Consider the following 57,671-nt stretch of genomic DNA (forward strand, 5'->3'; position numbering starts at 1 on the left):
GGGATCCGGACGCAGGCGCGGGCGCTGAGCACCTCGGCGACGGCCCAGAGGATGCTCACGCGGGGGTCGGGCTGCGTGCCCTGCCGGATGCGCTGGATCTGCACGTGCGGGGTGGGGCCGCGGACCTCGGACACGGCACGCGCCAGGTGGACGTTGTTGTCCAGGTCCTGGAGGGTGCCGTCCGGTCCGACCCACTTGACCGTGGTGAGCAGCCGGTTGAGGGCGGCGGCGATGTCGGGCGGAGCCTGCGGATCGTCCGGACCGGAGGCCGCCGGCGGCTCGACCGTCATCACGTCCTCCGGGGTCCGACCGCCGCGTACGGGTCGTCGTATGGCGCTGCGGCGCGGACCGTTTCGTCCTGGTGAACCTCTTTGCCAAGTTTTGACCAACCCTATACCGCCGCCACTCCCGCCCTTGGTGAACCCGCCGTTACGTTTTCACCCATGAAAAGTTCGCCGCTCCGTGAGATGGACGTCGTTCCCGCCCCGCTGCTCCCCACCCCGCCGGCAGCGGTCGCGCACGAGCTCCACGAGCTGCTCGGCCCGGACCTCGAGCGCCGGCTTCGCCACCTCATGGACGGCCGACCGGTGCACGCGCCGGGCTTCCTGCCGGGCGGCGCGCCGGTCACGGACGAGGAGCGCAGCCCGCGGGTGCGCTTCCTCGCCGGCCCGCTGCACGAGGACGAGCTGACCGGCACCTGGTACGGCCCGGTTCTCCCGGACGCGGCACCGTGGCGGGCGACCTACCTCGACCCGCAGCGCCTCGCGCACCTGGACTGCGCGGACTGCGCCGGCGCCTGGTCGGCCGCGGGCGCGGTCGACGACGGCTTCCTCGTCGAGGAGTTCGAGGTGATGCCGGGCATCGGCGCGATGATCGGCGTGCCGCCGGCCGTGCCCGCCACGGCGACCTTATCGGTGGACGGCGCCGTCCCCCTGAGCCCCGTCGTCCCCCCCGTCGCGTCCGGCCGGCACCTGCGGACGGCCTGAGCCGCCCCGACGTGTCCGTCGCCCCGCGACGCGAGGTCACCATGACGAACGACGAGAACATCGTGCGGCTCGTGGGCCGGGTCACCGCCTCGGCACCCCCGCCCGCTCCGGGCCCCGGTGCCGTCCACGCCATCCGGGTCACCGTCACCGCCACCGGGACCGACCACCGGCCCACCGTCGACTCCATCGACGTCGCCTGCCGCACCGACTCGACGATCCGGGCCGCCGCGCGGCTCGCGGTCGGCGACCGGGTGGTCGTCGAGGGATCGCTACGCCCCCGGCTGCGCCGGCACGGCGGCCCCGAGGGCAGCGGCTACGAGGTCGAGGCCGTCCGGGTCCGTCGCCCCGTCGTCCGCGCCGCCGGGGGCCGCGCCGGCCGGCGGCACCCGCCCGGAGGGGGGTGGGCCCGCCGGGTGGTCCCGGCGGGCCCACGCCCGAGCGTCGAGCGGAGGACGCGCGGTCAGCGCTCCTCGTCGCCGGCGATGAACGCCTCGAGGCGCGCACGGCCGAGGTCGTCCGGCCGCTGCTCCGGCGGGGACTTCATGAGGTAGGACGACGCGGACAGCAGGGCGCCGCCGATGCCGCGGTCCTTCGCGATCTTCGCCGCGCGGATGGCGTCGATGATGATGCCGGCCGAGTTGGGGGAGTCCCAGACCTCGAGCTTGTACTCGAGGTTCAGCGGCACGTCGCCGAAGGCGCGACCCTCGAGCCGGACGTAGGCCCACTTGCGGTCGTCGAGCCAGGCGACGTAGTCGGACGGGCCGATGTGGACGTTGCGGTCCTCGGTCTTGCCGGCGAGCTCGCCGGTGAGGTTCGAGGTCACGGCCTGGGTCTTGCTGATCTTCTTGGACTCCAGGCGCTCGCGCTCGAGCATGTTCTTGAAGTCCATGTTGCCGCCGACGTTCAGCTGGTAGGTGCGGTCCAGCTTGACGCCGCGGTCCTCGAACAGCTTGGCCATGACGCGGTGGGTGATGGTGGCGCCGACCTGGCTCTTGATGTCGTCGCCGATGACGGGGACGCCGGCGGCCTCGAACTTCGCCGACCACTCGGGGTCGGAGGCGATGAAGACCGGCAGGGCGTTGACGAAGGCGACGCCCGCGTCGATGGCGCACTGGGCGTAGAACTTGTCCGCCTGCTCGGAGCCGACCGGCAGGTAGGAGACGAGCACGTCCACCTCGGCCTCGCGCAGGGCGGTGACGACGTCGACCGGCTCGGCGGGGGACTCGTCGATCGTCTGCGCGTAGTACTTGCCGATGCCGTCGAGGGTGTGGCCGCGCTGGACCGTGACCCCGGTCGTCGGGACGTCCGCGATGGTGATCGTGTTGTTCTCGCTGGAGAAGATCGCCTCGGCGAGGTCCTTGCCGACCTTCTTGTCGTCGACGTCGAACGCGGCGACGAACTCGACGTCGCGCACGTGGTACTCGCCGAAGACGACGTGCATGAGGCCGGGGACGGTGCCGGAGGCGTCGGCGTCCCGGTAGTAGTGGACGCCCTGCACGAGGGAGGACGCGCAGTTGCCGACGCCGACGACGGCGACGCGGATGGATCCCATGGGGTGCTCCTGGTGGGTCTGCGGGTGGACGGGACTTCGGTGGTGACCGCGGCGCCGGGGTGTCCGGCGGCCGCGGGCGTCTACGGCTGGGGGCCGGGGTCGGTGGGGTGACGGCGCTCGGCGTCGATGAGCTCGCCGAGCCAGCGGACCTCGCGCTCGGCGGTCTCCTCGCCGTGTCGCTGGAGGGCCGCGGTGTAGGCGTCCATGCGCTCGCGCTGGCGGACCGAGCGCTCGCGGACCCGCTCGAGGTTCTCCTCGAGCCGCGAGCGGCGGCCCTCGAGGATGCGCAGGCGCACGTCGTGCTCGGTGCGGGCGAAGAACGCGAAGCGGACGTCGAAGCCGTCGTCGTCGTACGCGGAGGCGTCCGCCCGGGCGACGAGGTCGGCGAAGTGCTCCTTGCCCGTGGCGGTCAGCTCGTAGACGACGCGCGGGCGCTTGCCGGTGCGGGCCGGGTCCGGTGCCTCGGCGATGAGCTCCCGCTCGCGCAGGCTCGTCAGCGCCGGGTAGAGCGTCCCGTAGGACAGGGCGCGGAACGGCCCGAGGGCGGTGTTGAGGCGGCGACGCAGGTCGTAGCCGTGGGTCGGCCCCTCGTGCAGCAGGCCGAGGACGGCGAACTCGAGGAGGTGGGCGCGGCGGGTGACCACGGGCTGATCCTCTCGTCGGGCCGGTCACGCCGGGGTCCGGCGTCGGATGTGACAAACTCGGTCTTTGTCCGGTCGACCGTAGCACGGATATATCGCGGCGATACATCGGGACGCGACATCGACGCGTGCTGACCCCCGATGACGGAGGTACCGCGCGGGGCCGGGGGGTCCGTGCCGGTCGACGAGCCCGCCTGGCGCGGGGCACCCGAGCCGTGCGTTGGGGTTTTCCCAGATCCGCCGGTCATACTGGCGACCGGACGCGCCGGCAGCACGTCCTCCCTGCGTACCGACCCCGAAGGCCCCATGAGCGACCGACAGCCCCGTACCCGAGCCGAGGCCAAGCGCACCGGCGCGTCCCGCCGCGACCCAGGATCCGACGGCCCCCGTGGCGGGGGCCGCTCCCGGGGTCGCACCTGGCTGGTCCGCGGCCTGTGGACCGCCGCCGTCGCCTTCGTCCTCGGGATCATCGGCGTCGGCGTGGCGTACACGATGACGACGATCCCCAAGCCGAACGAGATGGTCACGGCGCAGGCGAGCATCGTCTACTTCGCCGACGGCAAGTCGGAGATGGCGCGCCTGTCCGAGGACGGCGGCAACCGGGAGTCGGTCCCGCTGGCCGACGTCTCGGAGGACATGCAGCACGCGATCCTCGCCGCCGAGGACCGTGACTTCTACTCCAACAGCGGCATCAGCCCGACGGGCATCGCCCGGGCCGTCTTCGTCGCGGTCAAGGGCGGCAAGGCCACGCAGGGCGGGTCGACCATCACCCAGCAGTACGTGAAGAACTACTTCCTCACCCAGGACCGGACGCTGACCCGCAAGGCCAAGGAGATCCTCATCTCCCTGAAGATCGACCGGCAGCAGTCCAAGGACCAGATCCTCGAGAACTACCTCAACACGATCTACTACGGCCGCGGCGCGTACGGCGTCGAGACCGCCTCACGGGCGTACTTCGGGGAGTCGGCCAAGGACCTGACGCCGGGGCAGGCCGCTCTGCTGGCCTCCGTCATCCGCGGGCCGTCGCTGTACGACCCGCAGCTGGGCGAGGAGCAGACGCAGAACGCGCAGAGCCGGATGGGCTACATCCTCGACGGCATGGTCGAGCAGGGCTGGCTGACCGAGGACGAGCGGCAGCAGGTCGACTTCCAGAAGGTCGTCGACAGCCTGCGCAACTACAAGCCCAAGCAGCTGAGCGGGACCAACGGCTACGCCGTCGACCTCATCAAGAAGGAGCTCGTCGACAAGTACGAGCTCACCGAGTCCGACATCCAGCGCGGCGGACTGCGCATCGTCTCCACCGTCGAGCGCGACAAGCAGCGGGCCGCCGTCCAGGCCGTCGGCGACGAGCGCCCGGAGGGGCAGCCGAAGATCCACGAGGGCCTGGTGTCGATCAAACCCGGCGACGGCGCCGTCGTCGCCCTGTACGGCGGCCGCGACTTCTCCAAGCGGGAGCTCAACGACGCCGTCCAGGCGAAGATGCAGGCCGGCTCGACGTTCAAGATCTTCACGCTCATCGCGGCGCTGCAGTCCAAGGACGTCAGCACGGCCACGACCTTCAGCGGCGCCAGCCCGCAGTACTTCGAGGAGTTCGCCGACCCGAACGCCGACAACGACGCCTCCCGGCGCGGCCAGGTCGAGAACTTCGGCAACGAGCAGTTCGGGAACATCGACCTGCTGACCGCCACCGGCCACTCGGTGAACACCGTGTACGCCCAGCTGAACATCGAGGCCGGACCCGAGAACACGATGAAGGCCGCGCAGGACGCGGGCGTGCGCTCCAAGCTCGAGCCCAACGTCTCCGACGTCCTCGGCACCGACTACGTCACCGTCATGGACATGGCCAACGCCTACGCGACGATCGCCGCGCAGGGCGTGCGGGCCGATCCGTACCTCGTGAAGAAGGTCAGCTTCGCCGACGAGAGCGTCCCCGCCATCGAGGCCGAGAAGAAGACCGAGCGGGTCTTCGCGAAGGACCTCATGAGCGACGTCATCGACGCCATGCAGCAGCCGGTGAACGGCGGCACGGCCGCCTACGTCGGCGAGAACCTCGGCCGCCCGGCGGCCGGCAAGACGGGCACGTCGGAGAGCTTCCGCTCCGCGTGGTTCGACGGCTACGTCCCGCAGCTGGCCACCGCCGTCGGCATGTACCGCTCCCAGCCGAAGAGCGGCAAGGAGCTGGCGATGGAGGACCTGCCCGACATCGGCGACATCACCGGCGGGTCCTACCCGGCGCGGATCTGGACGGCCTACATGAAGCAGGCCCTCGAGGGCACCGAGGTCCAGCAGTTCCCGGAGCCCGCGCACATCAACCGGGACGCCACCCCGCCGCCGCCGCCGCAGAACACCGCGCCGCAGCCGCCGCCGGCGACGCAGCCGCAGCAGCCGACGAGCCAGGCCCCGACGACGAGCGCCCCGCCGACGACGAGCGCGCCGCCGCCGCCCACCACCCAGGCGCCGACGCCCACGCCGACCCCGACACCGACGCCGACACCGCCGCCCCCGTCGACGCCGCCGCCGCCGAGCTCGCCGTCGCCGAGCCCGTCGGCCTCGATCCTGCCGTCGCCACCCACCGACGGCGGTGGCTGACCAGGCCGGAGTCCCGCGGCTCCCGACCGGGCTGGACGGTCTGCTCGGCGGGCGCCGCGGCACCCGCGCTCCCCGGCGTCCCCGCGGGGTCGCCGCGCTCGCCCCGGTGGTCGCGCTCGCGGCCGTCCCCCTGCTCGTCGCCGTCTTCCGGCAGGTCTCCTGCGCTCGTGAGGGCTGGCAGGGCGAGGTGCCGATCTGGCGGCAGTGCGGTGCGCCCGTCATCGCCTCGCTCGTCGACGACGGCGCGGGCCGCGGTCTCGGGGGCTACCTGAGCGGGGAGGTCCCGCTCGACGTGCCGGTCCTGCGTGGTCTCGTGACGACGTTCCTGGCCTCGCTGTCCCCGGGCACCGGTCTGGCCGAGCAGCGCTGGTTCCTCGTCTGGTGGAGCCTCCTGGCCGCGGCCGGGGTCGCCGCCCTCGTGCTGCTCGTCGGCACGGCGCGGGGACTGCCGCGCGCGGACCCGGTGGCCGTCGCGCTCTCCCCGGTGCTGGCGCTGGCCGTCCTGCTCTCCGGGGACCTCGTCGCGGTGGTCCCGGCGACGGCCGCCGTCTGGGCCTGGACGCGGCGTCGTCCCGAGCTCGCGGGCGCGCTCGTGGCCGTCGCCCTGCTCGGGGGTCGTCCCGCCCTCGTCGTCCTCCTGGCCCTGGCCGTGCTGCCGCCCCCGGGCCTCCGGCACGCGACGCGGCGGCTGCTGCGGTCCGCCGCCATCACCCTGGTCCTCGTCGTCGGCCCGGTGGCCGCCCTGGACCTCGGCCTGCTGCTGCGCCCGGTGCAGGCGTGGTGGGGGAACGGGGCCGGACCCGGCTCGCTGCTGCTCGTGCCCGGTCTGGCCGCGCGCCCCCTGGACCCCGCGGCGACGGCCGTGGCCTCCCTCCTCGGGCTGCTGCTCGCGGCCGGGCTCGTCCTCGTGCTGGCCGCACGCCGGCCGACGCCGCCGGTGCCGGACGTCGTCCTGCTCGGGCTCGTCGTCGTCCTCCTCACCGGGGTCTCCTTCCCGGCCGGCGCGGCGCTGTGGCTGGTGCCGTTCGTCGCGCTCGCCGGGCTGCGGTGGCGCGACCACCTCCTGTGGGCCGGGGCCGAGGCCGTCCACCTCGTCGCCTACTACGGGTGGCTCGACGCGACGAACGACCCCGCGCACGGCCTGCCCCCCGGCTGGTACGCGACGGCCATGGCCCTGCGCATCCTCGCCGTGGGACGGCTCGGCTGGGTCATGTGGGCCCGGGCGAGCTGGGGCGTCCCCGACCCCCTCCCCGCGGAGTCCGGTGCCGAGGTGATCGCCTCCACGCCCACCTGGGCACCCGACCCCGGGCGGGCACGGGGCGAGGATTGGGTCCCGGGCCGCACCCCGGGTACGCTTGACCGGTTGCCCGTCCGGCGGCCTGTGGACAACTCCGGAGCCGCTGTGGGCGACGATGCATACCCTCCTGTCACGGAAGGACCGTGACCGCTCAGACCGAAGGAGGCGGGTTAACGCATGCGTCAGTACGAACTCATGGTCATCCTCGACCCCGAGCTCGACGACCGGACCGTCCAGCCCTCGCTGGAGAAGCTCCTCAAGGTCGTGACCACCGACGGTGGCACGGTCGACACCGTCGATGTCTGGGGCCGTCGCCGGCTCGCGTACGAGATCAAGAAGAAGTCCGAGGGCATCTACGCCGTCGTCGGCTTCACCTCCGAGCCGGCCACCGCCAAGGAGCTCGACCGCCAGCTCGGGCTCAACGAGACGGTTATGCGGACCAAGCTCATGCGCCCCGGCGCCTGAGCCTCGTCACCGGTCCACGACCAACCCCAGAAGGGACACCCGTCATGGCAGGCGACACCACCATCACCATCATCGGCAACCTCACCGCCGACCCCGAGCTCCGCTTCACCCCCTCGGGTGCGGCCGTCGCGAACTTCACCGTCGCGTCCACCCCGCGCCAGTTCGACCGTCAGTCGAACGAGTGGAAGGACGGCGAGACCCTCTTCATGCGTTGCTCCATCTGGCGCGACGCGGCCGAGAACGTCGCCGAGTCGCTCCACCGGGGCACCCGCGTCGTCGTCTCGGGCCGGCTGAAGAGCCGCTCGTACGAGACGAAGGAGGGCGAGAAGCGCACCGTCGTCGAGCTCGAGGTCGACGAGGTCGGCCCCTCGCTCCGGTACGCGTCCGCCAAGGTCACCAAGGCCGAGCGCGGCAGCGGTGGCGGCGGCTACGGCGGCGGCGGTGGCGGCTTCCAGCAGAACGACCCGTGGGCCACCGGCGGCTCCTCCCCCCAGCAGGGTGGCGGGCAGCAGGGCGGCGGCTGGGGCGGTGGCCAGCAGGCCCCGCAGCAGCAGCCGCAGGGTGGCCAGCAGGGCGGCGGCTGGGGCCAGGCTCCGAGCTACGACGAGCCGCCCTTCTGACCGGTCACCCCTCGCGGTGACCACGTAACGCACGACAGACACCATCCCCGGGAGACCGGGGCTCGTCCGCCGGGAGCACGTCCCGGCAGAAGGAGAGCACCACGATGGCCAAGCCCGCCATTCGCAAGCCGAAGAAGAAGGCCAACCCGCTCAAGGCGGCGAAGGTCGAGAACATCGACTACAAGGACGTCGCGCTGCTGCGCAAGTTCATCTCCGACCGCGGCAAGATCCGGGCGCGTCGCGTCACCGGCGTCTCGGTGCAGGAGCAGCGGCTCATCGCCAACGCGGTCAAGAACGCGCGCGAGATGGCCCTGCTGCCGTACTCGTCCTCGAGCCGCTGACCCACCCACGACGTTCGCCCACGCAGAGCGTGGGACCCGCGCTCGTGGGCTCGTGCCCGGCGCGGTTCCAGACGAAGGACTGAAACATGAAGGTCATCCTCACCCACGAGGTCTCGGGCCTCGGCACCGCCGGCGACGTCGTGGACGTCAAGGACGGCTACGCCCGCAACTTCCTGTTCAAGCGCGACCTGGCCACGGCGTGGACCAAGGGCGGGCAGAAGCAGGTCGACTCCATCAACAAGGCGCGCGAGACCCGTGCGGTCAAGTCGCTCGACGAGGCGAGGTCGATCAAGGGCAACCTCGAGGCCAAGCCCGTCACCGTCACCGCGCACGCCGGTGGCAGCGGTCGCCTCTTCGGCGCCGTCTCGACCGCCGACATCGCGGCGGCCGTGAAGGACGCCGGTGGCCCCGAGCTCGACCGCCGCCGGATCGAGGTCCCGACCCCGATCCGCTCGGTCGGCTCGCACACCGCGCTCGTCCGTCTGCACCCCGAGGTGCAGGCCACCGTCGAGCTCGACGTCGTCGCCGGCTGACGCCGTCCGCCCGACACCGAGGGCCCCGGACCGTCGACGGTCCGGGGCCCTCGTCGTGCGTCCGCCGACTCAGCCGCGCGAGGGATAGACCCCCTGGACGGCGATGCACCAGCTGAGGACGAGGGACGGCGGCACGGTCTGCGCGGGGGTCGAGGCGCCCGCGGTCCCGATGGTCCCGGCGTTCAGCACGAGGTCCGGGGCCGTGTCCTGGGTGAGGTACGTCGACCCGTCGGTGTACGCGAGGTAGGCACCGCTGGCGCTCTTCGTCTCCGCCGCGTTGCTCGTCGCGTTCACCGTGTGGCTGTGCCTCGGCAGGTTCGACTCGTCGAGGGTCACGGTCTCCGACCCCACCGCCTGCCCCTGACGGCGGGGGGTGAGGCCGGGCGCGTCGCCCGCCCCCATGGGGATGCGCCCCCGCAGGTCGGGGAGGGCGAAGGTGGTGCGCCCGTCCCCGCCGTAGGTCGTCCCGAGCAGGGAGAACAAGGCGGTGTTCTGCGGGATGGACATCATCTGGCCCTGGCACAGCGCCCAGCCCACGGGCGCGAAACCGAAACCGAAAAGGCGAATCTCGCCGAGAATGGGATCCACGGGGAACTCCTGACGTCGTTCGGTGCCCCTGCACGCGGCGACGGCGGCCGCTCGGTGGCGAAACCTCCCACAGCCGTGGAATCGCGGTCAATGGTCGAGAAGCAATTGCGGCCGAAAAGACCGAAAAGGTGGTATCAAACGCGCGTCTCTGCCATCTTTCTCGCTGACGGCTGCGCCGCGACCGTCGACCCTGCCGACCACCATCCGGGGCCGTCTCGGCCCTGGACGAGGAGCGTGCCGCCGATGCGATCGTCGACCCCCCGTGTCCGGTCCACGCCGGTCGCCCTGCTCGCGGCGGCCTCCCTCGCCTTCGGCTGGCTGGTGGCCCTCGGCACCCCGGCGATGGCCGACGGGCCGACGACCTTCTCGAACACCACGACCATCGCGGTGCCGGCCACCGGGTCCGCCAACCAGCGGGGTCCCGCGAGCCCCTACCCTTCGACCATCGACGTCAGCGGGATGGCCGGCGCGGTCACCGACGTCACGCTCACCCTCCCGTCGGTGACCCACGGCGGGCTGGCCGACGTCGACATGCTCCTCGTGGCCCCCACCGGCCAGAACCTCGTCGTCCTCTCGGACGTCGGGTCCAACGGGCTGCGCATCGCGGCCGCCGACTCGCTGACGTTCTCGGACGCCGGGGTTGCCTTCCCGGCCGGGGTCAACATCGTCAGCGGTACCTATCTGCCGACCAACGACGGCGCCGGGTCCACGGACAGCTGGCCGGCTCCCGCCCCCACCGCCTCGAGCGCCTCGACCTTCGCGGCCGCGTTCACCGGGATCGCGCCGAACGGCACGTGGAGCCTCTACGTCGTCGACGACTCGTCGGGGGACGTCGGGCAGCTCACCGGCGGCTGGAGCCTCGCCGTGACGACCGAGAGCGCGGCGGCGACCACCGTGACCACGGTCGCCTCGTCCGACCCCGAGTCGGCGACCGGGCAGTCGGTGACCTTCACCGCCTCCGTCAGCTCCGACGGCGCGCCGGTCACGACCGGCAGCGTCCAGTTCGCCGTCGACGGCGTGAACCTCGGGGGGCCGGTGTCCCTGACGGGCGGCGGGACGGCGTCCCTGGCAACCGCCGGTCTGGCGGAGGGCACGCACGAGATCCGCGCGACGTACAGCGGGGCCACCGGGTTCCTCGGGAGCACCGGGACGACGACCCAGCGCGTCGACACGACGACGACGGTCACGGACACGACGTTCTGCAACCCCGGCGGCCTCACGATCCCGAACGCCGGCGCGGCCAGGCCGTTCCCCTCGAGGGTCCTGGTGTCCGGCCTCTCCGGGACGGTCACGAAGGTCACGGCGCGCCTCCAGGGCCTGACCCACACCTCGACCGGCGACCTCGACGTGCTGCTCGCCGCGCCCACCACGAGCAGGAACGTCATGCTGCTCAGTGACGTCGGGGTCAACTCCGTCAGCAGCGTCAACCTGACCTTCGACGACGCCGCCGCCGGCCCGGTGCCCTCACCGGTCGTCACCGGCACGTACCGGCCGACCGACCTGGGCCTGGCGGCCGACGCGATGCCCGCTCCCGCCCCGGTCAAGAGCGGCGCCACGACCCTCGCGACCTTCGACGGGATCGACCCCAACGGGTACTGGACGCTGTGGGTCGACGACGACGCGGCCGGTGACTCCGGCTCCGTCGGCAGCTGGTGCATCACGGTCACCGCGCAGGCGGCGACGAGCACGGCCCTCACCTCGTCGGTGAACCCCTCGGACGTCGGGGAGTCGGTGACCTTCACCGCCACCGTCACCTCCGGCGGCTCCCCGGTGACGACCGGCGCCGTCGAGCTCACCGACGGCGCGACCGTCCTGGGCTCCTCCCCGGTGGACGCGAGCGGCGTCGCCACGCTCACGACGTCGGCGCTGGCCGCGGGCTCGCACCCGGTCACGGCGAGGTACCTCGGCACGGCCGACCTCGCCACGTCCTCCGACTCGCTGACCCAGGTGGTCGAGAAGATCGCGACGACGACCACCGTCTCGACCAGCCCGACGCCACCGTCGGCACCCGGCACGCCGATCGTCCTCACCGCCGACGTCACCGCCGCCACGGGCACCGTCGACGCCGGCACCGTCGAGTTCCTCATCGGCGGGGCGTCCGTCGGTACCGCCGCGGTCTCGGGCGGCACCGCGACCCTGGACATCGGCACCCGGCCGGTCGGCTCCTACACCGTCACCGCGGAGTACTCCGGCACCGCGACGCTCGCGGCGTCGACGAGCGGTGAGGTCGTCCACGTCGTCGGCCTCGTCGCCGACGCCGGCGGGCCGTACACCGTCGCCGAGGGCGGCTCGCTGACCCTCGACGGCACGGGGTCGACGAGCGGCCAGACCTACTCCTGGGACGTGAACGGCGACGGGGTGTTCGGTGACGCCACCGGCGCGTCGCCGACGCTGACCTGGGCCGAGCTCGAGGCGCTCGGCATCGACGACGGACCGGCCACCCACGACGTCACCGTCCGGGTCTCCGGGGGCGGCGGCTTCCTCGACTCCCTGAGGACCACCCTGACGGTGACGAACGTGGCCCCCACCGCCACGGTCGGCGGCGACACCAGCGGCACGGTCGGTGAGGTCGTGACCCTCACCCTCGGCGCCACCGACGCGTCGGCGCCGGACGAGGCCGCGGGCTTCGACCACACGGTCGACTGGGGCGACGGTTCCGCACCGGGGACGGTGTCGGGCGCCGGGACCGTGACGGCGACGCACACCTACGCCGCGGCGGGCACGTACACCGTCACCGTGACGGCGACCGACCGGGACGGAGGCGAGTCCGCGCCGGTGACCGTCGACCTCGTCGTCGCGGCCGCGGCCACCCCGACGCCGACGGTGACGTCGACGCCGACCGAGACCGCGACGTCGACCCCCACGCCGACGGAGACGGCGACGTCGACCCCGACGGAGACGGCGACGTCGACGCCGACGCCGACGGAGACCGCGACGTCGACCCCGACGCCGACCGAGACCGCGACGTCGACCCCCACGCCGACGGAGACCGCGACGTCGAGCCCGACCTCCAGCGAGTCCCCGACCGGGTCCGCGAGCCCGACCGCGACGACCGCCCCCACCTCCCGGTCCGCGTCGCCGACCGCCACGACCGCCCCGACGTCGACGTCCGGCGGCGGAGGCGGCGGGGGCGGTGGTCTGGCGCAGACCGGTGCCGCGATCGGCGCCGCGGCGGTGTTCGGCGCCGGGGTCCTCGGCCTCGGTGTGCTGCTGATCGTGGGGTCGCACCAGCGCTCGCGGCGGCGGACGCACTGACCTCCGGGACCTCCGGCACCGGTCTCGCGGTGCCGGAGGGGCGCGGCCGTGTCGCGTGACATCGTTATCACGATGTGCTTCCTGAGGCTCCCCACAGGTTGACACCGGGACCCGCAGGTCCCAGGCTGGCGCCCTGGCCCGCCGCTCGCCGTGCTCCGGGCCGAACGGGTGTGGGGGAGACAGGCCCCCGCACCCGCCGTGCACCTGCGTACGTCAGGAGAGACACCGTGTCCGTCACCGACCGCGACCGCGTCCAGGGCGACGCGGACCGTCCGCCAGAGCCCAGGCGCAGCGAGCGCCGGGTCACCGCTCCCCGGGTCTTCTGGCCCGCCCTCGCCGTCATCGGCGGCTTCGTCGTCCTCGCGCTGCTCGCCCCCGAGTGGACCGGCGACGCCTTCGGCGCGCTGAGCAGCGGCGTCGTCGACAAGCTCGGCTGGTACTACATCCTCATCGTCTCCGGCTTCGTCGCCTTCTCGCTGTGGGCCGCGATCGGGCCGACGGGCCGGGTCGTGCTGGGCAAGGACGGCGAGAAGCCGGAGTTCGGGCTCATGGCCTGGTTCGCGATGCTCTTCGCGGCCGGCATGGGCATCGGCCTGGTCTTCTGGGGCGTCGCCGAGCCGCTCAGCCACTTCAACAGCCCGCCGCCGGGCACGGGCGACACCCCGGGCGAGATGGCCCGGGCCGCCACCGACGTCACCTACCTGCACTGGGGTCTGCACGCGTGGGGCATCTACGTCGTCGTCGGCCTCGCCGTCGCCTACGCCGTGCACCGCAAGGGCCGTCCGGTGTCGATCCGGTGGGCGCTCGAGCCCCTGCTCGGCGACCGGGTCAAGGGCGCCCTCGGCGACGTCATCGACGTCATCGCGGTCGTCGGGACGCTCTTCGGCGTCGCCACCTCGCTCGGCTTCGGGGTCTCGCAGGTCGGCTCCGGGCTGCAGTTCCTCGGCGCCGTCGACTCGGTCGGCAACGTCCTGCTCGTCGTCCTCGTCCTCGGCATCACCGCGCTCGCGACGCTGTCCGTGGCCACCGGGCTGGAGAAGGGCATCAAGATCCTCTCCAACCTCAACATGGCCATCGCCGCGGCGCTCATGCTCTTCGTCCTCATCGCCGGCCCGACCGTCTTCCTCCTCGGCGACTTCGTCTCCTCCGTGGGCAGCTACGTCGGTAACTTCTTCCGCCTCTCCTTCCAGACCCTCTCCTTCGAGGGCGAGGACGGCACCGCGTGGGTGTCCGGCTGGACGACGTTCTACTGGGGCTGGTGGATGAGCTGGGCGCCCTTCGTCGGCGTCTTCATCGCCCGCATCTCCAAGGGCCGCACGGTGCGCGAGTTCGTCGCCGGCGTGCTCCTCGTGCCGACCCTCGTCACCTTCCTGTGGTTCGCCATCTTCGGCGGCGCGGGCATCTACCGCGAGATCTTCGGCGGCGGTGGCCTCATCGGCGAGGAGGGGGTCGACACCACGAGCGCGCTGTTCCAGCTGCTCGACGGTTTCCCGCTCGCCGGCCTCACCAGCGTCGTCGCCATCGTGCTCGTCGTCGTCTTCTTCGTCACCAGCTCCGACTCCGGGTCCTACGTCGTCGACATGCTCTCCAGCGGCGGCGACCCGAACCCGCCGGTGTGGAGCCGGGTCATGTGGGCGCTGCTCGAGGGTGCCGTGGCCATCGCCCTGCTCCTCGCGGGCGGCGGCGGGCTCAGTGCGCTGCAGACCGCGGCCATCCTCCTCGCGCTGCCCTTCAGCCTCGTGATGATCGGGATGGTCCTCGCACTCACCCGGGCGCTGCTGCGCGAGCACGGCCGGATGGAACGCGCCGAGCGCACGCTGCTCGCGGACGAGATCGCCGGGCAGATCGCCCGCCGGAGCGACCTGCGCGAGCAGGTCGTGAGCGGCGAGCCCGCGGCCTCCAACGGGCAGCCGCGCGCCGGGTCCGAGCCGGGCGAGGCCCGGGAGACCCCGGTCCGCTCCTAGCACCCCCAGGCCCGTCCGGGCCCCGTCACCGACCCCGGTGGCGGGGCCCGGTGCGTGTCCGGGCGGCGGGGCGAGGTGGCGGTGTCGGAGGAGGCACCTAGCCTTCTCGCCATGGCCACCTCGACCCGACGCACCGCCCGCGGACAGGCGGCCTTCCGCTGCGCCGAGTGCGGCTGGCAGACCGCGAAGTGGGTCGGGCGCTGCGGCGAGTGCCAGGCCTGGGGCACGGTCGCCGAGGCCGGTGCGGTCACGGCCCGCACGACCGCGGCGGCGTCGGTCGAGCGGCCGGCGGTGCCCATCGGCGAGGTCGACGTCAGCCGTGCGGTCGCCCGCCCCACGGGGGTCCCCGAGTTCGACCGGGTCCTCGGGGGCGGCCTGGTCCCCGGTGCGGTCGTGCTCGTCGCGGGCGAGCCCGGCATCGGCAAGTCCACCCTGCTCCTCGACGTCGCCGGCCGGGCCGCCCGGTCCGGCGAGCAGGGCGAACGGCGGGTGTTGTACGTCAGCGGTGAGGAGTCGGCGGCGCAGGTCCGCTCGCGCGCGGAGCGGATCGAGGCGATGGCCCGCACCCTGTACCTCGCCAGCGAGACCGATCTGGCCACCCTCCTCGGGCAGGTCGAGCAGGTGCGCCCGGAGCTGCTCGTCGTCGACTCCGTGCAGACCGTGAGCAGCGGCGAGGTCGAGGGGTCCGCCGGCAACGTCGCCCAGGTCCGGGAGGTGGCGGCCTCGCTCATCGCCGTCGCCAAGGCCCGCGGCATCGCCGTCCTGCTCGTCGGGCACGTCACCAAGGACGGGTCCATCGCCGGCCCCCGGGTCCTCGAGCACCTCGTCGACGTCGTCGTCCAGTTCGAGGGCGACCGGCACAGCCGGCTGCGGCTCGTCCGGGCCGTGAAGAACCGCTTCGGCCCCACCGACGAGGTCGGCTGCTTCGACCTCTCCGACGTCGGCATCGTCGGCCTCGCCGACCCCAGCGGGCTCTTCCTCTCCGGCCGCACGGCCGCGGTGCCCGGCACCTGCGTCACCGTCACCCTCGAGGGCCGCCGACCCCTGGTCACCGAGGTGCAGGCGCTCGTCACGAAGTCCACCCTCGCTACCCCCCGCCGGGCCACGAGCGGCCTGGACGCCGCCCGGGTCAACATGGTGCTCGCCGTGCTCGACAAGCGGGCCGAGGCGCCGATCGGTGGCAGTGACGCCTACCTCTCCACCGTCGGCGGGGTGCGCCTCACCGAGCCGGCGGCCGACCTCGCCGTCACCCTCGCGCTCGCCGGCGCCATCACCGACCGCCCGCTCCCGCCCGGGACCGTCGCCTTCGGCGAGGTGGGGCTGGCCGGCGAGGTCCGCCCGTGCACCGGCGCCCACCGCCGCCTCGCCGAGGCCGCCCGGCTCGGGTTCACCCGCGCCGTCGTCCCGCCCGGCGTGCTGGGGGCCGGACCGGTGCCGCCAGGGATCGAGGTCGTCGAGGTCGGCACCGTGGCGGAGGCAGTGCCGCGCGGGCTGCACTCGGCGCCCGCTCGCGCCTGAGGGCACCCGGGCCGCCGGCGTCGGCGGACCGGGACGGGGTGGTCCCCGCGCGGCGTCCGGCCGCCCGGCCCGGGGCGCCGGAATCGAGACCGCGCCGTGACCTGCCGCCCGTTAGGATTCGGGCGGACCGGCGCGGCATCCCCACCGCGGTGGTGGGGACCGGGACGGGTGAAGGGAACGAGGAGCTGGACGTGGCCCAGAGCGACGAGGACCTTCTGCGCGCCACCCTCGCGGCGGTCGCCCCGGGGACCGAGCTGCGGGACGGCCTCGAGCGCATCCTGCGCGGACGCACCGGTGCCCTCATCGTCATCGGCCACGACCGGCTCGTCGAGCAGATCGCCACCGGCGGCTTCCCGCTCGACGTCGAGTTCTCGGCCACCCGGCTGCGCGAGCTCGCGAAGATGGACGGCGCCGTCGTCGTCGACCGGGACGTCGCGCGCATCCTGCGGGCCGCGACCCAGCTGCTGCCCGACGCCCTCATCGAGACCAGCGAGTCCGGCACCCGCCACCGCACCGCCGAGCGGGTCGCCAAGCAGACCGGCTACCCCGTGGTGTCGGTGAGCCAGTCGATGCGCATCATCCAGCTGTACGTCGCCGGCCGCCGGGTCGTGCTCGAGGACTCCAGCGCCATCCTCTCCCGCGCCAACCAGGCCCTGCAGACCCTCGAGCGGTACAAGTCGCGCCTCGACGAGGTCACCGGCACCCTGTCCGCGCTGGAGATCGAGGACCTCGTCACCGTCCGCGACGTCGCCAACGTGCTCCAGCGGCTCGAGATGGTGCGCCGCATCAAGGACGAGATCGGCGAGTACGTCGTCCAGCTCGGCACCGACGGCCGGCTGCTCAGCCTCCAGCTCGAGGAGCTCACCGGCGGGCTGTCCGACGACCTGGGGCTCGTCATCCGCGACTACCTGCCGGAGACCAAGGCCGGCTACAGCCACGCCGAGGCCGTCGCCAACCTCACGGCCATCGACAGCACCGAGCTGCTCGACCCCGCGGCCGGCGCGCGTGCCATGGGCTTCACCATCGTCGGCGACTCCCTCGACAGCTCGGTGAGCCCGCTCGGGCACCGGCTGCTCTCGAAGGTGCCGCGGCTGCCCGGTGCCATCGTCGACCGGCTCGTCACGCACTTCGGCTCGCTGCAGAAGCTGCTCGCCGCCAACGTCGACGACCTCATGGACGTCGGCGGGGTCGGGGAGGGCCGGGCCCGGCTCGTGCGCGAGGGGCTCTCCCGCCTCGCCGAGACGAGCATCCTGGAGCGCTACGTCTGACGTGACGCCCCCGTCCCGTCCCCACCCCCCGTCCCGTCCTCGACTAGGCGGCGGCAGCGCGCCGGCGGACGTCGAGGCGATGCGGCGCCGCGTCCTGGACTGGTACGCCGTGCACGCGCGTCCGCTGCCGTGGCGGGACCCCGAAACCACGGCCTGGGGCGTCTTCGTCTCCGAGGTGATGTCGCAGCAGACCCCGGTGGGCCGCGTCGAGCCCGTGTGGCGCGAGTGGCTGGCGCGCTGGCCCACCGCCGGTGACCTGGCCGCCGAGTCGCCGGGCGAGGTGGTGCGCGCCTGGGGCCGGCTCGGCTACCCGCGGCGCGCGCTGCGACTGCGCGAGGCGGCGGTGGCGATGGTCGAGCACCACGACGGCGAGGTGCCGCAGGACGAGGACGCCCTGCGCTCCCTGCCCGGCGTCGGCGCGTACACCGCGGCCGCGGTCGCCGCCTTCGCGCACGGCCGGCGCACCGTCGTCGTCGACACCAACGTCCGGCGCGTCCTGGCCCGCACCCTGCAGGGCCGGGCGCAGGCGGCACCCGCCCTCACGGCGGCCGAGAGCCGGCTGGCCGCCGAGGTCGTGCCGCAGGACCCGGAGACGTCGGCGGTGTGGAACGTCGCCGTCATGGAGCTGGGGGCGCTGGTCTGCCGCGCCCGCTCGCCCGAGTGCGAGGCCTGCCCGGTGCGCGACCTCTGCGCCTGGGTGGCGGCCGGACGGCCGGCCGACGACGGCCCACCGCGACGCGGGCAGGCCTGGCACGGCACCGACCGACAGGTGCGCGGCGCGATCGTCCAGACGCTGCGCGAGTCCCCCGACGCCATCGCGCGCGCCGGGCTGGAGCACGCCGTCTGTACCCGGCTGCGGCTCGACCCCGCCCGGCACGCGGCGCAGGTCGACCGCTGCGTCGGCTCGCTCGTGGAGGACGGCCTGGTCGAGCCGGTCGACGGGGACCGGCTGCGCCTGCCCGCCTGAGCGAGCGGGCCGGCGGCCCGCGGCGCCCTCGGGTGCGGATGGCCCGGAGGCCGGCGCGCGCCGACCCCGGCCGGGGACCTACAGTGTCGCGGTGCGCTCCGACCGTCATCCCGCCCGCGGCCGCCATGCCGCCCCGGCGCGACGTGGCGAGCGGGCGCGAGTGCAGGAGGAGCAGCGGGCCGCACGGAGTCGCGCCGGGGGCCGCCGACGCCGGGCGCCGTCCCTCCGGTTCACGGCCCCGACCGCGTCGTCCGCCGCGAGGGACTCCGCACCGGCGACCGGGCGCCGGGCCCGGCGTGCGGCCGCCCGTCCGCCCGGTCCGGCCTGGCTCACCGCACTGCGCCGCGGGCTGCTGCGGCACCGCGCCGCGCCCGCGGGCATCGCCGTGGCGCTCGTGCTGGGCAGCGCCGTCTGGGGCTGGAGCAGCCGGGAGGCGCCGCCGACGCCGTCGGTGGCCTCCGCGCCCGTGACGAGCGGCTCGACCCCGCCCGACCCCGGCGGCGTCGCGGCTGCCCCCTCGCCCCTGCCGTCGGCGTCCGGAGCCGAACCGGAGACCGACCCCCGGCTCGTGCAGGACCTCGTCGTCCTCGACGCCCAGAACGTCGTCCTCGCGGACACCCTCGAGGGGAGTGACCCCGAGGTCGCCGCCCTGGCCCGTCGGGTCCGCGACGAGCGCGACCCCGACCTGGAGCGGATGGTGTCCTGGCTGCAGGAGCACGGTGCCCCCGTCCCGCCGGAGGCGACGGCCCCGCGGGACACCCGGATCCGGGAGCGTTCCCGCGTCCCCGGCGGGCTCTCGCAGGTGCAGCTCGGGCACCTGCGGACGGCGAACGGCACCGACGCCGACCGGCTGTTCCTCGCCCTGCTGATGCGCCAGGACGAGGGCACCCTCGACCTCGTCGCCGACCACCTCGGCCCGGACACCGGTGACGACGGCCTGCGTGCGCTCGCGGGGTCGGTCACCGCCACCCGGACCGAGCGTATCGCCGAGATCACGGCCATGCTCGAGCGGCTGACCTGAGGCCGGCGTGCCCGAAGGACACACGCTCTACGCGCTGGCCCGCGACCTGCACGCGGCCTTCGCCGGCACCCGCCCGGTCGTCACGAGCCCGCAGGGGCGGTTCGCCGAGGGGGCCGCACAGGTCACCGGCACCGAGCTGCTCGGCGCGACCTCGCGGGGCAAGCACCTGCTGCTCGAGTTCGCCGCGGACCGCTTCGTGCACGTGCACCTCGGGCTCATCGGCACCTTCACCGTCGACGAGGGCGACTGGACCGGCGAGGTGCCGGTGGTCGGGCAGGTGCGGATGCGTCTGGCCACCGCCGAGCACGTCGCCGACCTGCGCGGGCCCATCGTCTGCGCGGTCCTCACCCCGGACGAGGTCGCGGCCGTCCTCGACCGCCTCGGGCCGGACCCGCTGCGAGCCGGCTCCGACCCCGCTGCCGACCCCGACCGGGCCTGGCGCCGCATCAGCCGCTCCTCGCGGACCGTGGGCGAGCTGCTCATGGACCAGGCGGTGCTCGCCGGCATCGGCAACGTGTACCGCTCGGAGGTGCTCTTCCGGCACCGGCTGTCCCCGGCGACCGAGGGCAGGCGGCTGCGGCCGCAGTCCTGGCGCCTGGTCTGGGACGACCTCGTGCGGCTCATGCCGCTCGGCGTCGCGACCGGGCGCATCGTCACCGTCGAGGAGCAGGTGGCCGACGTCGAGGCCGCCCTCGGCCGCGGCGAGCGGCCCCGTCTGACGGAGCGCACGTCCTACGTCTACAAGCGCGACGGCCAGGAGTGCGTGCGGTGCGGCTCGCGGGTCCGCACGAAGGTCGTCGCCGGCCGCAACCTCTTCTGGTGCGGCAACTGCCAGCGCCGTCGCTGACGCGGCCGGGGGTCGGTGACACCGCAGCGCGCGGCTGGTAGTCAATGACCATGACGAGCGAGGACCCCCACCGCCTCGAGGCCGGGCACCTGCCGACCCCGTTCAGCGCCGACGAGATCCGGGCGGCGACCCCGCAGGGCCGCACCCAGGTCGTCCGGACCGAGCCGCTGGGGGGTGCGGCGAGCACGAGGCGGGTCCGGTACGTCGAGCCCGACGCCGAGGGCGTCATCCAGGTCCGGACCTCGATCGGTGAGGACGGCGAGGACCAGGACGCGCCGGTCCGCGAGCGGGTGACCTGGCGCGACCTGCAGTCGCACGCGTCCTACCCGGCGGACCGCACGAGCCTGGAGCGCGCCCGGCTGGAGCACCCGCTGGGGGACCTGGACTGCGTCCGCTACACGATGGGCGACGGTGACGCGGTCGACACGGTGTGGTTCGACCTCGCCCGTCCGGGCCTGCCGGTCCTGCTGGAGTCACGGCGGGGGTCCGACCTCGTCCTGCGGGTCACCCTGCTCTCCGACGAGGTCGACCCCGGCTGAGGACGACCCCACACCGCACACGGCGCCGGCCCGCCCCCGCACGGGGACGGGCCGGCGCCGTCAGGAGATGGTCGCGGTCGGTGGCGTCAGCGGTAGACCGGCTGCGACTGCGGGTTGAGCTCCCCGAGCCGCACGTCGGCGGCCTTCTTGAGGTTCTTGTCGGTGAGCCGCAGGACGTCGAAGCCCTTCTGGATGTCCGAGCTGTAGACGTACCCGTTGTAGTAGTACGCCGACCAGGTGCCGCCGACGTTCCGCGGCGAGAGCGGACCCCGCTCGAACCAGCCGAGCTCGCGCGGGTTCTCGATGTCGGTGAAGTCCCACAGCGAGACCCCGCCCTGGTACCAGGACTGGACCATGACGTCGCGGCCGTTGACCGGGACGACGGAGCCGTTGTGGGCGACGCAGTTCTCGCTGTCGAACTGGTGGCGCGGGATCTTGTAGTACGACCCGAAGGTCAGCTGGTTGTCCGCGGACAGCTGGTAGATGGCGTTGGCGCCGCGCGTCGGGCCGATCTGCTCGTTGCACGTCGCCGCGCCGCCGCCGCCGAGCTCGTCGGTGAAGACGACCTTGGTGCCCTTCTGGTTGAAGGTCGCCGAGTGCCAGAACGCGAAGTTCTCGGTGTCGGTGACCCGCTCGACGACGACCGGGGCCGCGGGGTCGGAGATGTCCATGATGATGCCGTCACCCATGCACGCGCCGGCCGCGATCTTCTTCGCGGGGTAGGCGGTGATGTCGTGGCAGCCGCTGGTCTGCCCGAGCCCGGTGTCGCCCGGGAACAGGTTCGGCGTCGCGACGACGGCGGCCGAGGCCGGGTCGGCCTTGGGGACCTCGATGATCGAGATGGCGTCGTGCGGCGGCTGGCAGTCCGGGAAGGTCGAGCGCGGCGAGTAGCTCGAGACGTAGATGTAGTCGGACGTCTCCCCGGGGACCAGGGTGTTCGTGTGCGACCCGCAGTCGGTCTCGACGGCCTTGACGTAGACCGGCGCGGTCGGGTCGGAGACGTCGAAGATCTTGATGCCCTCCCACGACTCCTCGATCGTCGCCGACTGGCTCGTCGACGCGCACGAGTCGTCGCTGCGCGAGCTGTCGGTCGAGACGTAGAGCAGGTCGCCGGAGACCGACACGTCGTTCTGGGAGCCGGGGCAGTTGACCTGGCTCAGCGTCTTCGGCTCCGTCGGGTCGGAGATGTCGTAGATGATGAAGCCCTGATAGTTGCCGACGTAGGCGCGGTCACCCTGGAACGCGATGTCGGTGCCGAACTGCCCGGTGAACGGCCCGGTGTGCGGGACGTTCGCGAGGACCTCGATGTTGGCGCTGCGTCCGATCTGGTCCGGGGCGAGGTCGGTGCCGGACAGCCCGACGCCGTCGCCGGCGCTCGCTGCCCCCACTCCTCCACCGAGGACCACCACTGCTCCCGCAGCGACCGCTGCGAGGCGACGGAGTCGTGTCATGTCCATCCTTCCGCTCGGGAGTCGGTGGACCCCTGTCCGGTCCGCCGTCCTCGGGATGGTGCGGACGACTCTGCCCGCAGACTTCTCAGCGGAGGCTCAGCCCGAGGTAAAGACTTGGCAAGAAGTGGGATTCGCCCGTCATCCGGACGGGCGGTCGGCGGGCCGGTCCGCCTACAGTGACGCGGTGCGCCGCCTCCGCCCCCTGACGTCTCCCGCCGTTCGCCGGTCGGCGCTCGTCGTGCCGGCGCTCGTCGTCGGGCTTGCGGGTGTGCTCGGCGGGTGCACCTCGGGTGAGGCGCTCCCGGCGACCACCGCGAGCGCGGGAGACGTCCCGGTCCTCCAGCCGGGGCGCCCCGGCGAGCCCAACGCCACCCTCACCGGCCCCGCCGCGACCCCCGTGACCACCCCGAGCGGGTCGGCGACCGACGTCGGCTTCCTCGAGGACATGATCGCCCACCACGCGCAGGCGCTCGTCCTCGTCGACGCCGTCGACGCGTTCTCCGACACCCAGGTCGGCAGCCTCGCCTCCCGCATCCGCGACGAGCAGGAGCCCGAGATCCAGGCCATGGCCCGCACCCTCGAGGGCTGGGGCGAGGCCGTGCCCCCCGAGGCGACGAACCCGCGCCTCACCGACCACGCCGACCACGCGGCGATGCCGGGCATGGCGACGACGGCGCAGCTCACCGAGCTCGCGCAGGCCCGCGGGCCCGAGGCCGACCGGCTCTTCCTGCGGCTGATGATCGCCCACCATGAGGGCGCCCTTGCGATGGTCGACGGGCACGCGGTCCACGGGACCGACGCCCGGGTGGGCGAGCTGGCCGACGACATCGTGGCGACGCAGTCCAAGCAGATCGGCCAGATGCGGCAGATGCTCGAGCGCCTCGCCTGAGGACGGTGCGTCGCGGCCCACGCCGTGCTCCCGCCGGCGGCCGGTCCCGCCGCGACTCAGTCGGCCACGAGGGCCCGGACCTCGCCCGCCGCGGCGGCGAACCGGTCGAGGTCGACGTCGCCCATCGGCTGCAGGGCGACGGCGTCGGCCCCGGCCTCGGCGTACCGCCGGACCCCTGCGGCGACGGCCTCGGCGTCACCCCACACCTCGGTCGGCGGGCCGTCGGCAGCGGCGCCGTGCCGCTCGCGGTGCGTGGCCAGGAGACCCTCGGCGTCCGGGCCGAAGGCGCAGGGCAGGAACACGGTGACCTCGGGGGCGCGCTCACGGCCGGCTGCCTCGGCCGCCCGGCGTACCCGCTGCACCACCTCGTGCAGCCGCTGCGGGGTGTAGCCCCCGGGCACGACGAGCCCGTCCCCGAGCTCCCCGACGAGGTCCAGCGTGCGCGGGCCCTCCCCGGCCAGGTGCAGGGCGACCGGCCCGGCCGGGGGCCAGGCCAGGCGGACGCCCTCCAGCCGCACGTGACGGCCCGACACCGACACCTCCTCGCCGGCGAGGAGCGACCGCAGCGCCTCGGTGTACTCGCGCAGCAGGGTCAGCGGGGAGGCCGCCCGGGCACCGACCTGGTCCATCCAGTCCTGGACCCCGTGCCCGAGCCCGGCGACGAGCCGGCCGGGATGGACGCGCTCGAGCGTGGCGACCTCCATCGCCGTGAGGGCGACGTTGCGCAGCGGCACGGGCATGACGCCGAGCCCCACCGCGATGCGCGAGGTGGCCCCGAGCGCCAGCGCGGCGGAGGCGACACCGCCCTCGCAGAAGCAGTCCTCCCACAGCCACAGCTGGTCCAGCCCCGCGGCCTCCGCCGCGCGGGCCGCGGGGACGAGGGCCTCCGGCGGGCGGTCGGGCAGGAAGATCACGCCGAGTGTCGTCATGGGTCGCAGTGTGCCCGCCGGCACCGACATCCGCGCCGGGCTGGCCCCGACCGCGGGGGGACGGGCCGCCCGGGCCTGTACGCCCTGGGCGAACGCGGAACACCGGCCGCGGCCGGAGGCGTTCATCTCCTCGACAGGACGTGTCACCGTGACCCTTGGACAACGGGGGGTCACCGTCAGGTGGCGCGACTAGCATCGAGGTGACTCGACGTCAGGAGTAGCACCATGTTCGAACGGTTCACCGACCGGGCCCGGCGCGTGGTCGTCCTCGCGCAGGAGGAGGCCCGCGGCCTCAACCACAACTACATCGGCACCGAGCACATCCTCCTCGGCCTCATCCACGAGGGCGAAGGGGTGGCCAGCAAGGCGCTCGAGAGCCTCGGCATCAGCCTCGAGGCCGTCCGCGAGCAGGTGCAGGAGATCATCGGTCAGGGCCAGCAGGCCCCCACCGGTCACATCCCGTTCACCCCGCGGGCCAAGAAGGTCCTCGAGCTCAGCCTCCGCGAGGCGCTGCAGCTCGGCCACAACTACATCGGCACCGAGCACATCCTCCTCGGCCTCATCCGCGAGGGCGAGGGTGTGGCGGCCCAGGTGCTCGTCAAGCTCGGCGCCGACCTCTCGCGGGTGCGCCAGCAGGTCATCCAGCTCATCTCCGGCTACCAGGGCGGCAAGGAGGGCGCGGCGCAGGGCGCCGGGGCCCCCTCCGGTGGTCCCGCCGAGGGCACCCCCGCGGGGTCGCTCGTGCTCGACCAGTTCGGCCGCAACCTCACCCAGGCCGCCCGCGAGGGCAAGCTCGACCCGGTCATCGGGCGCGAGAAGGAGATCGAGCGGGTCATGCAGGTGCTCTCCCGCCGCACGAAGAACAACCCCGTCCTCATCGGCGAGCCCGGCGTCGGCAAGACCGCCGTCGTCGAGGGCCTGGCCCAGGACATCGTCAAGGGCGAGGTGCCCGAGACCCTCAAGGACAAGCAGCTCTACACCCTCGACCTCGGCGCGCTCGTCGCCGGCAGCCGCTACCGCGGTGACTTCGAGGAGCGGCTGAAGAAGGTCCTCAAGGAGATCCGCACCCGCGGCGACATCGTCCTGTTCATCGACGAGATCCACACCCTCGTCGGGGCCGGTGCGGCCGAGGGCGCCATCGACGCCGCGAGCATCCTCAAGCCGATGCTCGCCCGCGGTGAGCTCCAGGTCATCGGCGCGACGACGCTCGACGAGTACCGCAAGCACATCGAGAAGGACGCCGCCCTCGAGCGTCGCTTCCAGCCGATCCAGGTGGCCGAGCCAACGCTCGCGCACGCCATCGAGATCCTCAAGGGCCTGCGCGACCGGTACGAGGCCCACCACCGGGTGTCCATCACCGACGGCGCGCTCGTCGCGGCGGCGAACATGGCCGACCGGTACGTCAACGACCGCTTCCTCCCGGACAAGGCCATCGACCTCATCGACGAGGCCGGAGCGCGGTTGCGCATCCGCCGGATGACCGCTCCGCCGGACCTGCGCGAGTTCGACGAGCGGATCGCGTCCGTCGTCCGGGAAAAGGAGTCGGCCATCGACGGCCAGGACTTCGAGAAGGCCGCGCGCCTGCGCGACGACGAGAAGAACCTGCGGAACGAGAAGGCCAAGCGCGAGGCCGAGTGGAAGTCCGGCGACATGGACGTCATCGCCGAGGTCGACGAGGAGCTCATCGCCGAGGTCCTCGCCGCGTCGACGGGCATCCCGGTCTTCAAGCTGACCGAGGAGGAGTCCAGCCGCCTGCTCCACATGGAGGACGAGCTGCACAAGCGGGTCGTCGGCATGGACGACGCCATCAAGGCGCTCTCCCAGGCCATCCGCCGCACCCGCGCCGGCCTCAAGGACCCCCGCCGTCCCGGTGGCTCGTTCATCTTCGCCGGCCCCACGGGCGTCGGGAAGACCGAGCTGGCCAAGACGCTCGCCGAGTTCCTCTTCGGGGACGAGGACAGCCTCATCCAGCTCGACATGTCCGAGTACAGCGAGAAGCACACCGTCTCGCGGCTCTTCGGCTCCCCGCCCGGGTACGTCGGCTACGAGGAGGGCGGACAGCTCACCGAGAAGGTGCGCCGCAAGCCCTTCTCCGTCGTGTTGTTCGACGAGGTGGAAAAGGCGCACCCGGAGATCTTCAACTCCCTTCTCCAGGTGCTCGAGGACGGCCGGCTCACCGACTCCCAGGGTCGGATGGTCGATTTCAAGAACACCGTCATCATCATGACCACCAACCTCGGGACCCGGGACATCTCCAAGGGCACGCTCGGCTTCTCGGCCGGCCCCGACAGCCGGTCCGACTACGACCGGATGAAGGCCAAGGTCACCGACGAGCTCAAGCAGCACTTCCGTCCGGAGTTCCTCAACCGCGTCGACGACACCATCGTCTTCCCGCAGCTGACCCAGGCGGAGATCGTCCAGATCGTCGACCTCGAGATCGCGAAGCTCGACACGCGGCTCAAGGACAAGGACATGGGCATCGAGCTCACGCCGGCCGCCAAGAACCTGCTGGCGACCAAGGGGTACGACCCCGTGCTGGGCGCCCGGCCGCTGCGCCGAACCATCCAGCGCGAGATCGAGGACGTGCTCTCGGAGAAGATCCTCTTCGGGGAGCTGAAGTCCGGCGAGATCGTCGCGGTCGACGCCCAGGGCGAGACCAAGGACGACTCGTTCACCTTCAGCGGCATGCCGCACAGCCGGGGCATCGAGCTCCCGGTGGTCGCGGCCGAGGCCTCCGAGGGCTGAGCAACCTCCGGCGGCCGACGGCCCCCGACCCCACGGTCGGGGGCCGTCGGCGTGTTCCGGGCGTGGGCGCCGCGAGTGTGATCCCGGTGAGTTTTCCCACGACGAGAATTGCGGGGGACGGTCATTCCGACAAAGCCGTCCTGAGGGCCCGGAGAATGGCAACCTTTTGCCAGTCTCTTAACAAGTTTTGACTGTTCCTTTACCCACCCGAGAACGGTCATGACCGACACTGTTTAACGCAAGGGCCTCCGGGGCCTCTTGCACGCGGCCCGCCACCACCCCTGCGGTGGCGGGCCGTCCCCATGTGCGGGCCACGCCTGGACTCCACCGGTCGAGGTTGCGTCCCCGCGCGGACGGGCGCCCGGTGAGCGGCCGGGCGCGGGCTAGAGTGCCGAGGTGCCGAGCCCGGACCCGCACCAGCCCCCACCCCTCCCGGACGGCATCGTCATCCGCCCGGCCCGTCCGGCCGACGTGCGGACCGTCCGCTCCCTCGTCGCCCCGCTCGCCGAGTCCCGGGTCCTCCTGCAGAAGGAGGCGGTCTCGTACTACGAGAGCGTGCGCGACTACGTCGTCGCCGAGCAGGACGGTCGCCTCGTCGGCTGCGGCGCGCTGCACGTCATGTGGCAGGACCTGGCCGAGGTCCGCACGCTCGCGGTGCTCCCGGAGGTCGCCGGGCGCGGGCTGGGGTCGGCCATCCTCGAGCGGCTCGTGGAGCAGGCCCGGGAGCTCGGACTGCGCCGGCTGTTCTGCCTCACCTTCGAGACCGACTTCTTCCGGCGCCACGGCTTCACCCCCATCGACGGGCAGGCCGTGAGCCACGAGGTCTACGCCGAGCTGCTGCGCTCCTACGACGAGGGGGTCGCGGAGTTCCTCGACCTCGAGCGGGTCAAGCCCAACACCCTCGGCAACACCCGCATGCTCCGGGTGCTCTGATTCACGCGAGCTCGGGCTGCTACGGGCCGCCGTGGCCGGACACCGGCAGCCCCGGGGCCCCGGTGGGGTCGGGCTCGTCCGGTCCGGTCCGTCCCGCAGGCGTCGGGGCGCCGGGCCGACCCGCACGCCCGCCTCGGACCCGGCGGCGGACGAGGACGACGACGAGCCACACGACGCCCAGCAGCACGAGCACGGCGCCCAGCGGCAGCCCGAGGCCGAGCGGCAGCATCCATCCGCTCCGGCCGGCGACCTCGTCGGCGGCGGCCTGCGCCTGCGCGACCTGCCCGTCGTCGAGGAGGCTGACGGCCTCGGCGGCCCGGGCGTCGACGTCGAGCAGGTGGGCACCCAGGGCCGTGAAGGGGTCGGGATCGGCGGCGGCGAGGTCGCGGGCGGCGGCGACGCTCTGCAGCGCCCCCGCGGCCGCGGGGAGCGTCGACGCGAGGGCGGTGTAGTCGTCCTCGAGGCTCGCCCGCTCGTAGGACCGGCGGACGCTGGGTGGTACCCGCAGGCCGGTGGCCTCGGCGGCCCGCTGCAGCGCCCGGACGTCGTCCGCGAGACCCGACACCTCCCGCCGGACGGCGCGGGCGCGGTCGAAGTCCCACGAGGTGAGGGCGTCGCGCAGACCCTCGGGCGGGAGCCAGGGGCCGTCGCCGCGGTCGACCGCCGCGTACCCGGTGCGCTCCCGGGCCCGCGCCTCCAGCGAGCCCCGCTGCTCGTCGGTGAGCACCCAGGTGGCGAACACCTCGGGTGCCTCCTCCTGGCCGCCCCGGGTCTGGACCAGGTCCAGCCAGTCCGTCCACGAGGTCCGCCCGGCGCTCGGGGTGACGGTGCCGGGCGGGTCGTAGGCGCGCTCGCCGCGGACGCCGGCGCCGACGACCGCCCCCAGCTCGTCGTCGTCCAGCCCGGCCAGCAGCTCGGTCATCACCCGGTGGCTCGCGGGGTAGGCGTAGGCGTCCACCTCCGCAGCCCGGGTGCCCGCTCCGCCGTCCCACGCGTTGAGCGGCACCGCCCCCTCGTCGGTGGGCGAGACCGGTCGCTGCTCGTCCGGGGTGCCGCCGGTGGCCGCGACCGTGCGGTCGGCGACGACCTGGGCCAGGCCCTCGTACAGCCAACGCTCGTCGAAGCGGTCGCCGGACAGCCAGGCGTGCGAGAGCTCGTGGTAGATGAGGTCGGCGTCCAGCTGCTCGCCGACGACGATCTCCTCGCCCGTCGGGTCGTACCAGCCGTCGTAGCCGCGCAGCGAGGGGGCGGCGTCCTCACGGATGCGCTGCAGCTCGCCCGGCCACGGGCTGTCGACGAGGCGCTCCAGGACCGGCAGCCCGGTGGTCACCCGGTCGGCGACGAACGAGGACCACTGCCGGTCGTCGGGGAAGGACTCGAGGATGAGCGAGAGGTCCTCGACGTCCACGAGCCGCTCCCGGCTCTGCTCGGGGTCGCGCAGCGAGACGACGGCCCACAGCCCGCCCTCGAAGGTGTTCGCGGTGGCGGTGTAGGTGGAGGTGGGTCCGCCGGTGCCGCCGTCGAACCCGTCCGTGGTGCTCGTGAAGGTGAGGTCCGTGGGCGCCACGACCTCGACGCGGTTGCGGCCCGGGTCGCCCGGCCCGTAGACGACGAAGGTCGCGTAGCCGGGACCCATCCGCGTCTGGTCGGCGGAGCGCGGGGACTCGCCGGTGATGTCGAAGGTGAGGACGATGCGCCGGGTCTGGGCGTAGGTGAGGTCGGGGAAGGAGATCCGGGCCAGGGCGATGCTCGGGTCGTCGGTCCCGCTGGTGCTCACCGAGAGGTCCTGGTCCCCGCTGCGCGCCCGGACCTCGGTCGAGCTGCGCGGCACCGGCACGGCGTAGGCGTCGTAGTAGTACTGGAGGACGCCGCCGTCCCGCTCGGTGGTGGGGCTGACGTTGCGCAGGTCGAGGGTCATCGTCGCGTGCACCGCCCGGGCCGGCGCGTCGTACTCGTAGCGGCTGACGGCGGTGACCTCGAGGCCCTCGACGCCCTGAGCGGGGGCGGCGGCGACCAGGGCACCCGCCGCGGTGAGGCCGGCGGCCAGCACCGCCCCGACGACGCGACGCAGCATCGTCGTCATGGGCCCTCCCCGTGCGTCGACCGGCGTCCGGCACATGCTAGGCGCTCGCCGCCCGCTCCGCCGGTGGACCGGGACCTCCCGCGGCGCCCGCACGCCGTGCCCCGAGGGCGCGCACCGCACCCGTCGGCCGGTCGGTGGTCCGGCGGGTCAGCTGGCCTTCTTCTCGCTCTTCTTCTCGCTCTTCTTCGTCGCCGTCTTCTTGGCCGCCGAGCTCTTCGTGGTGCTCTTCCTGGCCGCGGTCTTCGCGGTGCTCTTCTTCTTCGCCGTCGACGTCTTGGCGGCCGTCTTCTTCGTGCCGCCCTTCGACGAGGAGCCCGTCGACGAGGAGCCCGTCGACGACGAGCCCTTCGACGACGAGCCCTTCGACGAGGAGGAACCGGCGGACCCCGAGCCCCCCGAGGACTCCCCCCGCGAGGCCTTGGCCTTCTCGACCGACCGGGACAGGGCCGCGAGCAGGTCGACGACCTCGCCGCCGTCCTCCTCCTCGACGGCGCTGACCCGCACCTCGCCGCCCTCGACCTTGGCGCGCACGAGCTCCTTGACGGCGAGGGCGTAGTCGTCCTCGTACTCGTCGGGGTCGTAGTCGCCGGCGAGCTGGTCGATGAGCATGCGCGCCATGTCCATCTCCTGCGTCGAGGCGTGCTGCTCCTCCTCGACGTGCGCGAAGTCGGCGGCGCGGACCTCGTCGGGCCAGAGCATGGTCTGCATGACGATGACGCCGTCGCGCACCCGCAGCACCGCCATCGTCATCCGGGTGCGGATGGAGACGGTGACGATGGCGACCCGCTGCTCGGTCTCGAGGGCGTCGCGCAGCAGCACGTAGGGCTTGGTGGCGGACTTGTCCGGCTCGAGGAAGTAGCTCTTGTCCAGCCACATCGGGTCGATCTGGTCGGCCGGGACGAACTTCGTCACGCCGATCTCCTTGGACGTCCTCGAGGGCAGGTCGGCGAAGTCGTCGTCGGTGAGGACGACCATGTCGCCGTCCTCGGTCTCGTACCCCTTGGCGATGTCGTCGTAGCTGACCTCCTCGCCGTCGATCTGGCACACCCGGCGGTAGCGGATGCGGCCGCCGTCCTCGCGGTGGACCTGCCGGAACTGCACGTCGTGGTTCTCGGTGGCCGAGTACAGCCGCACGGGCACGTTGACGAGGCCGAAGGAGACCGCGCCCTTCCAGATCGCGCGCATCGGGTCACGTCCCTCTCACCTCGGCCCGCCCGCCGGGGCTCGGCGGCGGCTGCTCCGGTGCCCAGCGTAGGCCGGTCGGCCCCTCGCGGGGGAGCCCCGCGAGGGGACGTGCCCGGCGCACCGGCCGGGCCGGGTCAGGGGCCGGCGGCGAGGACGGCGAGGACGAGGGCGTCGAGCGGGTCGGGGAGGTCGTCGGGGTCCAGGCGCGGCGCCAGCGCGGCGGCGAGGCGGGCCTTGCGTCCGGAGCCGGACCCGGCGAAGCGGTGCAGCCGGTCGACGACGTGCCGCCTGCGCCACTGCGGCATCCGGGAGAAGGACGCGAAGGCCCCGAGCTCGCCCATGGCCGCGAGCCCGTCCAGCACCCGGTCCGGGCCGAGAGCGCGGATCAGCAGGTCCTCGAGGTCGCGCTCGCAGACGAAGACGCCGTGCCGCGCGAGCTCGTCGGCGGTCTCGGCGTCGCGGCCGAACCGGCGCAGGGCGCGGACGGCGACACGCTGCTCGTCGGCGTCGAGGAGGGTGAGGACCCGCCGCGACGGGCCGCCGTGCCGCTCCAGGCACCGGGGGAGGTTGGTCACCCCGCCCATCGGGAGCACGTCGGCGACGGCGCCGCGCGAGGCGAGGACGTACCGGACGAGGACGGCGTCGCTCTCGCCCTCGACGAGCACGACCGGCGAGGTCCCCGCCCCGCCGGCCTCGCTCGTCTCCCCGTCCATCCCGTGACGCTAGCCCGCTCCCGCGCGGGTCGGGTGCCGGAGTGGTCGCCGGGGCGACCGGATGAGCACCCCACCCCGGGATCGGGCGGCAGGATGGGCGCATGCGCCCGATGCTCGCGACCGCCGCGGACCGCCCGCCGGCGGGCCGCGAATGGGTGCACGAGGTGAAGTGGGACGGCATGCGCGTGCTCGTCGACGTCCGGGACGGCCGGGTGAGCGTGACGAGCCGCACCGAGCGGGACGTCACGGCCGCCTTCCCCGAGCTCGACGGGCTCGCCGGGACCTACGAGGACCTGCTGCTCGACGGCGAGGTCGTCGCGCTCGAGGACGGCCTTCCGAGCTTCCACGCCCTCACCGAACGGATGCACGTGACCAAGCGGCGCCAGGCCGAGCGCCTGGCCGGCACCCGCCCGGTGACGCTCATGGTCTTCGACCTGCTGCGGCTCTTCGGCCAGGACCTCACCGGCCAGCCGTGGACGGCGCGGCGGCGCCTGCTCGTCGAGCTCGACCTCGCCGGCCGTGCCTGGCAGGTGCCGCAGGTGCACGACGACGGCGCGGCCCTGCTCCAGGTCACCGCCGACGAGGGGCTCGAGGGCGTCGTCAGCAAGCGCCGCTCGGCGCGGTACCTGCCCGGGCGTCGCTCGCCGGACTGGCGCAAGGTCGCGCACCGGCGCACGTACTCGGTCGTCGTCGGGGGCTGGCGCGCGGAGGCCGGCTCCGGCGCGTCGTCGGCGGGCCGGCTGGGCGCGGTGCTCGTCGGGCTGCCGGACGGCGCGGGGGGCTGGCGGTACGCCGGCCGCGTCGGGTCGGGGCTGGCCGGGTCCGCGGGGACGGCCCTGCTGCGACGGCTGCGGCGGGACGAGAGCGACACCCCGCCGTTCTCCGACGTCGTGCCGCGCCCGGACGCCGACGGCACGACGTGGGTGGAGCCGCGGGTCGTCGTCGAGGTCCGCACCCTCATGCTCACCGCCGACCACCGGCTGCGGCAGCCCACCTACCTCGGGGTGCGCAGCGACCTGGACCCGGCCGAGCTGCAGGAGGTGCCCCATGGCGGCTGAGCGCCACGAGCCGCAGGTCACCCGGGTCGAGGTCGACGGCCGGCGCCTGAGGCTCACCAGCCTGGACAAGGTGATGTACCCGTCGACGGAGACGACCAAGGGCGAGGTGCTCGACTACTACGCGCGCGTCGCGGGGGTCCTGCTGCCGCACCTGGCGGGCCGGCCGGTGACCCGGGTCCGCTGGCCGCACGGCGTCGAGGACCAGCAGTTCTTCGAGAAGAACCTGCCCTCCGGCGCGCCGTCGTGGCTGCCGCGGGTCGCCGTCGACGACGTCACCTACCCGCTCGTGCCCGGCCTCGCCGAGCTGACCTACCTGGTCAACCTCAACTCCCTCGAGCTGCACGTCCCCCAGTGGACGGTGACCGAGGACGGCGAGCCCGAGAACCCGAACCGGCTCGTCGTCGACCTCGACCCGGGCAAGCCGGCCGGCCTGCACGAGTGCGCCCGGGTGGCCCTGCTGCTGCGCGACCGGCTGGAACGGCTCGGGCTCGAGCTGTACCCCGTGACGTCCGGCAGCAAGGGGATGCAGCTGTACGCGGCGCTCGGCGGCGACCTCGGCTCCGACGACGTGCGCGACCTGGCGCAGCAGCTGGCGCAGGAGATGACGCGGAAGCACCCCGACCTCGTCCTGTGGAAGATGACGAAGTCGCTGCGGCCCGGGAAGGTGTTCCTCGACTGGAGCCAGAACGTCGCGGCCAAGACGACGATCAGCCCGTACTCCCTGCGCGGCCGCGAGCTGCCGTGCGTCGCCGCGCCGCGGACCTGGGAGGAGGTCGAGGCCGGCGCCGAGGACCCGGACGCCCTGCAGCAGGTGATGTTCGAGGACCTGCTCGACCGGCTCGACGAGCACGGCGACCTTCTCGCCGACCTCCCGTAGCCTCGCGGACCGTCCACCGCGGACGCACAGGCGGCGCACACCGCCGCCATGACCGCGGTGGGCAGCCTTCTCGCATGACGACCTCGACCCCCGGCTCCGCCACCTCCGCGCTCCCGACGACGCCGCGCCCCGCCGCCGGACGCCGCCACGCCCCCGTCCGCACCGCCGCCCTCCGCTGGGTCGGCGTCCTCACCGCGGCGGCCGCCGTCACGTTCGTCGGCGTCGCGGCGCTGCCCCCCACGACGGCGCTCGCCGCGGGCGTCGTCGACGACCACCCGCGACCGGCGCACCCGCCGCGCGGCCCGGCGGCCCTGCCGTCGACGGACACCAGGGTCGCCGCGACCTACCGGTGGGACAGCGGCCGCTGGCTCCCCGTGTGACCGACCGCCGAGTAGCAGCCCCCGGGGTCATTCCGGACGGCGCCGCCCGACCCGGACGGTCGAGCGGCGCCGACGTCGGCTGGAGTCCGGGTTCAGGGCGTCCCGACGTACAGCGGGACGAAGAACTGGCCGGTGTTGAGGCGGCCCGGCAGGTCCGCCCCGGCCAGTAGCCGCGTCTCGCCGCCGCGGGTCTCCGCGACCGCGGTCTCGAAGGCGTTGCCGCCCTCGTGGAAGGTGGACAGCGACGCCGACACCGACGACTCGTGGTTGCGGACCACCGGCCGCTCCGGGTCCAGGTCCCAGGTACCGGTGTAGACGTTGAAGATCGCCCCGAGGATCTCGGTCCGGCCGCCGTCGTCGGTGTCGAAGACCACCCACGGCCCCTCGGCCTTGACGCCGAACAGCCACACGTCGCCGCCGTGGTTGACGACGTTCGGCCTGCCGTACGCGGGGTTGATGAAGCGGGCGTAGGCAGTGACGTGGTCGGAGAGGAACGCGACCTTGCCGACCTCCGGCTTCTTGAACGCCGTGCGGGCCGAGCAGCTGTCGAAGAACACCGTGCCCCCGCGGACCGAGTTGCGGTACATGGGGCCCTGCTGGATGTGGATGTCCTGGCAGACGAGCGTCCGGGTCGAGGCGTGGTCGACGAAGTACGCGAGCTTGGTCTCGTTGGTCCAGCCGAAGTGGCGTTCGAGCATGAGCGGTCCGGAGCCGTGGCCGATGGCGAACATGCCTTGGTCCTCGGCGAGACCGGATCCGGCGCGCACGTGGGTGTACATGAAGTTCACCCGGTGCACCGAGCCGGGGATGGTCACGGTCCCGTCGAGCTTCCAGACGTGGTTCGGCGGGAACCAGACCACCGGCTTGCCGGAGTCCATGGCCGACTGGATCGCGGCGGTGTCGTCCGTCGTCCCGTCGCCGACGGCACCGTGGTCGAGGACGCTCTCCCACTGCGACAGGTCCTCCGGCCAGGGCGAGCGGGGGCTGTCCTGGACGGGCAGGTCGAGCGAGGTCGTCCGCGACTGCTCGAACAGCGTCGCGACCGGTGCGGACACGTACTCCCGCACCTTCGCCGCGCGGACGGCGACCTCTCCCTCCCGTCGGATCGCGTACGCGTACCCGGGGGTGCGCAGGTCGCGGGCGAACAGCTGGCCGCCCTGGGAGTCGACCGCCGGCACCGAGTCGTCGCGGCCGCGGAGAAAGGAGTCGACGAGCACGAGGTGGCCGCCGGGTCCGGTGACCCGGGCGACCGGGGCTGCCATGTCGCCGACGACGCGCCGGGCCGACACGCACGAGTCGACGCACTCGATACCGGAGACACGCTGGCCGGTCATCCGTACCCCGTCCAGGACGACAAGGTACCCGCGCGGCGTCTCGCAGTAGAAGCCGTGGTCGAACCCGACGAGGTCGAGGTCCTCGTAGGTGCCCTGGGTGACCCAGATGGGCAGCGAGATCGCCTTGACGCCCTCGCCGTCGGCGGCACGGATCGCCACGTGCCGAACGGCGGCGTTGTTGGCGCCGCAGAACAGCAGCCCGGTGGCACCCGGGTTCCCCGAGCCGGTGTCGATCGTGAGGTTCTGCACGTAGTTCGACGCGACCGTGCCGTTGCGGAAGCCCTTGGCGAGGGACAGCACTGGCTTGTCGGCACCGGGACCGAAGCCGGCCGAGCCGTCCGCGAGCCGGATGGTCACGCCGTCGCGGCTCTGGCCCTGGAACCGGATCCGGGCGTTGTTCTCGTTGTCGTTGTCCGCCTCGTTCAGCGGCTCGGAGTAGACGACCGTGTCCGAGACGAGGTACTCGCCATCTGGCAGATAGATGATGTTCTGGTCCACGAGGGGGCCGTTGCGGTCGGCCGCGAAACGGTCGTGGACGAGGTCGTAGACGGCGACGAGCGCGGCGGTGTCGTCGGTGACCCCGTCACCCGCGGCGCCGAAGAGGCGCTTGACGTCGATGACGCCGGCGTCGCCGACCGTCTTCGCGAACGCCTCGTCGGGGAAGACGACGTTCTCGGACCAGTCGCTGCGGCCGGTGACCCAACGGCCTGGGTCGTGGTGCTCGTCGGCGTGGGCCGGCGAACCCGCGGTGAGCGTGAGGCCGCCGGCGCCGAGTGCGCCGAGGAGCAGTCGGCGACTGGGGGCGCGGACCACTCGGGGTGAAGAAGGGGGACGTCATGGGATCGGACCTCTCTGTCCTGGGGGAGGGTGTCGTCGGGCGTCCGGGTGGAGTGCCCGGCGGCCGTGTGGGGTGGTGGCCTCGGGACGGTTCACCGAGGTCATGACCGGGCGCTCGTGGCGGCACCCGTGCCTGCCACGACGGCCCGGTACGTCACTCGTCGTCGGTGTCACTGCCTGCGGCGGGGCACACGGTGGGTGAGTCGCCGGGGTACAGGCCGCGGGTCGAGTAGTCGTAGCAGGTGTAGCCGTCGCCGTCGGTCGGGACCCGCAGGACGAGGTTCGCGGGCACACCGAGGGAGTCGGCCTCCGTGCTGCCGGGGGCGGGCCAGGTCGCGAGGATCCGCCGACGCAGCGTGTCCTTGTACCGCTCCGTCACGTGGTCCGGAGCGGGAGCGACCTCGAGACCGTACTCGACGGCCCAGGTCGAGACCCGGTCCAGTGTCTCCTCCGACGCGCCGTAGCCGGCCGGGATTCCCGGGGCGGGGCGGAAGTCTCCGTGCTGCGGGTCGACGAAGACGGAGTCCACGGCGGTGATGCCCTCGGGGAGGTCGTCACCGGGCACGTCGACGGCGAGGTTGTTGCGGAATCCGATGAAGCGGTCTTGGAAGTCGCGCACCGTCACTGCGCCGGGGGAGGCGTGGAAGAGGTTGAAGGAGATGGCGTCGGACGCGGACTCCTGAAGGGACAGCTCGCCGTTGCCCGGCACCGCCTGAGCGTTGTGGAAGAAGCTGTTGTTGCGGATGGTGCTGCCGTCGACGGTGTTGAGTCCGAGGCCGGCCTTGCCGTTGAGGACCGAGACGTTGTCCTCGGCGAGGAACCGGCCGATGAAGGTCTCGGCGTTGTTCTGCATGTGCAGCCCGTTGCCCTCGTCGATCTCCAGGGTGACGAAACCCTTACGAAAGACGTGCGAGATGTTCGAGGACTGGTTGCCGAAGACGAAGTTGCCCGTCATCCGGATGCCGAAGGTGTCCGGGTTGTCGTCGGGGTCCGACGCCGGCTTGGAGTTGCTGAACCCGTGGGTGCCCGCAGTGGAGTACCAGGCGTTGTCGTAGACGAGGTTGTCCTCGCTGCTCACGTAGGCCCCGCCGTTGTTGCTGACGCCGGCGCCCGGGAAGTGGTGGACGACCATGTCGCGGATGGTGACCCGGCGCGACCCGTTCATCGCCAGGCCACGCGCGCCGACCGGCGTCGAGAGCGCGTTGTCGTTCCACCATGTCCGGAGGGCCTCGTCGATGTCGAGGTCGGCCGCGGTGCCTTCGAGCTCGAGGCCCTGGATCGTCCAGTGCTCCGACTGCCGGACGAAGATGCCGTTGACGTCCGACTTCAAGGTCGCGTACTCGTTGCCCCAGTTGCGCAGGACGAAGGGCTTGGTGAAGGTCCCGTTCTTGCCGTTGATCTTCACGAAGTTGTTGTCGCGCGTCCCGTCGAAGGGCTGCCCGTACTCGGGGTTGGTGTAGACGCCCCCGCGGACGTAGATCGTGTCGCCGGGCTCGGCCTTGTCGACCGCCTTCTGGAGGTCTCCGAGCGGCTTGTCGGGGGTGCCCTTGCCGCTGTCCGCGCCTCCGGGGGCGACGTAGATGCCGGCCGGCATCGTGTACGCGCTGGGCCGGACCTTGAGCTTCAGCTCCTTGGTCTTGCCGGACGGGTAGGTCACCGTCATCGCGTGCGACCCCACCTGGTCCGGCCACGGGGTCCAGTGCAGGTACCCGCTGCGGTCCTGGGCACGCAGGCCGGCCGGGGCGCCGACGACGCGCCAGGTGCCACCGTCGTCGGCGTAGGCGTCACCCGGTGGGACCAGGACGCAGGCGAACTGGGTCCCGGCCGGGATCTCGAGGTTGTTCTCGCAGACGGGCGGCGCGTTGGAGGCTCCGGTGGCAGGCGTCGGAGCGACGACCGCGCCGGCTCCGGCGAGGACCAGGGCGGCGGTCGTCGCCACGAGGGCGGGGCGCCGGCGGCGCACGGGGGCGGGAGGCATGAACATCGTCGTCCTCCCACAGATTATTTCGCGTGCGGTAAAAACTAAGCGACGGCTGCGACGCCGTCAACCCCACCATCCGGCATCAACCGCACGAGCCCGCGCACGGACGGGCAATATCCCCCTATTGACATGGGTTTACAGACCCTCTAGGTTTTTTCCTCAAGTTCGCAAACAAACACCGAAGTGAGGTCGTCCCGTGTCTGACACCACTCGTTCCGCCCGCTCCGTCGACCGTCGCTCGGTCTTCCGTGGCCTCGGGGTCGCCGGGGTCCTGGTCGGCTGTTCGGCCGCCGCCCCGACCGCCCATGCCGAGGGCAACCCGCCTCCCGGGATCCCCGACCCGCCTCCGGGCCAGACGAAGAAGCCGACGTCACCCTTCTTCGAGGAGCACGTCGTCTACCCCGACGACGTGTACGCGGACTCGCTCGACGGCGTCGGGGTCTTCGACGTCAAGCGACACTTCGGCGCCGTCGGCGACGGCGTCACCGACGACACCGCGGCGTTCATCGCCGCCTCCAGCCACATCGTCGACCGCTACCAGGCGGACCGCGCGGACGTCGCGCGGGGCAGCCAGAACGTCATCTACGTCCCGGACGGCGAGTACCTCGTCAGCGACACCATCGTCTACGACGCGCCGCTCCTCGAGAACGGCAACGGGCAGGAGCAGATCGCCCGGATCCGGTTCCAGGGCGAGAGCCGCCACGGCACCGTCATCCGCCTGCGGGACGACGCCCCCGGGTTCGGCCCTGGAGCGCACAAGCCGGTCCTGAGCCTGGCCAAGGGGTCGCGCAACGGGTCGGTCGCCTCCAACTATGTCCAGAACCTCACGATCGACACCGGCTCGGGAAACCCAGGCGCCGTCGGTCTCGTGCACGCCGGGGCGAACAACGGCGGCGTGCGCCAGGTGACGATCCGCTCGGGCGACGGGACCGGCGACACCGGTCTCTCGCTCGAGATCCTCGTGACCCAGGGCAGCTACCGCAACCTCGTCGTCGAGGGCTTCGACACCGGCATCTTCGCCGGGCCCCCGCGCGGCTTCAGCGTGGCGATCGAGCACGTCGCCCTCGCCGGCCAGCGGGTCGCGGGCATCGTCGTCGAGGACGCGGTCGTCTCGGTCCGCGACCTCGACAGCCGCAACAGCGTGCCTGCCGGCGTCGTCACCGGCGACGACGGCCTGCTCGTCGTCCTCGACTCGCGGCTCGTCGGCGGCGCCACGTCGGCGACCGCGCTCGACTCGCGCTCCGGCGGCCTCCTCGTCCGCGATGTCGTCGCCGGTGGCTACGGGTCCGCGGTCACCCGCTCCGGCGACGTCGTCGTCCCGACGGGTCGGGTCGCCGAGTACTCCGCCCAGGGAGTCCAGACCCTCTTCCCAACAGCCGAGCGCACCCTTGGGCTGCCGATCGAGGAGACGCCGCTGCGGGCCTGGCCGCAGGACGTCGACTCCTGGGCCAACGTCCAGGACTTCGGGGCGGTCGGCGACGGCGCCACCGACGACGCGGCTGCCATCCAGGCCGCGATGGACTCCGGAGCCGCCGTCGTGTACTTCCAGCCCGGCCATCAGTACGTGCTCGGGGCGACGGTGACGATCCCCTCGTCGGTCGAGCGGGTGAACTTCATGTACACCCACGTCGTGCAGGGCCCGGGGCTCGACCTGTTCGAGCTCGCCGAGGGCGAGCCGATGTTCCGGGTCGGCGGGCGCGCCGACGACGTGCCGCTCGTCGTCGAGGACCTCTTCGGCTGGATCCAGGGCGAGGAGCGCAGCCCGGTGCTCGACCACGCGTCGCGGCGCACGCTCGTCGTCCTCGACTGCCACCACCAGCACGCGCCGATCTACCGCAACTCCGTGAGTGGCGGGAAGGTCTTCCTCGAGTCGGTCTCCTGCCGCACCGGTCAGCACGAGCCGCACGTCGGCCTCCCGGGCTTCGTCTTCACCGGGCAGCGCGTCTGGGCCCGCTTCCTCGACCCGGAGTACGGCGACCCCAACATCGTCAACGACGGGTCGGACCTCTGGGTCATGGCCTTCAAGTTGGAAGGTGCGTGGACCGCCTTCGAGACCCGTGCCGGTGGACGCACCGAGCTGCTCGGAGGGATGAACAACGTCTACACGGGAGGATTCACCATCCCGGACGACCGGCCCATGATCGACACCGTGGACAGCGACATCTCGGTGACGATGGGCACCTACGGCGGGCAGTACTACGCGACCCAGGCTCGCGAGACCCAGGACGGCGTCACCAGGACCTTGTCCTCGACCGACCTGCCGCGCCGCTCCGACGACACCCACTCGTTCGTCCCGCTGTACGTCGGCCGCGGCCGCTGACCATCCACCCCGAGCGAGAAGACCCGATGAAGCCCATCCTGACCACCGCCGACGACGGCACGCAGTACCGCGACCTCAACGGTAACGGGGTCCTCGACCCCTTCGAGGACCCGCGGCTCACCCCGGAGCAGCGGACGGCCGACCTCGTCGGCCGGCTCTCGCTCGAGGAGAAGGTCGGGTTGATGTTCCACCCGGTCATCCACGCCGGGCCGGACGGCACGCTCGCCGAGACCGTCGTCGGTGGGCGGCCCAAGACGTCCGACACCGTGTCCGGGCGGCTCATCACCCACTACAACGTCCACACCCTCGGCGGGCCGCGGCTCGGCGCGCGCTGGATGAACGCCCTCCAGTCCCTCGCCGAGCGGACCCCGCACGGGATCCCGGTGACGGTCTCGACCGACCCGCGGCACGCCTTCGTCGAGAACAGCGAGGTGTCGTTCAAGGCCTCCGGGTTCTCGCAGTGGCCGGAGCCGCTGGGCTTCGCCGCCATCGACGACGTCGACCTCGTCCGCCGCTTCGCCGAGATCGCCCGCCAGGAGTACCGCGCGGTCGGGATCCGGTCGGCGCTGCACCCGCAGATCGACCTGACGACCGAGCCGCGCTGGGGCCGCCAGGTGCAGTGTTTCGGGCAGGACGCCGGCCGTGCCTCGGAGTACGTGCGCGCCTACCTCGAGGGCTTCCAGGTGGCGCCGCAGCTCGGGCCGGACAGCGTCTCGTGCATCACGAAGCACTTCCCCGGGGCCGGGCCGCAGCTGGACGGCGAGGACGCGCACTTCCCGTACGGCCGCGAGCAGGTCTATCCGGGAGAGATGTTCGAGTACCACCTCGAGCCGTTCCGGGCGGCGATCGAGGCCGGAACGGCCGGGATGATGCCGTACTACGCGATGCCGCAGGGGCTCGTCCGGAACGGGGAACCGATCGAGGAGGTCGGCTTCGGCTACAACAAGCAGATCCTCACCGGGCTGCTTCGCGGAGAGCTCGGGTACGACGGCGCGATCGTCTCGGACTGGAAGCTCGTCATGGACCGCGACATGGACGGGCGGGTCTTCCCGGCCCGTGCTTGGGGCGCCGAGCACCTGTCGGCGCGCGAGCGGGTCGTGAAGGTTCTCGACGCCGGCGTCGACCAGTTCGGCGGCGAGGACTTCACCGACCTGCTGCTCACGATGGTCCGCGACGGCGAGGTCACCGAGGCGCGGCTCGACGTCTCGGTCAGCCGGCTGCTGCTCGTGAAGTTCCGGCTGGGCCTGTTCGACGACCCGTTCGTCGACGAGGACGCCGCCGAGGAGCTGGTCGGCTGCTCGGAGTTCGCGGCCGAGGGCTTTCGCGCCCAGGCCCGCTCGTTCACCGTGCTCAAGGTCGAGCGCGACGACGAGGACGTGCCGGCGCTCCCGATCCGGTCCGGGCAGCGTCTCTACGTCGAGGGTGTCGACCACACCGTCGCCGCGCGGTACGGCACGCTCGTCGAGCACCCCGAGGACGCCGACCTGGCCGTCATCCGGGTCAAGGCGCCCTTCGAGGCCCGCGACGACATCCCGATGGAGCGCAAGTTCCACCAGGGGTCGCTGGAGTTCCCGCCCGGCCTGCGCTACCGGCTGCGCCGGATCGCCGACCGGGTGCCGGTCGTGCTCGACGTCGAGCTCGAACGGCCCGCGGTCCTCACCCCGCTCGTCGACCTCGCGACGGTTCTCGTCGGCAGCTTCGGCGGCGGGGACGAGGCGTTCTTCGCCGCGCTCACCGGTGAGGTCCATGCCGACGCCACCCTGCCGATGGAGATCCCGCGCTCGATGGCGGCCGTCCGCGCGTCGCGGTCCGACGTGCCGTCCGACACCGTCGACCCGGTCTTCCCCGTCCGCTCCGGCGTGCGCCGGCAGGTGCCGACCGCCTGACGCCTGCAGCGGGCCTCCGCCGGCGCCACCGAGAAGCGCCGACCACGGCCGGTCGGTGCCAGGACTGCGGTGACCGCACCGTGGTGGCAACGATCGACAGGTCGGGCAGGATGGTGCCGATCACGTGAGGTGGTGGGGGGTGCGACCGACGATGTTCCTGGTCGTCGGGCTGCCGGGTGCGGGAAAGACGACCGTGGCCCGCCGGCTCGAGACCGAGCGCCGAGCGCTGCGGCTGACCAAGGACGAGTGGGTCAAGGCGCTCGCCGGACCGGAGCACCCCGAGGCCGTGTCCGACGTCGTCGAGGGCCGGCTCGTCGACCTCGCTCTGCGCGTGCTCGCCCTCGGCGTCGACGTCGTCCTGGACTTCGGGCTCTGGAGCCGCGACGAGCGCTCGGCCCTGCGGGACGCCGCTGCCGAGGCGGGTGCCGCCGTGGAGCTGCGCGTCCTCGACGTGCCGCTGCCCGAGCTGCGCGCCCGGCTGGACCGGCGGCAGGCCCAGACGCCGGAGACCACCTGGCCGGTGTCCGACGCCGACCTCGCCGCCTGGGCCGCGCGCTACGAGGTCCCGGCGCCCGGCGAGCGCGACGGCACCGAACCCGTCGACGACCCCCCGCCGGCCTTCGAGACCTGGGCGGACTGGCGCCGCCACCGCTGGCCGCCGGCCCTGCGCTGACCGCCCGCGGGGACCGGACGCCTCAGCCGCCACCGACCGCCGGGGCGGCATCGGGCGCGGATCGGTGCCCGGCCAGCGTGTCCTCGCCCGGCAGGTCGCCGGCGCAGGACCGGGCGATCGCCCGTAGCGACTCCAGCACCGCGGCGTACTCGGGGCGACCGGAGATGTCGACGAGCTCGTGGGGGTCCAGCACGGTGTCGGCGAGGAAGACGTCCTCGTCCTGCGGCTCGGGCCGCCGTCCGTCCAGGACCGTCGTGAGGTCGAGCCGGTACCGGTCGGTGCGTACGCAGGTGCGCCGCGGCCACCCCGACCCGTCGGTGTACGTGCCCTCGGCCCGGTTCGGGAAGGCGCGGCTGGCCGCGGCGCCGTACCCGATCGTGGAGACGACGTGCTCGGGCGCCGGGTCGGCGAACAGGTCGCGCCCGCGCATCGAGGCGGGTGCCGCGACGCCACAGCGACCGAGGACGGTGCGGGCCAGGTCGTGGCCGGCGGCCAGGTCGGTGCGCCGGGTCCCGCCGGGGAGCCGCCCCGGGTCGCGGACGAGGAGCGGCACGCGATGGCTCTGCGGCGCGAAGGTGTGCTTCCCCCACGCTCCCTGCTCGCCGAGGTACGCGCCGTGGTCGGCGGTGAGCACGACGACGGCCCGCTCGGCGAGGCCCGCGTCGTCGAGCGCGTCCAGCAGCCGGCCGACCTCGCCGTCGAGCCAGGCGACGAGGGCGAAGTAGTGCCGGCGGGCCAGCGCGCGGACCTCGTGCGGCACCTCGGGCCCGCCGTTCACCGCGGCGAACCGCGCCTCGAACGCGTTCTGCGAGGGCTCGTCGTCGCCGGGCAGCCCGATGTCGAGGTCCGCGTAGCGGTCGGCGAGCTCGGCGGGCGGGAGCACCGGCGTGTGCGGCTGGAGGTAGGAGGCGCGCACGAGCGTCGGACCCTCGGCGGCCCGCAGGGCGGCGACGGTCCGGTCGGTGACGCCGGCGGGCGGGTAGTCGCGGCCCGCGGGGAACACCCCGCCGACGACGAACCCCAGCTCCGGGCTGCGGACCGGGTCCACGTCGTCGGCCGCCGCGAGCAGGTGTTTCATGTTCCCGCCCTCGGGGTCGTGGTGCTGCCACGGGTCGAGCCCGGCCGGCAGGTGCTCCTTGCCGAAGCTGCGCGTCGACCACCCGTGCTCGGCGAGCACCTCGGGGAAGGTCACCGGCTCCCGTCCCGGCCCCGTGAACGCCGTCTCGGGGTACCCCGCCGACGACGCCTCGTTGCCGTAGACGCCGCTGACGTGCGGCTCCAGGCCGGTCAGCTGGGCCGCCCGCGACGGGGTGCACACCGGCGAGGCGCAGGACGAGCTCTCGAACAGCACGCCCTCGCGGGCCAGCCGGTCGATGTTCGGCGTCTCGATCGCGGGGTGCGGCGTGCCGTAGCAGGACAGCGCGTCGGCGCGGAGCTCGTCCGCGAGGATCCACAGCACGAGAGGGGGCTCGTCGGTCATCGGACTCCTTCGGAGGAGGTGGGGTGCTCAGGAGGCGCGGTCGAAGACGGCGGTCTCCGGGGTGTAGGTGCCGCGCAGCACCGCCGCGAGGTAGCGGCCGGCGTTGCGCAGGTACCGGTCCTCGGTCTGGGTCGCAGCGAGGTCGACGACGTCGAGCGCGGCCATGGCGACCTCTCCGACGTAGGTGAGCGCGTTGACCGCCTGCAGCCGGACCCGCGGGTGCTCCCCGGGCGCCGCGAGCTCCCCGAGGACCGCCACGGCGACGTCGGGGTTCCCGATCCGGGCCAGCAGCTCGGCGGCCGGGACGCGGACGTGCGGCGACGGGTCGTCCAGGACGGTCCGCCCGAGCACCCCGAGCGCCGGCGCGGCGTCGACGCCGAGGGCGAGCATCCCCTGGGCGGCCCAGAACCGGACCACCTCCCGGTCGTCCTCCAGTGCCGCGACGAACCGTGACAGGTGGGCCGGGTCCTGGTCCGAGCAGGCGGTGGCCAGGGCGAGGACCTCGGCCAGCGGGTAGACGTCCGCGCCGAGCGCCCCGTCGGCCAGGGGTGACCCCTCGGGGACGAACCCGCGGTCACGGCAGTCGAGCACCCACTCGTCGAGGGCGGCCTGCATCGTCGCGACGCGCTCGGCGTGCTCGGGATCGCCGGCCAGGTCGACGAGGTGGTCGGGGTCCTCGACGCAGTCGTAGAGCTCGACGCCCGGTCGGGGCTCGAAGAACCGGCGCTGGACCGGGTCGAGCCGACCGGCGCGCAGCTCGGTCTCCCAGGAGCGGTACCCCGCGGCCTGCCAGGCGAACGCCTGGTGCTGCCCGGACGGACGGTGCGGCAGGTAGTTGCGCAGCAGGCGGTAGCGCTCGTCCCGGACGGTGCGGACGAGGTCGTAGCGCTCGTCCATCCGGTCGCGGGCCCCGAAGGCGTACTGGTGGGCCGTACGGGATCGGCCGACGAGGGCGCGACCGCGCATCGTCGCCGGCGCCGGCGCCCCGCCGAGCGTGACGATCGTCGGGGTCACGTCGAGGTGGGTCACGGGTTCGGTGAGCCGCGTCCCGGGCTCGGCGGGGAGCAGGTGCTGCCAGCGCGGAGGCGCCCACATCACGAGCGGCACCCGCAGTCCCTGGTCGTGGCAGTACCGCTTGGTCCAGGGTGCACAGCCGCCGTGGTCGGAGGAGTAGAGGACGACGGTGTCGTCGGCGAGGCCGTCCGCCGAGAGCGCCCCCATGATCTCGGCGAACCGGGCGTCGGTCTGCTCGACCGCCGTGTAGTACCGGGCGATGTCGCCCCGGACCTCCGGGGTGTCCGGCAGGTAGGGCGGGACGCGGACCGCGCTCGGGTCCACCGGACCGATCTCGGTGCGCCACAGCGTCGACTCGTGAGTGGCGTTGGCGTTGAAGACCGCGAGGAACGGCCGGTCGTCCGGGCGGTCGCGCCAGTCCCCGGACGTTCCGTCGCCGTCCCAGATCACGGCCGGGTCGACGTCGCAGTTGTAGTCGGTCTTCGGGTTGTTCGTGCAGAAGTAGCCGGCGGCGCGCATCACTTCGGGGTAGGTCCGCAGCGACCGGTCCAGGTGCGGGACGGAGCGCATCTGGTGGGACCCGTGGCTCTGCGCCGGCGCCCCGGTGAGGATCGCGAACCGAGCGGGAGCGCAGACCGGGTAGGTGGTGAACATGTTCTCGAAGACGACGCCCTCGTGGGCGAGCCGGTCGATGGTCGGGGTCCGGGCCAGCCCGTCCCCGAGCTCTCGGCCGTGGGGCGAGCAGTCCTCGCTGACGAGCCAGACGATGTTCGGACGGTCGGGGGCGTCGGGCACGGGCGGCTCCGGAGTCGGCCCGCACGCGTGGCGCAGGCGGTGGACGAGGGTCGGGCTCAGGCGAAGTGCAGCGTCTCCAGTGCGGTCGCCGTGGCCGCTCGCACGAGGGCGGCGTCGCCCGGGTCGGCCTGCTCGACGCGCAGATCGTCGCGCAGCAGCGGGAAGATGCGGTCCCGCGTCCGTTCGCGAAGTGAGGTGACGATCTGGGGCGGCGCCGTGGCGAGGATGCCGCCGAGGAGGACGAGGTCGGGAGTGAAGAGGTTGACGACCCCGGACAGCGCGCCGGCGAGGACGTTGACGTAGGTGTCCTCGTAGGCGACGGCGTCGCGGCTGCCGGAGCGGGCGAGGTCGTGCAGCCGGGCCAGCACCTCCTCGCGTCCCGGCGCGGCACCGGTGTCGCCCAGCCGGCCCAGCGCCTCCCGGACCGCCGGCTCGGACACGACGGTGTCGAGGCAGCCGCGCGAGCCGCAGCTGCAGAGCTCGCCGTCCTCGACGACCCGGGTGTGCCCGAGGTAGCTCTCACCGCCGGACCCGCCGTAGAACGCCTGGCCCCGCACCGCGATCCCGAGGCCGACACCGGTGCGCACGTAGAGATAGGCGACGTCGCCGACGTCCTTGTGCCCGTGGCGGGCCTCCGCCAGCGCCATGGTGCGGACGTTGTGGTCGGCGACCACGGGCAGGCCGAGCCGCCGCTCGAGCTCGTCGGCGATCGGGACGTCGCGCCAGCCGAGCCGGACCGAGATCTTCAGCCGCCGGCGGTCGCGGTCGACCGGGCCGGGCAGCCCGACCCCGATCCCGATGACGGGGGCGCCGTCGTGAGCGGCCACGAGCTTCTCGAGGGCGCGGGCGGCGAGGTCGCAGACGGCGTCGGCCGGGGCGCCGACGTCGAACGTGAAGGACTCGGTGTGCCGGACCGCGTACCCGGCGTCCCCGATGCCGACGGTGACCGTGCCCGCGCCGATCTGCACGCCGAGGACGGTGACGGCCGAGTCGACCGGGGTGAGGGTGACCGCGGGGCGCCCGACCCCCTTGACGCCGACGACGCTCTCGGTGACCAGCCCCTCGGCGACGAGACCCGCCACGACCTTGCTGATCGTCGTCGGGGACAGACCGGTGATCTCGGACAGTCCGGTGCGGGAGGTCGGGCCGCCGTCGCGCAGGATGGTGAGGAGGCTGCGCTCGTGCGGGGAGCGTTGCGGCGCGCTCTGCAGGACGAGGCTCATCGTCATCGGCTCCCGGTCGGGTACGGCGGTCGGGGACGAACCTATCGCAATTTTCCCTGATTCGGAAGTAATTGCCGGTGCCGCCCGTCCCGCCTCTCGACCCGGCGTGCGTCCGCACCGGTTCCCCGTTGTTTCCCCGAGAACACAGGGCGTCGAGCGTCGAGACGGCGGAGCCGACGATCGGCCTCGATGGTGGTGGGCTCTGTGACGACGCCCGAGATCCTCACGGCTCCGGGGTTGACACGAGCCCTTCGACCGATTAATTTTCCAACTGGAGTTATCAACCCCCACCCCCCGGGGGTCCTCGTCTCAAGGAAGAGAGCCGATCCGATGCGTGGACACCGCCACCACCCCTTCGCCCACCGCGTCCTGGTCCCGGGGGTGGCCCTGTGCGCAGCGGGTGCCCTCGCGGCCTGCTCCTCCGCGGTCGACGCCGAGAGCGGCGGCGGCAGCGCGACCGAGGGCGGCACGGTCACCTTCGCCGTCGCGCTCGACGCCCAGCCGGCGAACATGCTGTCCCACCTCGCGCGCAACGACCCGTGGGTCGGGAGCGTCTTCGACTCGCTGATCCGCAAGGACGCCGACGGGCAGCCTCAGCCCGCTCTCGCGACGAAGTGGGAGGTGTCCGAGGACGGCAGGACCGTCACCGTCGACCTGCGCGACGACGTGACGTTCCAGAACGGCGACCCGTTCACCGCCGAGGACGTCGTCTTCACGATCGACAAGGTCGAGAACCAGACCGAGGGCTCGAACATGAAGTACCTGGTGCCCAGCAAGGTCGAGAAGGCCAGCGACACCCAGGTCGTCATCACCTTCGACAGCCCTCCCGGCGACGCCCTCTTCGACTGGTTCGAGGTCATGCCGATGCAGGACCACAAGACCTTCACCGCCACCGACGACGGCACGACGATCAACGGCACGGGGCCCTTCTCGTTCACCGACTGGAAGCCGGGCGCCGGCTACACCCTGAAGAAGAACGGCGACTACTGGGGCGGCGACGTCAACCTCGACGAGATCGACTACGTCGTCACCGAGGACGCGACCGCCGAGCTGTCGGCCCTGCGCAGCGGCCGCGCCCAGATGGCCTGGGGCCTGACCGCCGCCGATGTGAAGTCGATGACCGCCGACCCGCAGTGGACCTCCCTCGAGGCCGGCGGCACCGTGTACTCCTTCAACGTGAACATGTCGAAGAAGCCGTTCCAGAACAAGAAGGTGCGCCAGGCGGTCGGCTACGCCATCGACTACGACCGGATCAACGACCAGGTCTTCGGCGGCACCGGCACCACGTCCAACGTCTTCTGGGACCCGAAGGCCCCGGGCATGACCGACGACCTCGTGCACCACTACACGTACGACCCCAAGAAGGCGAAGCAGCTCATGCAGGAGTCCGGCGTCTCCGGCGCCAGCATCCCCGTGGCCTTCGGTGGCAACCCGGCGCTCAAGGCGCAGTTCGAGATCGTCCAGAACAACCTCGCCGCCATCGGTATCAAGGCCAGCGCCAACCAGCTCGACAACGGCGGGTTCGGTGCCGGACTCGCCAAGGGCGACCTCGGCCCGGCCTACATGCACCTCAACGGCCAGGTCGGCCTCGCCCCGGTCACCCTCATCGACTCGCTGCCGCAGCTGCGCAAGGGCAACCCCGAGGGCCTGTGGAACGACGAGTACGTGGCCAAGCGGGATGCGCTGACGAGCGCCACCGACGACGCGGCCTCCGAGCAGGCGCTCGTCGCGCTGGCCGAGTACCTCCAGCAGGAGGCCGTGGCCTTCCCCCTCGTACAGGCGCCGATCCAGGTCGTGGCGAAGAAGAACATCAGCGGCGTCACGGCCGAGCGCGGCGGCCCGATGCACTTCGAGAACGCCGTGATCACGAAGTGACGATCCGATGCTGCGCTTCCTGATCCGCAAACTGCCGTCGGTCCTCGGCGTGACCGTCGTCGCCTCGATGATCGCCTTCGCCCTCCCCCGACTGGCGCCCGGTGACCCCGCCGTGGCGCTGGTCGAGGGGGACGCCTCGCCCGAGACCATCGCCGCCCTGCGGTCCGAGATGGGGCTGGACCTGCCCCTGTGGCAGCAGTACCTGAAGTGGGTGGGGAGCCTGCTCCACGGTGACCTCGGGACGTCCTACATCCTCAACCGGCCGGTCGGCGACCTCATCCTCGGCCGGATGGACAGCACCCTCGAGCTCACCATCGCCGCCACCCTGCTCATGGTCGCGGTGGGGATGTTCTTCGGCGTCCTCGGCGGCTCGCGGCTCACCCCCTGGGCCCGGGCGTTCGTCGACTCGTGGAACACCTTCTTCCTCGCGGTGCCGGCTTACCTCGTCGGGCTGATCCTCATCCTCGTCTTCGGGATCTACACCCGGGTCCTCCCCGTGAGCGGTGAGATGTCGGTCCTGCAGAACCCGAACTTCGGGCTGCAGTACCTGCTCCTGCCGGCGCTGGCGCTCGCTCTCCCCGGCGCCGCGGTCGTCGCCCGCCTCGTGCAGACCTCGATGCTCACCAACCGTGGTGAGGACTACGTCGACCTCGCGATCTCCAAGGGTGTCTCCCCGCGACGGATCACCGTCCGGCACGTCGCCCGCAACAGCCTCGGCACCGCCGCCGTCGTCATCGGTCTTCGGATCGGCGACCTGCTGGCGGGCGCACTCATCATCGAGCAGGTCTTCGCGCGCAACGGGCTCGGCTCGCTCGCGGTGAACGCCGTGCAGAGCCGCGACTACCTCCTCCTCCAGGTCCTCATCCTCCTCGCGGTCGTCATCGCGATCCTCGCGCAGCTCGCGTCCGAGATCGCCCTGGCCGCCCTCGACCCCCGCATCCGATTGGGCTGATCCACATGTCCACCTCCGACATCGACGCCGCTGTCGCCGCACCCGCCCGCCGGCGGTTCGCCGTGCCGGCCTCCCTGGCCCGCTACGGTGCGGCCTTCCGCACCCCGCGGGGCATGGTGGCCACCGCCGTCCTTCTCGTCCTCGTCGCGCTCGCCCTGCTGGCCCCGGTGATCTTCGCCGGCGGGTACGACGTGCAGAGCAGCGACTCCTTCGCCGGTCCCTCCGGAGCGCACCTCTTCGGCACCGACGAGCTCGGTCGCGACCTCCTCGTCCGCAGCGTGTACGGGCTACGCACCGACCTGCTCCTCGTGCTCCTGGCGGTGCCGGTCTCCGGGATCATCGGCAGCCTGCTTGGGCTGTCCGGCGCCGTCTGGCCGCGGTTCGGGACGCTCATGCAGCGCTTCTTCGACATCATCATCGGCTTCCCCAGCTTCATCCTCGCGCTCTGCGTCGTCGTCGTCCTCGGGGCGAACTTCACCTCGACCGTCGTCGCGATCACCATCCTCGGTCTTCCCGGATTCGGCCGTCTGGCCCGGTCCGGGGCGCTGGAGCAGCAGGGTCGTGAGTACGTCATCGCGGCCCGTACCCTCGGGGTCAGCCGCCGGCGGATCCTCACCCGGCACATCGTCCCGAACACCGCGGACCCGCTCATCGTCCACGCGGCGATCTTCGCCGTGAACGCCGTCTTCATCGAGTCCGGCCTGGGGCTGCTCGGGCTCGGCGTGCAGCCGCCCCAGCCCTCGCTCGGCTCGCTGCTCAACAACGGCATGCGGCACGTCCGCGAGATGGGCTTCTACCCGATCGGCCCGATGCTCGTCCTCCTGCTGCTCGCGCTCTCGCTGAGCATGCTGTCCGACTCCCTGAACGAGAGGGTGAACCGGCGATGACCGCAGCACCGGACACCACCGTGCCCACCACGCCCAGCACTTCCGGAACGCCGGCGGGCGGCGAGCCCACCTCGACGTCCAGCCTGCTCGAGGTCGAGGACCTCCAGGTCTCCTTCCCGACGCCACGCGGCGTCGTCAAGGCGGTCAACGGGGTCTCCTTCCGCCTCGGGGAGGGACGCATCCTCGGCATCGTCGGCGAGTCCGGCTCCGGCAAGTCCGTCACGGCCCGGGCCGTCATGCGGATGCTCCGCGAGCCCGGCCGGGTCGACGGCGGACGCGTCACCCTCGGCGGTCGCGACGTGCTCGCCCTGCCCGAGAAGGAGATGCGCGGCATCCGTGGGGAGGAGGTCGCGATGGTCTTCCAGGACCCGCAGGCCGCCCTCAACCCGGTGATGACCGTCGGCGACCAGATCTCCGAGGCGTTGCGCGTCCACGGCACGCCCAAGCAGCAGGCGCGCCAGCGAGCCGTCGAGCTGCTCCGGCAGGTCGGCATCCCGGACGTCGAGCGCACAGTCGACCAGTACCCGCACGAGTTCTCCGGCGGGATGCGTCAGCGCGTCGTCATCGCCATCGCCCTGGCCAACAAGCCGAAGCTGCTCATCGCCGACGAGCCCACGACCGCGCTCGACGTGACGATCCAGGCCCAGATCCTCGAGCTGCTCGTCGACCTGCGCGACGAGCTCGGCGTCGCCATCGTCATGATCACGCACGACATGGGCGTCGTCGCCGAGCTGTGCGACGACCTCGTCGTCATGTACGGCGGACGGGTCGTCGAGACCGGTCCGGTGCAGCAGGTCTTCACCGAGCAGCGCCACCCGTACACCAAGGCGCTGTTGCGGGCGGTCCCGCGGGCCGACGAGCACGGCGACCGGCTGACCGCGATTCCCGGCGCGCCGCCGAACCCGGCCGACCTGCCGCCCGGCTGCAGCTTCGCCCCCCGGTGCCCCGTGGCACAGGACCGCTGCCGCGAGTCGGTCCCCCCGCTGGAGGAGCTGGCGCCCGGCCAGCGGGCCGCCTGCTTCGTGAGCGCAGACGGCGGCGAGCTGTCCGGCGAGCGCACGACGACGAGCCGCACCCGCTCCGCCCGGGCCGACACCGACACCGACACCGCGCCGGTCCTCGTCGTGGAGGACCTGCGGACCAACGTCAGCCGGAAGCGCTCCCTCCTCGGGAAGATCACGCCGGTCTACGCGGTCGACGGGGTCTCGCTCGAGGTGCGTTCGGGCGAGACGCTCGGGCTGGTCGGTGAGTCCGGCTGCGGCAAGTCGACCCTGTCGCGGACCATCGTCGGGATCAACGAGGCCGCGGCCGGGACGATCACCGTCGACGGCAGCGACGTGACGGCGATGGGCGCCGAGGACCGCCGGCACGTCGCCGAGACGATCCAGTACGTCTTCCAGGACCCGTTCGCCTCGCTCAACCCGCGGCGCACGATCGGCCAGTCGATCGGCGAGGCGCTGGAGATGGCGCGGGTCAGCGGCGCCGAGGCCCGGTCGAGGGCGAGCGAGCTCATGGACACCGTCGGGCTGAACGACGGCCACCTCGGCCGGTACCCGCACGAGTTCTCCGGCGGCCAACGCCAGCGGGTCGGCATCGCCCGGGCCCTGGCCAAGGAGCCGAAGCTGCTCATCTGCGACGAGCCGGTGTCCGCGCTGGACGTGTCGATCCAGGCGCAGATCATCAACCTCCTGGAGGAGCTGCGCGAGGAGCTGGACCTCGGCTACCTGTTCATCGCCCACGACCTGTCCGTGGTCCGGCACCTGTCGGACCGGGTGGCCGTGATGTATCTCGGCCGGATCGTCGAGACCGGTCCGGCCGCGGAGGTCTACGGCAACCCGCAGCATCCCTACACGGTGTCCTTGCTGTCCTCCACGCCCGAGCCGACGGTGGACGAGCGCACCCGAGAGCGGATCGTCCTCACCGGCGACATGCCGAGCCCGGCGAACCCCCCGAGCGGGTGCCCGTTCCGGACCCGCTGCCCGATCGGGCCACTTTTCCAGAAGGACCGGGAGGTCTGCGAGACCGAACGACCCGCGCTGACCCTCACCCCGGCCGGCCAGTCCGCGGCCTGCCACTTCCCCGGCGAACTCGCCGAAGGAGTCTCCGCATGAGCACCCGCCCCAACGTCGTCGTCGTCCTGGCCGACGACCTCGGCTACTCCGACCTCGGCTGCTACGGCGGTGAGATCGAGACCCCGAACCTGGACCGGCTCGGGCGCGCCGGCGTCCGGCTCGGCTCCTTCTACAACACGGCCCGCTGCAGCCCGTCCCGGGCCAGCCTCCTCACCGGTCGCGACCCGCACGAGACCGGCATCGGTATCCTCACCGAGAACGACGCCCCGACCGGCTACCCGGGGACGATGAGCCGCGACTTCGCCACGATGGCCGAGCACTTCAAGGCGGCGGGCTACTCGACCTGCCTGTCCGGGAAGTGGCACCTGGCCAACGACATCTCGAGCCCGAACGACGCCTGGCCGACCCGTCGCGGGTTCGACGAGTTCTACGGCATCCTCATGGGCGCCGACCACTACTTCCACCCCCTCGACCTGCGTCGGGGCGAGGAGAAGCTGGAGTCGCCGACCGACGGCTACTACTTCACCGACGCGGTCAGCGAGCACGCGAGCGACTGGGTCGCCGGGCGCGGGGAGGACGACCCGTTCTTCCTCTACCTCGCGTTCACCGCCCCGCACTGGCCGCTGCACGCCCACCCCGAGGACATGGAGCGGTACGCCGGCGTCTACGAGCGGGGCTGGGACCGGCTGCGGGCCGAGCGGCTCGAGCGCCTGCAGGCCGAGGGCCTGGTTGGCGACGAGGCCCGGCTCTCCGAGCGCGACCCGAGCCAGCCGGCCTGGGACGAGGTCGAGGAGACCACGTGGGAGGCCAGCCGGATGGCGGCCTACGCCGCGATGGTCACCGCGATGGACCGCGGCATCGGCCGGGTCCTGGACACGATCGAGGCCCGCGGCGAGCTCGACGACACGATCGTCGTCTTCCTCGCCGACAACGGCGGATGCGCCGAGACCCCCGGCGAGGCCGCGAAGTTCCGCTTCCGCAACCGGACCGAGCTCCCCGACGGGCGCTCGATCCGGATCGGCAACACCCACGACATCCCTCCGGGCGGGCCCGACACCTGGACCGCGTACGGCCCGGCCTGGGCCAACCTGTCCAACAGCCCGTTCCGCCTCTACAAGCGCTGGACCCACGAGGGCGGCATCGCCTCCCCGTTCGTCGTCCACTGGCCCGCTGGCGGCCTGGCCGACGGCTCGGTCGTCCACCGGCCCTTCCAGCTGACCGACGTGCTCCCGACCCTCCTCGAGGCGGGCGGGCTGCCGAGCGCCGGGGGCCGGGGCGTGAGCATGCTCGACACCCTCCGGGGCGGCACGGCCGGGGCCGACCACACCCTGTTCTGGGAGCACATCGGCAACTGCGCCGTGCGCGAGGGTGACTGGAAGCTCGTCCGCGAGGCCGAGCAGCCCTGGGAGCTGTACGACCTCGCCACCGACCGGTCCGAGCTCGACGACCTGGCCGCCGAACACCCCGAGCGGGTCGAGGCCCTCGCCGCCGCGTGGCAGGAGTGGGCCGACGGCGCGGGCGTCCTGCCGTGGCCGGTCCACCAGTCCCCGTGGGACCCCGAGACCGACCTGCACCGACACCGACCGACCGTTCGCGAGCACGAGGAAGCGACCCGATGAGCACCCAGCCCGAGACCCCCACCCGCCGGCCGAACATGGTCTTCCTCCTCACCGACGACCACGCGGCACACGCCATCGGCGCCTACGGCTCGGTCGTCAACACGACCCCCCGCATCGACGAGATCGCCGAGTCAGGGGCGCGGCTCGAGCACTGCTACGCGACGAACTCGCTGTGCACCCCGAGCCGGGCGAGCATCCTCACCGGCACCTACAGCCACGTCAACGGCGTGTACGGGCTCAAGACGCACATCGACGCCAGCCAGCCGACGTTCATCAGCCGGCTGCGCGAGGAGGGCTACCGCACTGCCATCGTCGGCAAGTGGCACATGGGCGACGGCGAGACAGACGGCGTCTCGCACGACCCGCAGGACTTCGACTACTGGGACGTCGTCCTCGGCCAGGGCGAGTACCACGACCCGCGGTTCCGCTCCGCCGACGGCGAGCGGACGGAGGAGGGCTACGCGACGAACGTCATCACCGACCTGTCGCTGCAGTGGATGGACGCGCAGGTCGCCGACGACGAGGACCGGCCGTGGGCCATCCTCATCTGGCACAAGGCGCCGCACCGCCCCTGGCAGCCCGATCCGGCGCACCTGGACCTGTACACCGACCCCATCGCTGTGCCGCGCACCTTCTTCGACGACTACTCGACGCGCACCGCGTCGGCCCGTCGGGCGGCCATGCGGCTGGCCGAGGGCATGCACCTGCGCGACCTCAAGACGCTGCCGCCCGAGGGCCTCACCTACGAGGAGCTCTCGCTCTGGAAGTACCAGCGGTACATGGAGGACTACCTGCGCTGCGTGCACTCGGTCGACGTGAACGTCGGCCGCGTCCTGGACTGGCTGAAGGAGCGGGACCTGTTCGATGACACCCTCGTCGCCTACAGCTCGGACCAGGGGTTCTTCCTCGGCGACCACGGCTGGTACGACAAACGCTTCATGTACGAGGAGTCGCTGAAGATGCCGTTCGTCGTCTCCTACCCGCGCCGGATCCCGGCCGGGACGGTCTACGAGGGCACGGCGAGCAACGTCGACATGGCCCAGACCTTCCTGGACGCCGCCGGCGTCGCGCACCACCCGCGGATGCAGGGGCGCAGTTTCTTCGGCGACCTCGTGGGCGAGCCGACGGCGCCGCAGGCGGACGGGCTGTACTACCGCTACTGGGAGAACGACGACTACGACCACCATGCGCCCGCGCACTACGGTTGGCGCACCGAGCGGTACAAGCTCATCTACTTCTACAACGACGGTCTCGGCCTGCCGGGCACGACGAACCGGCAGTATCCGCCGGAGTGGGAGCTGTACGACATGGAGCAGGATCCGGACGAGGTGAACAACGTCTACGACGACCCCGCGTACCGCGAGGTCCGGGAGGAGCTGAAGGTCGCGATGTGGAAGGCGCAGGAGTCCTTCGGCGACGCGCCGCACCCGAGCCAACCGGTGCCGACCGGGCTCACGGTCGACGCGTGACCGGGCACGCCCTGGAGGACTGGTGACCGGCCCGGAGGCTCGCGGTGGCCTCACCGGGCTGGTCGACGTGCCCGCCGGGTCCTTCCGCATGGGCTCGACGGACTTCTATCCCGAGGAGGGGCCGGTCCGGGAGGTCCGGGTGGACGCGTTCGCCGTCGAGCGGCACCCGGTGACCAACGCCCAGTTCGCGGCCTTCGTCGCCGACACCGGCCACGTCACGGTGGCCGAGCAGGCGCCGGACCCGGCCGACTTCCCCGGTGCCGACCCGGCCCTGCTCGTCCCGGGCGGTCTCGTCTTCACCCCGACCCCGGGCCCGGTGCCGCTGGACCGCTGGGACCTGTGGTGGCGGTGGCAGCCGGGCGCCTGCTGGCGCACCCCGCAGGGGCCGGGGTCGAGCACCGACGGCATCGAGGAGCACCCGGTCGTCCTCGTCGCCTACGACGACGCCCTCGCCTACGCGCGCTGGGCCGGGCGGGACCTGCCCACCGAGGCCGAGCACGAGTACGCCGCCCGCGGCGGCGGGGGGACGAGCACGTACGCGTGGGGTGAGGAGCGGACGCCGGGCGGCCGGCTCATGGCCAACACCTGGCAGGGCCGCTTCCCCTACCGCAACGACGGCGCCGACGGCTGGCGCGGGACGTCGCCGGTCGGGGCGTTCCCCGCGAACGGCTACGGCCTGCACGACCTGGTCGGGAACGTCTGGGAGTGGACCCGGACCCTCTTCCTCACCGGGGCCGACCGCGACGCCGCGGACGAGCTGGCCCGCGGCGACGGTGGCGGGCCCGCGCCCGTGGCGGAGGCCGCCGCGGTGTCGTCGTGCTGCGCGCCGGACCGCTCGACGATGGTCGCGGCGCCCGACCTCCAGGCGCTGACCGAGCGGTCGGTCGCGCCGGGGGAGCGGCACCCGCGACGGGTGCTCAAGGGCGGCTCCCACCTCTGCGCCCCGGAGTACTGCCTGCGCTACCGGCCCCCGGCGCGCTCGCCGCAGTCCGAGGACAGCGCGACGACGCACCTCGGCTT

The 57,671-nt window shown here is 72.8% G+C and carries 46 protein-coding genes (1 of these 46 running past the window's edge); 32 read left to right on the forward strand and 14 right to left on the reverse strand.

The genetic code is table 11. The annotated features are described in order from the left end of the window. The coding region (locus EPD83_RS03510) for a hypothetical protein (RefSeq protein ID WP_205859394.1) at positions 1-290 on the reverse strand (290 nt) is incomplete at its 3' end. 177 nt (positions 291-467) lie between these two features. Here EPD83_RS03510 and EPD83_RS03515 point away from each other — a divergent pair. Next, a complete protein-coding gene (locus EPD83_RS03515; protein WP_128368637.1) occupies positions 468-986 on the forward strand; it encodes a hypothetical protein in 519 nt (172 codons plus the stop codon). A 41-nt stretch (positions 987-1,027) separates the two neighbouring features. Continuing rightward, the gene (locus tag EPD83_RS03520; protein WP_165566208.1) at positions 1,028-1,537 is read left to right on the forward strand and encodes a hypothetical protein; all 510 of its coding nucleotides are present in this window, start codon (positions 1,028-1,030) and stop codon (positions 1,535-1,537) included. Here the strand turns inward: EPD83_RS03520 and EPD83_RS03525 are convergent. Continuing rightward, positions 1,447-2,538 (reverse strand): inositol-3-phosphate synthase, encoded by a 1,092-nt coding sequence (locus EPD83_RS03525; RefSeq protein WP_128368472.1) that lies wholly within the window; start codon positions 2,536-2,538, stop codon positions 1,447-1,449. The two genes, EPD83_RS03520 and EPD83_RS03525, sit on opposite strands and share 91 nt — an antisense overlap. Positions 2,539-2,618: 80 nt before the next feature. Then, positions 2,619-3,182 (reverse strand): PadR family transcriptional regulator, encoded by a 564-nt coding sequence (locus EPD83_RS03530; RefSeq protein ID WP_128368473.1) that lies wholly within the window; start codon positions 3,180-3,182, stop codon positions 2,619-2,621. Positions 3,183-3,485: 303 nt separating this feature from the next. On the opposite strand from EPD83_RS03530, the gene EPD83_RS03535 reads away from it, so the two are divergent. The 6 genes from EPD83_RS03535 (at position 3,486) to rplI (ending at position 9,024) form a co-directional block, all read left to right on the forward strand. After that, positions 3,486-5,768, forward strand: coding sequence for a transglycosylase domain-containing protein (locus EPD83_RS03535; RefSeq protein ID WP_128368047.1), 2,283 nt, complete (start codon positions 3,486-3,488; stop codon positions 5,766-5,768). Continuing rightward, the gene (locus EPD83_RS03540; RefSeq protein ID WP_165566209.1) at positions 5,761-7,212 is read left to right on the forward strand and encodes a hypothetical protein; all 1,452 of its coding nucleotides are present in this window, start codon (positions 5,761-5,763) and stop codon (positions 7,210-7,212) included. The genes EPD83_RS03535 and EPD83_RS03540 overlap by 8 nt, the downstream gene beginning before the upstream one ends. Before the next feature lie 30 nt (positions 7,213-7,242). Continuing rightward, the gene (gene rpsF / locus EPD83_RS03545; RefSeq protein WP_128368101.1) at positions 7,243-7,530 is read left to right on the forward strand and encodes a 30S ribosomal protein S6; all 288 of its coding nucleotides are present in this window, start codon (positions 7,243-7,245) and stop codon (positions 7,528-7,530) included. A gap of 44 nt (positions 7,531-7,574) precedes the next feature. Continuing rightward, positions 7,575-8,150 (forward strand): single-stranded DNA-binding protein, encoded by a 576-nt coding sequence (locus EPD83_RS03550; protein ID WP_128368100.1) that lies wholly within the window; start codon positions 7,575-7,577, stop codon positions 8,148-8,150. A gap of 104 nt (positions 8,151-8,254) precedes the next feature. Continuing rightward, the gene (gene rpsR, locus EPD83_RS03555; protein WP_030526145.1) at positions 8,255-8,491 is read left to right on the forward strand and encodes a 30S ribosomal protein S18; all 237 of its coding nucleotides are present in this window, start codon (positions 8,255-8,257) and stop codon (positions 8,489-8,491) included. Between the two features lie 86 nt (positions 8,492-8,577). Continuing rightward, positions 8,578-9,024, forward strand: coding sequence for a 50S ribosomal protein L9 (gene rplI, locus EPD83_RS03560; protein ID WP_128367759.1), 447 nt, complete (start codon positions 8,578-8,580; stop codon positions 9,022-9,024). 69 nt (positions 9,025-9,093) lie between these two features. On the opposite strand, the gene EPD83_RS03565 is transcribed toward rplI, so the two are convergent. Next, positions 9,094-9,612, reverse strand: a complete 519-nt coding sequence (locus EPD83_RS03565; protein ID WP_128367760.1) for a phage tail protein — start codon at positions 9,610-9,612, stop codon at positions 9,094-9,096. Positions 9,613-9,855: 243 nt separating this feature from the next. Here EPD83_RS03565 and EPD83_RS03570 point away from each other — a divergent pair, with 243 nt between their 5' ends. The 8 genes from EPD83_RS03570 to EPD83_RS03605 all read left to right on the forward strand — a co-directional run bounded on the left by EPD83_RS03570 (position 9,856) and on the right by EPD83_RS03605 (position 20,991). Further along, on the forward strand, positions 9,856-12,867 hold the full coding sequence (locus EPD83_RS03570; protein WP_165566210.1) for a beta strand repeat-containing protein: 3,012 nt from the start codon (positions 9,856-9,858) through the stop codon (positions 12,865-12,867). Positions 12,868-13,094: 227 nt separating this feature from the next. After that, positions 13,095-14,831, forward strand: a complete 1,737-nt coding sequence (locus tag EPD83_RS03575; RefSeq protein WP_165566211.1) for a BCCT family transporter — start codon at positions 13,095-13,097, stop codon at positions 14,829-14,831. 111 nt (positions 14,832-14,942) lie between these two features. Next, on the forward strand, positions 14,943-16,349 hold the full coding sequence (gene radA, locus EPD83_RS03580) for a DNA repair protein RadA (RefSeq protein WP_165566212.1): 1,407 nt from the start codon (positions 14,943-14,945) through the stop codon (positions 16,347-16,349). Positions 16,350-16,540: 191 nt separating this feature from the next. Beyond that, positions 16,541-17,617 carry a DNA integrity scanning diadenylate cyclase DisA gene (gene disA, locus EPD83_RS03585; protein ID WP_205859395.1) on the forward strand — a complete coding sequence of 359 codons (1,077 nt, stop codon included), beginning with the start codon at positions 16,541-16,543 and terminating at the stop codon, positions 17,615-17,617. A 79-nt stretch (positions 17,618-17,696) separates the two neighbouring features. Then, positions 17,697-18,584, forward strand: a complete 888-nt coding sequence (locus tag EPD83_RS03590; protein WP_128366509.1) for an HhH-GPD family protein — start codon at positions 17,697-17,699, stop codon at positions 18,582-18,584. 91 nt (positions 18,585-18,675) lie between these two features. Continuing rightward, positions 18,676-19,605, forward strand: a complete 930-nt coding sequence (locus EPD83_RS03595; RefSeq protein WP_128366508.1) for a DUF305 domain-containing protein — start codon at positions 18,676-18,678, stop codon at positions 19,603-19,605. A gap of 7 nt (positions 19,606-19,612) precedes the next feature. Then, positions 19,613-20,452, forward strand: coding sequence for an Fpg/Nei family DNA glycosylase (locus tag EPD83_RS03600; RefSeq protein ID WP_128366507.1), 840 nt, complete (start codon positions 19,613-19,615; stop codon positions 20,450-20,452). Between the two features lie 50 nt (positions 20,453-20,502). After that, complete coding sequence (locus tag EPD83_RS03605; protein WP_128366506.1) at positions 20,503-20,991, forward strand: hypothetical protein; 489 nt, start codon at positions 20,503-20,505, stop codon at positions 20,989-20,991. An 86-nt stretch (positions 20,992-21,077) separates the two neighbouring features. Here EPD83_RS03605 and EPD83_RS03610 read toward each other — a convergent pair whose 3' ends face one another. Then, the gene (locus EPD83_RS03610; protein ID WP_322095767.1) at positions 21,078-22,442 is read right to left on the reverse strand and encodes an LVIVD repeat-containing protein; all 1,365 of its coding nucleotides are present in this window, start codon (positions 22,440-22,442) and stop codon (positions 21,078-21,080) included. Between the two features lie 184 nt (positions 22,443-22,626). Between EPD83_RS03610 and EPD83_RS03615 the strand changes: the two genes are divergently transcribed. Continuing rightward, positions 22,627-23,331 (forward strand): DUF305 domain-containing protein, encoded by a 705-nt coding sequence (locus EPD83_RS03615; RefSeq protein WP_165566213.1) that lies wholly within the window; start codon positions 22,627-22,629, stop codon positions 23,329-23,331. A gap of 56 nt (positions 23,332-23,387) precedes the next feature. Here EPD83_RS03615 and EPD83_RS03620 read toward each other — a convergent pair whose 3' ends face one another. Then, the gene (locus EPD83_RS03620) at positions 23,388-24,260 is read right to left on the reverse strand and encodes an LLM class flavin-dependent oxidoreductase (protein WP_165566214.1); all 873 of its coding nucleotides are present in this window, start codon (positions 24,258-24,260) and stop codon (positions 23,388-23,390) included. Positions 24,261-24,485: 225 nt separating this feature from the next. On the opposite strand from EPD83_RS03620, the gene EPD83_RS03625 reads away from it, so the two are divergent. Then, positions 24,486-27,005 carry an ATP-dependent Clp protease ATP-binding subunit gene (locus EPD83_RS03625; RefSeq protein ID WP_128367294.1) on the forward strand — a complete coding sequence of 840 codons (2,520 nt, stop codon included), beginning with the start codon at positions 24,486-24,488 and terminating at the stop codon, positions 27,003-27,005. 396 nt (positions 27,006-27,401) lie between these two features. Next, a complete protein-coding gene (locus EPD83_RS03630) occupies positions 27,402-27,938 on the forward strand; it encodes an amino-acid N-acetyltransferase (protein WP_128367830.1) in 537 nt (178 codons plus the stop codon). A gap of 19 nt (positions 27,939-27,957) precedes the next feature. Here the strand turns inward: EPD83_RS03630 and EPD83_RS03635 are convergent, their stop codons facing one another. The 3 genes from EPD83_RS03635 to EPD83_RS03645 all read right to left on the reverse strand — a co-directional run bounded on the left by EPD83_RS03635 (position 27,958) and on the right by EPD83_RS03645 (position 31,919). Further along, positions 27,958-30,021, reverse strand: coding sequence for a hypothetical protein (locus EPD83_RS03635; protein WP_128367829.1), 2,064 nt, complete (start codon positions 30,019-30,021; stop codon positions 27,958-27,960). A gap of 147 nt (positions 30,022-30,168) precedes the next feature. Next, a complete protein-coding gene (ku, locus tag EPD83_RS03640) occupies positions 30,169-31,206 on the reverse strand; it encodes a non-homologous end joining protein Ku (protein WP_165566215.1) in 1,038 nt (345 codons plus the stop codon). Positions 31,207-31,340: 134 nt separating this feature from the next. Further along, on the reverse strand, positions 31,341-31,919 hold the full coding sequence (locus EPD83_RS03645) for an ATP-dependent endonuclease (RefSeq protein WP_165566216.1): 579 nt from the start codon (positions 31,917-31,919) through the stop codon (positions 31,341-31,343). Positions 31,920-32,020: 101 nt separating this feature from the next. Here EPD83_RS03645 and ligD (EPD83_RS03650) point away from each other — a divergent pair, with 101 nt between their 5' ends. From ligD (EPD83_RS03650) to EPD83_RS03660, 3 genes are all read left to right on the forward strand, one after another. Further along, a complete protein-coding gene (gene ligD, locus EPD83_RS03650; protein WP_165566217.1) occupies positions 32,021-32,977 on the forward strand; it encodes a non-homologous end-joining DNA ligase in 957 nt (318 codons plus the stop codon). Beyond that, entirely contained in the window at positions 32,967-33,854 is an 888-nt protein-coding gene (ligD, locus tag EPD83_RS03655) for a non-homologous end-joining DNA ligase (protein WP_128365483.1), read from the forward strand. The genes ligD (EPD83_RS03650) and ligD (EPD83_RS03655) overlap by 11 nt, the downstream gene beginning before the upstream one ends. Before the next feature lie 74 nt (positions 33,855-33,928). After that, complete coding sequence (locus EPD83_RS03660) at positions 33,929-34,234, forward strand: hypothetical protein (protein ID WP_128365482.1); 306 nt, start codon at positions 33,929-33,931, stop codon at positions 34,232-34,234. Between the two features lie 92 nt (positions 34,235-34,326). Here EPD83_RS03660 and EPD83_RS03665 read toward each other — a convergent pair whose 3' ends face one another. Together EPD83_RS03665 and EPD83_RS03670 are read right to left on the reverse strand one after the other, a co-directional pair. Next, positions 34,327-36,381 (reverse strand): glycosyl hydrolase family 28-related protein, encoded by a 2,055-nt coding sequence (locus EPD83_RS03665; protein WP_128365481.1) that lies wholly within the window; start codon positions 36,379-36,381, stop codon positions 34,327-34,329. Positions 36,382-36,559: 178 nt separating this feature from the next. Next, complete coding sequence (locus EPD83_RS03670) at positions 36,560-38,383, reverse strand: right-handed parallel beta-helix repeat-containing protein (RefSeq protein WP_128365480.1); 1,824 nt, start codon at positions 38,381-38,383, stop codon at positions 36,560-36,562. Positions 38,384-38,582: 199 nt separating this feature from the next. Between EPD83_RS03670 and EPD83_RS03675 the strand changes: the two genes are divergently transcribed. The 3 genes from EPD83_RS03675 (at position 38,583) to EPD83_RS03685 (ending at position 43,265) form a co-directional block, all read left to right on the forward strand. After that, positions 38,583-40,706, forward strand: coding sequence for a glycosyl hydrolase family 28-related protein (locus EPD83_RS03675; protein ID WP_128365479.1), 2,124 nt, complete (start codon positions 38,583-38,585; stop codon positions 40,704-40,706). 26 nt (positions 40,707-40,732) lie between these two features. Next, on the forward strand, positions 40,733-42,592 hold the full coding sequence (locus EPD83_RS03680; protein WP_128365478.1) for a glycoside hydrolase family 3 protein: 1,860 nt from the start codon (positions 40,733-40,735) through the stop codon (positions 42,590-42,592). 139 nt (positions 42,593-42,731) lie between these two features. Next, positions 42,732-43,265, forward strand: coding sequence for an AAA family ATPase (locus EPD83_RS03685; protein ID WP_235950326.1), 534 nt, complete (start codon positions 42,732-42,734; stop codon positions 43,263-43,265). A 22-nt stretch (positions 43,266-43,287) separates the two neighbouring features. Here EPD83_RS03685 and EPD83_RS03690 read toward each other — a convergent pair whose 3' ends face one another. The 3 genes from EPD83_RS03690 to EPD83_RS03700 are packed head-to-tail and all read right to left on the reverse strand — an operon-like array spanning position 43,288 to position 47,777. After that, positions 43,288-44,745 carry a sulfatase-like hydrolase/transferase gene (locus EPD83_RS03690; RefSeq protein ID WP_128365477.1) on the reverse strand — a complete coding sequence of 486 codons (1,458 nt, stop codon included), beginning with the start codon at positions 44,743-44,745 and terminating at the stop codon, positions 43,288-43,290. Between the two features lie 27 nt (positions 44,746-44,772). Then, positions 44,773-46,554 (reverse strand): sulfatase-like hydrolase/transferase, encoded by a 1,782-nt coding sequence (locus EPD83_RS03695; protein WP_128365476.1) that lies wholly within the window; start codon positions 46,552-46,554, stop codon positions 44,773-44,775. A 56-nt stretch (positions 46,555-46,610) separates the two neighbouring features. After that, a complete protein-coding gene (locus EPD83_RS03700; protein ID WP_128365475.1) occupies positions 46,611-47,777 on the reverse strand; it encodes an ROK family transcriptional regulator in 1,167 nt (388 codons plus the stop codon). 330 nt (positions 47,778-48,107) lie between these two features. On the opposite strand from EPD83_RS03700, the gene EPD83_RS03705 reads away from it, so the two are divergent. The 7 genes in view from EPD83_RS03705 to EPD83_RS03735 are tightly spaced (at most 22 nt apart) and all read left to right on the forward strand, a layout consistent with a single transcriptional unit that may run on beyond the window. Continuing rightward, entirely contained in the window at positions 48,108-49,652 is a 1,545-nt protein-coding gene (locus tag EPD83_RS03705; protein ID WP_164896120.1) for an ABC transporter substrate-binding protein, read from the forward strand. Between the two features lie 7 nt (positions 49,653-49,659). Next, the gene (locus EPD83_RS03710) at positions 49,660-50,604 is read left to right on the forward strand and encodes an ABC transporter permease (protein ID WP_128365473.1); all 945 of its coding nucleotides are present in this window, start codon (positions 49,660-49,662) and stop codon (positions 50,602-50,604) included. Positions 50,605-50,609: 5 nt separating this feature from the next. Next, positions 50,610-51,491: an ABC transporter permease gene (locus EPD83_RS03715; protein ID WP_128365472.1), complete on the forward strand. Its 882-nt coding sequence runs from the start codon at positions 50,610-50,612 to the stop codon at positions 51,489-51,491. Continuing rightward, a complete protein-coding gene (locus tag EPD83_RS03720) occupies positions 51,488-53,602 on the forward strand; it encodes a dipeptide ABC transporter ATP-binding protein (RefSeq protein ID WP_128365471.1) in 2,115 nt (704 codons plus the stop codon). The genes EPD83_RS03715 and EPD83_RS03720 overlap by 4 nt, the downstream gene beginning before the upstream one ends. Further along, a complete protein-coding gene (locus tag EPD83_RS03725; RefSeq protein ID WP_128365470.1) occupies positions 53,599-55,182 on the forward strand; it encodes an arylsulfatase in 1,584 nt (527 codons plus the stop codon). The genes EPD83_RS03720 and EPD83_RS03725 overlap by 4 nt, the downstream gene beginning before the upstream one ends. Further along, positions 55,179-56,651: a sulfatase family protein gene (locus EPD83_RS03730; protein WP_128365469.1), complete on the forward strand. Its 1,473-nt coding sequence runs from the start codon at positions 55,179-55,181 to the stop codon at positions 56,649-56,651. The genes EPD83_RS03725 and EPD83_RS03730 overlap by 4 nt, the downstream gene beginning before the upstream one ends. A 22-nt stretch (positions 56,652-56,673) precedes the next feature. Beyond that, a protein-coding gene (locus EPD83_RS03735; RefSeq protein ID WP_268951189.1) for a formylglycine-generating enzyme family protein crosses the window boundary here: on the forward strand, positions 56,674-57,671 show its 5' portion. The gene runs 25 nt beyond the window's last position; 998 of the gene's 1,023 nt are visible here — the first part of the coding sequence; its start codon is at positions 56,674-56,676; the stop codon falls past the right edge of the window.

This window comes from Phycicoccus flavus (genome assembly GCF_004025965.2).
Lineage (GTDB): Bacteria > Actinomycetota > Actinomycetes > Actinomycetales > Dermatophilaceae > Phycicoccus > Phycicoccus flavus.

What these genes read in the sequence shown, in the direction of transcription:
- EPD83_RS03515 (WP_128368637.1), top strand. Translation starts at nt 468, where the DNA reads ATGGACGTCGTTCCCGCCCCGCTGCTCCCCACCCCGCCGGCAGCGGTC.
- EPD83_RS03520 (WP_165566208.1), top strand. Translation starts at nt 1,028, where the DNA reads ATGACGAACGACGAGAACATCGTGCGGCTCGTGGGCCGGGTCACCGCC.
- EPD83_RS03525 (WP_128368472.1), bottom strand. Translation starts at nt 2,538, where the DNA reads ATGGGATCCATCCGCGTCGCCGTCGTCGGCGTCGGCAACTGCGCGTCC.
- EPD83_RS03535 (WP_128368047.1), top strand. Translation starts at nt 3,486, where the DNA reads ATGAGCGACCGACAGCCCCGTACCCGAGCCGAGGCCAAGCGCACCGGC.
- rpsF (WP_128368101.1), top strand. Translation starts at nt 7,243, where the DNA reads ATGCGTCAGTACGAACTCATGGTCATCCTCGACCCCGAGCTCGACGAC.
- EPD83_RS03550 (WP_128368100.1), top strand. Translation starts at nt 7,575, where the DNA reads ATGGCAGGCGACACCACCATCACCATCATCGGCAACCTCACCGCCGAC.
- rpsR (WP_030526145.1), top strand. Translation starts at nt 8,255, where the DNA reads ATGGCCAAGCCCGCCATTCGCAAGCCGAAGAAGAAGGCCAACCCGCTC.
- rplI (WP_128367759.1), top strand. Translation starts at nt 8,578, where the DNA reads ATGAAGGTCATCCTCACCCACGAGGTCTCGGGCCTCGGCACCGCCGGC.
- EPD83_RS03570 (WP_165566210.1), top strand. Translation starts at nt 9,856, where the DNA reads ATGCGATCGTCGACCCCCCGTGTCCGGTCCACGCCGGTCGCCCTGCTC.
- radA (WP_165566212.1), top strand. Translation starts at nt 14,943, where the DNA reads ATGGCCACCTCGACCCGACGCACCGCCCGCGGACAGGCGGCCTTCCGC.
- EPD83_RS03590 (WP_128366509.1), top strand. Translation starts at nt 17,697, where the DNA reads ATGCGGCGCCGCGTCCTGGACTGGTACGCCGTGCACGCGCGTCCGCTG.
- EPD83_RS03605 (WP_128366506.1), top strand. Translation starts at nt 20,503, where the DNA reads ATGACGAGCGAGGACCCCCACCGCCTCGAGGCCGGGCACCTGCCGACC.
- EPD83_RS03610 (WP_322095767.1), bottom strand. Translation starts at nt 22,442, where the DNA reads ATGACACGACTCCGTCGCCTCGCAGCGGTCGCTGCGGGAGCAGTGGTG.
- EPD83_RS03620 (WP_165566214.1), bottom strand. Translation starts at nt 24,260, where the DNA reads ATGACGACACTCGGCGTGATCTTCCTGCCCGACCGCCCGCCGGAGGCC.
- EPD83_RS03625 (WP_128367294.1), top strand. Translation starts at nt 24,486, where the DNA reads ATGTTCGAACGGTTCACCGACCGGGCCCGGCGCGTGGTCGTCCTCGCG.
- EPD83_RS03635 (WP_128367829.1), bottom strand. Translation starts at nt 30,021, where the DNA reads ATGACGACGATGCTGCGTCGCGTCGTCGGGGCGGTGCTGGCCGCCGGC.
- ku (WP_165566215.1), bottom strand. Translation starts at nt 31,206, where the DNA reads ATGCGCGCGATCTGGAAGGGCGCGGTCTCCTTCGGCCTCGTCAACGTG.
- EPD83_RS03645 (WP_165566216.1), bottom strand. Translation starts at nt 31,919, where the DNA reads ATGGACGGGGAGACGAGCGAGGCCGGCGGGGCGGGGACCTCGCCGGTC.
- ligD (WP_165566217.1), top strand. Translation starts at nt 32,021, where the DNA reads ATGCGCCCGATGCTCGCGACCGCCGCGGACCGCCCGCCGGCGGGCCGC.
- ligD (WP_128365483.1), top strand. Translation starts at nt 32,967, where the DNA reads ATGGCGGCTGAGCGCCACGAGCCGCAGGTCACCCGGGTCGAGGTCGAC.
- EPD83_RS03660 (WP_128365482.1), top strand. Translation starts at nt 33,929, where the DNA reads ATGACGACCTCGACCCCCGGCTCCGCCACCTCCGCGCTCCCGACGACG.
- EPD83_RS03670 (WP_128365480.1), bottom strand. Translation starts at nt 38,383, where the DNA reads ATGCCTCCCGCCCCCGTGCGCCGCCGGCGCCCCGCCCTCGTGGCGACG.
- EPD83_RS03680 (WP_128365478.1), top strand. Translation starts at nt 40,733, where the DNA reads ATGAAGCCCATCCTGACCACCGCCGACGACGGCACGCAGTACCGCGAC.
- EPD83_RS03690 (WP_128365477.1), bottom strand. Translation starts at nt 44,745, where the DNA reads ATGACCGACGAGCCCCCTCTCGTGCTGTGGATCCTCGCGGACGAGCTC.
- EPD83_RS03700 (WP_128365475.1), bottom strand. Translation starts at nt 47,777, where the DNA reads ATGAGCCTCGTCCTGCAGAGCGCGCCGCAACGCTCCCCGCACGAGCGC.
- EPD83_RS03705 (WP_164896120.1), top strand. Translation starts at nt 48,108, where the DNA reads ATGCGTGGACACCGCCACCACCCCTTCGCCCACCGCGTCCTGGTCCCG.
- EPD83_RS03710 (WP_128365473.1), top strand. Translation starts at nt 49,660, where the DNA reads ATGCTGCGCTTCCTGATCCGCAAACTGCCGTCGGTCCTCGGCGTGACC.
- EPD83_RS03715 (WP_128365472.1), top strand. Translation starts at nt 50,610, where the DNA reads ATGTCCACCTCCGACATCGACGCCGCTGTCGCCGCACCCGCCCGCCGG.
- EPD83_RS03720 (WP_128365471.1), top strand. Translation starts at nt 51,488, where the DNA reads ATGACCGCAGCACCGGACACCACCGTGCCCACCACGCCCAGCACTTCC.
- EPD83_RS03725 (WP_128365470.1), top strand. Translation starts at nt 53,599, where the DNA reads ATGAGCACCCGCCCCAACGTCGTCGTCGTCCTGGCCGACGACCTCGGC.
- EPD83_RS03730 (WP_128365469.1), top strand. Translation starts at nt 55,179, where the DNA reads ATGAGCACCCAGCCCGAGACCCCCACCCGCCGGCCGAACATGGTCTTC.